Origin of the sequence: Pseudomonas piscis, from assembly GCF_009380155.1 — a bacterium.
Lineage (GTDB): Bacteria > Pseudomonadota > Gammaproteobacteria > Pseudomonadales > Pseudomonadaceae > Aquipseudomonas > Aquipseudomonas piscis.
On record NZ_WHUV01000002.1, the window covers coordinates 783,597 to 840,877 of the forward strand.

A 57,281-nucleotide genomic window follows, 5' to 3' on the forward strand; every position below is an offset into this window, starting at 1 on the left:
ATAAAAACCATGGATATCAAGGGATTGAAATGTCATTGAATATTAGAAAAAGCCGCTGGCACGCCGGCTTCAAGGCCAAAATCCAAACTAGCAGAAACTTTTTCGGGCACAAGACGGCTACTTGAGCGGAATATAGCCAATCACGCTCAGGGCTATTTCCAATAAACCTGGAAAATAATTGTAGATATAACGATCTGCAACTAATTCGACTCTATTTCCCACCCCGGCTTAACAAACAATTAGTCTTGTTATCTTTGCACTGCTGCGCAAATTGCCAATCGTTATATCGGCCTGGAGAGTTTTTTGACCGACGGTAGTCCTCTCAAGCACCGCTGGCAAAACGCTCGCGATAGCTGCCTGGGCTGATACCGATGCGTTCGCGAAACAACCGGGAGAACGAACTCACATCCAAGTAGCCGACCTGGACCGCGACCTGGTCGATGTTCTGGTCGCCCTGCTCCAGCAGCACCTTTGCCGCATCCAGTCGCAGGTTCTGCAGGTAGTTCAGCGGCGTGCTTTCCAGGGCCGCCTTGAAACGCCGGACGATGGTCTTCTCGCTCACGCACAGGGCCTGGGCCATGTCGCTCATGCGGACCTCGCGGTGCATGTGGTTCTGCAGCCACTGCTGCGCCTGGCTAACCAGCGAGTCGTTGTGCTCGCGGGCGACCAGCAGCGGCAGGAAGGCGGCCTGGCTGTTCTGGCTGACGTCGATGAGCATGGTCCTGGCGGTCTGCCGACTGACCAGTGGCCCGGAAAATCGCTCGATGATCCGTACCGCCTGCAGCAGGTAGGACGCTTGCGCACCGGCGCAGACCAGTCGCTCGGCCTCGGTCAGGATCGGCCGCGGCTGCAGGTCCACCAAGGGAAAACGCTCACGGAACTGGCGCTCCAGCCACCAGGTGGTGGTAGCCGTGCGCCGGTCGAGCAAGCGGCTCTGGGCCAGGAGAAAGGTCCCGGTGCAATTGGCGGCGATCCAGGCCCCGCCCCGCCACTGGCGTACCAGCCAGGCGCTGACCGCTTGTTCGCGCTCCAGCAACTGGTCGAAGGCACGCGCGCCGGCGTAGTGGATGCTGGGGATGAACACCAGATCGTAACGGCTCCTGGAACTGATCTTGCGGGTCTGGAGGCTCAAGCCGTTGCTGGTGGTGATCGATCCACCAGCGCGGGAAACGAAGTGCCAGGTATAGCTATCCAGCCCGTCGTCCTGGCGCCGCAGGTGGGAATTGGCCACTTGCAGGATATCGGCGAAGCCGGTGGCACTGGAGGCGTAGCAGCCGTCGAAAGTGAGGATGGCGGCGCAAGGCATGCTGTCCGATCTCGCATAGAAATTGTCTTTATAGACAATATACAGCGCTAGGGCCGCTGCCTAGAGTGTCGCCACCGCAGTTTCCCTCAAGGATCGGATAGCGCTATGACTCAAGCATTTCCTGAAATCGTGGTGGCCGGTGCGGCCCGCACCGCCATCGGCAGCTTTGGCGGCGCGCTGCGCGACCAGCCACCCTGCGACCTGGCCACCCTGGTGGTGAAGGAAGCCATTGCCCGCGCCCAACTATCCCCGGCCCAGGTGGGCCAGATCGTGCTGGGCAATGTGCTGCATACCGAACCCCGGGACATGTACGTATCCCGCGTGGCGGGCTTGCAGGCCGGCATGGACCAGGCGTCCACGGCCCTGACCGTCAACCGCTTGTGCGGTTCGGGCTTGCAGGCGCTGGTGAGCGCGGCCAACGCCATCAGCCTGGGTGATTGCGAGATCGCCATCGGTGGCGGGGTCGAGAGCATGAGCCGCTCGCTGTTTGCCGTGCCCGCCGCCCGCTGGGGCGCACGCATGGGCGACAGCCAGTTGATCGACATGATGACCGGCGCCCTCAATGATCCGTTCGGCGCCGGCCCCATGGGCATCACCGCGGAGAACGTAGCCAGGCAGTATGAAATCTCCCGCGAGGAACAAGACGCCTTCGCCCTGGAGAGCCAGCGCCGGGCCACTGCGGCCATTGCCGCCGGGCACTTCCGGACGCAGATCGTGCCGGTCCAGATCACCACGCGCAAAGGCACGCTGACCTTCGATACCGACGAATACCCCAAGGCCGACGCCAACCTGCAAGCGCTGGCCGGGCTGCGGCCGGCGTTTCGCAAGGACGGTTCGGTGACCGCCGGCAACTCCTCGGGAATCAACGACGGCGCTGCCGCCTGTGTGCTGATGTCCGCCGCCGCGGCCCAGCGCCAAGGCATCAAGCCGCTGGCGCGGATGCTCGGCTATGCGGTGTCCGGGGTCGATCCGGCGGTGATGGGTACCGGGCCGATCCCGGCGGTGCGCCGGGTGCTGGAACGCACCGGCCTGGCCCTGGAGGCCTTCGACGTGATCGAGTCCAACGAAGCCTTTGCCGCCCAGGCGCTGGGAGTCTGCCGGGGCCTGGGCCTGGACCCGGCGCGCACCAACCCCAATGGCGGTGCGATTGCCCTGGGGCATCCGCTGGGCGCCAGCGGCACCATCCTGGCCATCAAGTGCATCTACGAGTTGCAGCGCATCCAGGGTCGCTACGGCCTGGTCACCATGTGCATCGGCGGCGGCCAGGGCATTGCCGTGGTCTTCGAGCGCCTCTGAGGTTCCTGGCGCCGGGCAGCGCGGTGAAGCCAGGGCGGGCCTGATCCATAGGATTGTCCCTGTGCGTCACCTGCCCTGATGCAGGTGGCGTCCTGGTCATTCGAACGATCAGTCATGCCGATCCTTAGTATCTTCTTCGCCAGCACCTCCCCGCATCGCCCCGGGCAACTGGATGCCTGGTTGCCGCAGCACCTTTGGCGCGTCGGTGCTGCCGACCTGCCGCTAGAAGCTGGCGCAGCTTTGCGGGTCAATCGACGACATGCACCCGGGTCCGGTTGCGGCCCTCGTGCTTGGCCCGGTACAGCGCCTGGTCAGCCAGGCTGACCCAGTGTTCCAGGGAGGCCTCCTGGTCGACCTGGACCATGCCGATGCTGACGGTGGACGCCAACTCCCCCACAGGCAGCGCCAAGCGGTGCGCGCTCCAGCATTCGCGCAGGCGCTCGAGCAAGGCCAGGGCCTGCTCGCGATTGGTCTGTGGCAGCAGCAATACGAACTCCTCGCCGCCATAGCGAGCGAACAGGTCTGTGCGCCGGACCTGGCTTTCGCAAACCGCACTGAAGGCCTTCAGCGCCTGGTCGCCCACCAAGTGGCCGTGGTTGTCGTTGATCCGCTTGAAGTGGTCGATATCCAGCATCGCCAGGCACAACGAACGCCCCTGTCGACGGTCCTGGGCCAGCTCGAGCTTGGCCCGCTCGATGAAGGCCCGTCGATTGAGGGCACCGGTCAAGGCGTCCCTGGCGGCAGTCTGGCGCAGCTCCTGCTCCAGGGACTTGCGCCCGCTGACATCGCGGATCTCCGCCACCTGGGTGCCATCGTCGAGGGCCGCGACGGTCAGTTCGGCGGCGAACTGGCTGCCGTCGCGGCGTACCGCCACTCGATCCAGCGGCACCCCATCGAACCGCCGCAGTTGTTGCTGCAGGTCGGCATCGGTTTCGAACAAGTGCTCCAGGGGACGCTCGTGGTAATGCTCGCGCTCGCAATCGAACAGGCGCTTGAGCACCGGGTTGGCATCGACGATCCGCCCGTCGCGGACGATCACCACGGCGGCGCTGGTGATGTTCATCAGGCGCTCGAAGCGCACCGCGCTGCGCTCGGCCGCCAGCAGGAAGCGGCGCAGGCTGAGCAGGGTCAGGCCGAACAGGCAGAGGATCCACAACGGATAGCCAATGTTGAAAGCCAGCAGTTCGGCGGCCGCCTCCAGGCCTTTGCGCGGCCGCAGCGCCTGGAGCAGATCGAGGGCACCGCTGGCGGCTGCGCTCAAGGCCAGCAAACCGAACATCAGCGCGGCGAAGATCCGTACGCTGCGCAGCCGGCGATCGCCCGGCAGGCACAACAACGCACGACAGGCCAATGCCCGGACGAAGGCACTGACGAAGGTGTACAAGGCCACCACCAGCTCGGCTTCCAGCGGCTCGCCCAGCCAGTGCCACAACAGCCAGGGCACGGCGGTCAGGCAAACCGCCGGCACCAGCCACCAGGGCGCGGGACGCTCGAGGAAGCGGAACACGCCGATGACCAGCACCGCCTCCCCCGAGGTCAGCAGGCTGTAGCTCAACACGTTGTACGCCAGCCCCGCCGAGTGGCCACCGAACAGCAGCAGCAACTGGCCCAGCCCCACCAGCAGTATGCCGAGGGTCCACAGGCCCGGTCCCGGATAGGGGCGCGAGTAGTACCACAGCGCCAGGCAGATGATCGCGCTGGCGATCAGGATGTTGGTACCCAGCAATAGCGGGGAGAACAGCAAGGCATTCATGGCGTTGGGGAGTCCGGAAATCGAAGGGGCCGACTGCCGTGATGGCGGACAGCCACCAGTGACGCCTGGGATACCAGGGCGGCCGGAGCTTCTCGATGCACGGGGTCAAGGCAGGGGCGCGATCATGGCTGGACCAGCACCTGGCGTTGCCTAGGGGTTTTCTGCCGGGCACGTCCGAACTTTAGGTGCCTGGGGTAAAAATCCGCCCGCCGGTTGCCGGTCGGGCGGAGCCTGGGTTGACGGTCCCTGCCCCGGCCTTCAGGCAGTCAATGGGCAATCATCGACAGGGCCCGGATCAACTGCGCCAGGTTGCGCTGGCCGTCGGCGGCCAACCGGACGCCGGGGTGGTAGCGCAGGCTCGTTGCCGGCTCCTCGGCCTGTGGTGCCGGACGAGACCGGGCCGGGGGCTGGACCTGATATGGGCCGGGGGCGCGGGCCAGGTCAGCGGATTTCAACGACGCGGCATAGCCGACCCCGGGCTCCAGGCGCTCGAGCAACTGGAAGACACCGTCCAGGTCGCAGTCCAGGACCAGAGTCACGCCGGGGTAGGCCTGGGCCGGCGCAGCGCCAGCGCCTTGGCCAGAATCGTGTGGCTGATCGATCAGCAGCCAGCTGCGATGCTTGAAGCGCGCCCCCACCTCCTTGAGCAGATCGTTCCATTGCATGGCAGGTCCTCAACGGGCGGCAACCAGCACCGGGATCGCATTGTTCAGGGAGAACGCCACCAGGAACACGGCCAGCCCCACGTCGATCTGCCGCGTGTACTTGAGGAACAGCGCCTTGACCGGCCCCTGGCCGAACAGCAGCGCCACCAGGGAGTACCAGGTGACCTCCAGGGTCGAGCACAGCACCACCACCAGCACCTTCTCGAGATCCGAGCGTGGCGAGGAAAGAAACCCGGCATAGATGCTGATCATGAAGGCGATGGTCTTCATGTTGCTGATGTTGGTGATCACCCCCACGCGGTAGGCCTTGGTGAAACTGGTGGCTCCGGGCGCGCTGGCGGTCGGCGCGCTGGCAGTCCTGGCCAGCACGCTGCGGATGATGCTGTAGGCGATGTACAGCAGGTACAACGAACCTGCCAGGGTGGCCGCCTTGGAGAAAGCCGGATACTGGTCCAGCAGTACCGCCAGGCCCAACAGCGAGATGGTCGAAAAGAACACCCCGACGGTGCAGATGCCCAGGGTCGCGCCGATCCCCGTGGACACCGAGCCCAGGGAAGCGAAGCGACTGACGATGATGAAGTTGGGGCCCGGGCTGATGACCGCCAGGATATAGATCAATGCTGCGGTGAACATGGCAACTCCTTGTCATGGCGCGGCAGCCCGGCCGGGCTGCCGCCAGGGTGCGGGCTTCAGGCCAGCGCCGGCTCGGGTGAACGCAGTTCCTGGCCTGGGGCCAGCCGCTCCTGCAAGGCGGACAGGATGCGCTCCACGCGCAGCGAGATCAGGCTGAACGAGCCGGCATCGCCAAGCCCGTGGGAGCTCTCGCACAAGCCGTTGAGGAACACCGCCGGCAAGCCGTCCAGGACCGTCAGGCTGTAGTCGCGGTTGACCACCAGGGCACCCTGGCCGTCGCGGCGAAAGCCCTGGTGATAGGGCTCCAGCAGCGGCGGATAGAGCTCGCCGTTCTCTTTGTCGGCGATGTCCTTGAACCCGGTGGCCAACACCAGTGCGTCCAGGGTGAGGTGCGAGGCCTGCAACTGGTTGACCTCGGTCAGTGCCAGCTCGACCTGCCCTGCCGCGTTCAGGCTGGCGCGCTCCACGGCGGTGTTGTTGAGGATGTGGATACGCTGCTTGCCCTGCAGCTTCTCTTCATGGATGCGCACGTACAGCGCATTGATCACATCGGCATCGGCCGAGCTGTAGTTGGTACCGCGCAATTGGCGGTCGATCCGGGCCTTGGCCTCGCTGGAGAGCGCGAAGTAGTAGTCGATGAACTCGGGGAAATACACCTTGTCGCTGAATGGGCTGGTGTCCTTGAGGCGAAAGCTGAAGCTGCGGTGCAAGGCGTAGATGTCCTTGTCGGCGAACCGGGCACTCAGGTCGAGGACGATCTCCACCGCGCTCTGGCTGGAGCCCAGCACACCAATACGCTGCACCTCGGGCGGCAGGTCGTGGATGTTCTCCAGGTAATGGTTGAGGTGGAATATGCGCGGGCCGGTCAGGCCCTCGAACACCGCGGGAACGTTCGCCGTGCGTCCGGTGCCCAGCACCAGGGTACGGCCATGGATCACCTGATGATCGTTGTAGGTCACCTTCCACAGGCGCTGGCCCTTGAGCTGCACCGGTTCGACCTTGCTCACCCGGGCCGAGGATTCGACGCTGTCGAGGAAATGCCCGGCCACCCACTTGATGTATTCGGCGTATTCGCGGCGCAAGGGATAGGCCAGCGGCAGGTTCAGGTAGTCGAACAGGCGCCCGGTTTCCTTCAGGTAATTGACGAACCCGTAGTGGCTGCGCGGATTGCGCGGGGTGACCAGGTCACGCAGCGGGTTGTTCTGGATATCCGAGCCACTGAGCAGCATGCCGTCCTGCCAGTCCGGCTGGCGCTTGGCGTCGAGAAAACGATAGCTCAGCGGCGATTGCGCTTCCTCCAGAGCGATGGCCAGGGCCAGGTTGGAGGGGCCGAAACCGATACCGACAATATCGTAAACAGTATCTGACATGGGAAAGCTCCTATCCTTGGGCATGTTTGAGTGGAAGGTGGTAATAGTGATAGTCACTGTTCTCGATGAAACCGAACTGCGTATATATATTCCGCGCCTTCGGATTATCTTCGGCGCCTTCGATGAAAAGTTGCTTGGCCTGGGTATCGACCCCCAACTTCCGGGCGGCATTCAATAGTGCCAATCCGGCCCCTGCCCCCCTTTGCTCTTCATCGACATACAAGTCGTTCAATATCCACAAGCGCTCTAGGGTGACACTGGAGAAACTTGGGAAAAGTTGGCTGAAGCCGACGACCCGTTGGTCGAGTTCGGCGACGATGATGATCGACTCCCCAAGAAAGAAACGTTCCAGGATGAAAGCCAGCGAGCGCGACAAGTCGCTGGCCTGGCCATAGAACTGGCGGTACTTGTCCAACAGCGGCGCAATGGCCTGGGCGTCGTCGATCGAGGCATAGCGAGTCAGGACCTGGCTCATGGCTCACCCCTCGCGACGTCGGCGAAGGCCTGCTCGAGAAGCTTCAGGCCCTGGGTGATCTGTCCCAGGCTGATGGTCAGGGCGGGCAGGAACTTGAGCACTTGATCGTCCACCCCCGAGGTCTCGATGATCAGCCCCAGGGCATAGGCCCGGGCGGCGATCTTCGGTGCCAGCCCCCGGTCCTGGAACTCGATGCCCCTGAAGAATCCCCGGCCCTTGAGCCGATTGGGCGCCTGGGCGGCGAAACCGGCAGACAGCGCCAGCAGCCCCTCGTGGAGGAACGCCACCTTGGCCTTGAGCTCCTCGGTGAACCCCGACCGGCTCCAATAGTGGTCGATCACCGCCTTGCCAGTGACGAAGGCCAGGTTGTTGCCACGGAAAGTGCCGTTGTGCTCCCCCGGCTGCCAGATGTCCAGGTGCGGGGCGATCAACGTCAGCGACATCGGCAAGCCGTAGCCGCTGATGGACTTGGACAAGGTGACGATATCCGGTGTGACCCCGGTGCCCTCGAAGCTGAAGAAGTCGCCGGTGCGGCCACAACCGGCCTGGATATCATCGATGATCAGCAGGCTGCCATGCTCCCGGGCTATGTCCCGTACCGCCTGCAGCCAGGCGGCGCTGGCGCTGCCGACACCGCCTTCGCCCTGCACGGTTTCCAGGACGATCGCCGCGGGTTTGTCCACCCCGCTGCCGGCGCGCAGCATCTGCGCCAGGTATTGCGAGGTGTCCAGGCCATCGCCGAAGAAGCCGTCGTAGGGCATGAAGGTCACGTTGTTCAGGTTGACCCCGGCACCGGCGCGCTTGCGCGGGTTGGCGGTCAGGGCCAGGGAGCCCAGCGACATTCCATGGAAGGCATTGGTGAAGGCCACCACGTTCTGGCGCCCGGTGTACTTGCGCGCCAGCTTGATCGCCGCCTCGACGGCATTGGTTCCCGTGGGCCCGGGGAACTGGACTTTGTACTGCAGGTTGCGCGGCGCCAGGATCCGCTCCTGGAAGGTGGTAAGGAAGGCTTTCTTGGCCGTGGTCTTGAAATCCAGGCCGTGGGTGATGCCATCGCGGGCGATGTAGTCGAGCAACGCCGCCTTGAGCAGCGGATTGTTGTGCCCATAGTTCAAGGCCCCGGCGCCACTGAAGAAGTCGATGAAGACCTCCCCCGTATCGCTGGTCAGCGTCGAGCCTTCGGCGGTCTGGAAGGTTGCGGTGAAGTCCCGGCAATAAGAGCGAACGTTGGATTCCTTGAGTTCGAAGATATCCAGGGACGAAGGAACAGCAGGAACAGCATCTACCAGCAAGTGATTTAGCGTGGCCGTCATGTCAGGTACCGTTTATCGATCCAATGAATGGACTAACAACGGAAAGAGCGTTTCCTCAGTGGCCAGGTAGCGAATGCCGAGAAGGCTTCAATCCTTTGCAGTCCGGATTTAAGTTTCATCCAATGAAACATGACCCGCTCTGTTGGCCAGCAGGAACAATGACGACTTTCGAGTTGCAGGCTAACAGCCCTGATAACTCTGCGGAATAATTATAATTTCATATGCATATAATTTAACCCGCGCATATATAGCGACCTGCAATGGCTCGCGAAAATGACAGCTTGAAATCACAGCGCCCCGCTGCCCTGCCGCCCATCCGGGGAAGCCTGGCGCTTACCCTTGGCCTGGATGCCCGGGAGCAAGCCCGCGGGTAGTCAACCTGCTGCCGGGCAACCTCAGTGACAGCCGCCTGTGCAAGCTCGCCCCGACCCTGGTGCTGGAGGTCCATGACGGGATGCGGATCATGCAGGAGGAAATCTTCGGCCCCCTGCTGCCGCTCAAGAGCTACCGCGCACTGGAGGAGGTCGTGGAGTACATCAAGGACCGCGACCAACCGCTGGCGCTCTACTTGTTCACCCGCCAGCCAGAGGTGCAGCGGCAGATCATCGCCCAGACCCAATCAGGCGGCGTGGCGATCAACGACTGCGGATTGCACGTGGCCCAGCACGACTTGCCCTTTGGCGGTATCGGCGCCAGCGGCATGGGCCACTATCACGGCCATGAAGGCTTCTTGGAGTTCTCCAAGATGAGGCCGATCTTCAAGCAGTTCGCCTGGCCGGCCTTCCCCATGTTCTACCCGCCCTACGGCAAGCTCCACGAGCGCTTGATGAGCCTGATGCTCGGGCGCTGGGCAACCCTGTCCGCCCCTCACCCGGGGCGGTCAGGACGGGGTTCCACAGGTTTTAGTCTGAGACTTTCAGGACCCTTTAAAAATACTATTGTCACAAATGAAACTACAAAGACTCAGGCAAGTGATTACAATGCGCGGGTGCCGGCAAGGAGTACTTCTTGCTAGGAATCTCCTCACTTGCCTGAAGCCCCGAACACCCCATGACACTGCATGACGCCCGCCTTCTCAAACAGCTGACCACTGCGATAGTCAACCACCCACGTGCCACCATGAAGGAACTGGCGGAACTGGCCGGAGTGAGCAAGGCCACGCTCAACCGCCACTACGGGACCCGTGCCAACCTGGAACAGCAACTCGAATTGCATGCCAAGAACGTGCTCGTCGGCATCACCAGCAACGCCGGGCTGCACGCCGCCGAACCGCTGGAGGCCCTGCACCACCTGATCCGGGAGCATCTCACCCACCGCGACCTGCTGGCCCTGCTGATGTTCGAACATCGTCCCAAGGGGCCGATGCTGGAGCAGGAAGCGTCCTATATCGAGGATCTGGATGCGTTCTTCCTGCGCGGCCAGCACCAGGGGGTGTTTCGTATCGATATCAGCGCCGCGGCCTTCACCGAGCTGTTCATCAACCTGATCTACGGCATGGTCGATGCTGAACGCCGCGGCCGTGCGGCCAGTGCCAATTCCGTCCATTCCCTGGAGCAGATGTTCCTGCATGGCAGCGTCGCCCAGGAGGCCAAGTCGGGCAGGCGCCCATGAAAAAGGCCGGCTGGATCGCTCCAGCCGGCCTTTTTCGCCCCCTTACTTGATCAGCGGTATCTGGCTCCCGGTCTGCAGCACTTGCACCGCATCCAGCTGTTCCTCGATCTGCAGCAAGCGCATGCGATCACCGGCGACAGCCTCAGCGACATCTGGTCGATGCGGCACATGACAGGCGCCTGGACATCAGCGATCTGCTTTTGTCTTGATCTGAAAATGAGCGCGCGCTCATTGCCCGGCGTCCTTGAGGGAAATCTTCGGCGCCCACTGCAGCCACTGTTCGTCGACGGCATCGAACAGGGCGAAGGTCTGCCCCGGCTTGGCCGCTTCGCCCATTTGTCCGTTGTCTGGCGTGGCGAACGCGATACCGCCGGCGACCATGGCTTCCAGGGACTCGGTGCGTACCGAAACACCCTTGAACAAACCGGCCTCGATACCGACGCCGCTGGCATTCCAGAAGCGGCTACCGGTACGCACCAGCGGCATGTAGCGCGGCTCGATGAGAATACTGATCAGCACCCGGTCCGCCTGCTGGCCCAGGTTCAGGTCGATGACCTTGCCCACCGGCATCTTGCGATAGGTCACCGGGCTGCCGAGCTTGATCGAGCCCTTGTCCGGAGCGCTCAGGGTCAGCCGCAGGCCGTTGCCGCTCCCGAGCAGGTTCGGCGCCTCGGCCAGGGTCTGGAAGCGCGTCTGGCGCTCGCCCGGGCGACTGCTGGCCAGGGCCTCGATGTAGGGTCCGCTGACCAGGGTGCCGAGGTTTTCCGTACGCAGCAGGCCAAGCGCCGGGCGCACCACCCAGAAGCGCGTACCGCTGCGGGCGAACTGCTCGCCGTTGGCCCCCAGGCGTGCCTTGAGCAGCACACCGGACAGGTCGGCCTGCAAGTCGATGCCCTCGACCTTGCCGATCACCAGCCCCTTGAAACGAATCGGCGTCCCTTCGCGCAGGCCCTCGGCGTCTTCGATGCTCAGCTGGATCTCCACGCCCCGGGCCATGGCCGCCTCTTCGCTGTCATAAAGGGCGAAGCGGCGATCCTTGCCCGGGGACGACGCCTTGGGGTCCAGGGTGTCAAAGGAGATCCCGCCATTGATCAAGGTCTGCAGCGACTCGCTCTTGACCTTGAGCCCGGTGAAGTCACCGCTCAGGGTCACGCCACTGGCGTTCCAGAAACGCGTCGAACTGTTCACCAGGCGCGCATACTCGGGCTCGACATGCACGCCGATCAGCACCTGCCGGTTGTCCGCCGACAGTTGGTAGCTCTGCACGCTACCGACGCGGATCTGCCGGTAGAGCACCGGTGCGCCGACCTCCACCGAACCCCGGCGGTCGCTGGTCAGCACCAGGTGCAGGCCCGGCACATTCAGATCCATCGGCGGCGCCTTGGCGCGTGCGCTGAACTCGCGCCGGGGCGCCCCGTTCTTGGCGAAGCGCACGGCAATGTAGTTGCCCTTGACCAGGGCATCCAGGCCGGTGATCCCGGCCAGGGAGATATTCGGCTTCACGGTCCAGAACTCGGTGCCCTCCAGCAACAGGGCCTCGACCCGTGGATCCATCGCCAGCTCGGCGGTGGCGCCACTGAAGTCCTGGTTCATGTCGACGGTCTTGACCAGGCCGACCTGCACCCCGTTGTACATGACCGGAGTACGGCCGGGCTCGATCTCGCTCAGGTCCTTCATCTTCAGCTTCACTCGCAAGCCGACCTGGGCCGCGTCGTAGTCCTCGTACAGGCGGAACGGCTTGGTCGGGTCGGTGGGCGGGCTGTCGCGGTGGTTGTCCGGGGTGGCGAAGGAGATACCGCCCGCGGCCAGGGTCAGCAGCGACTCGCTGCGCACCTTGAAACCTGACAGGCCGCCGGAGATCGAGATGCCGCTGGCATTCCAGAAACGCGTGTGCTTGCGCACCAGGTCGGCGTAGGCCGGCTCGATGTGGACCTTGATCTCGATGGTGCGCTGGTCCTCGCCGAGCTGGAAGTTCTTCACCTGGCCCACCAGGATCTGCTTGTAGAACACCGGGCTGCCCTGCTCCAGGGAACCCAGCCGGTCGGCCTTGAGGGTGATGTGCAGGCCTGGCACTTTCTCGGACATCGGTGGCGGTTCCGTCAGCGCGGTATAGAAGCGCACACCTTGGTCGCCCTTGTCGCCCTTGGCCGGATCCACCGCGATGTAGACCCCCGAGACCAGGGTCTCCAAGCCAGTCACCCCGGCCAGGGAGACCCGCGGCTTGACCAGCCAGAAACGCGTGTCGTGGTTCAAGTAATCCCGGGACTCCTTGGTCAGCTCGATGGAGGCAATCACCCCCTTGATGTCCTCGCTGACATTCAGGTCGACCACCTTGCCGACCGAGATGCCCTTGTACAGCACCTCGGTCTTCTTGGCCTGGATGCCGTCGCCGCTCTCGAAGCGCACCTGGATGACCGGACCGGCCTCGTCGTAGGCACGCCAGCCCAGCCACGCACCGATGACCAGGGCCACCAGGGGCAGGATCCAGATTGCCGACCAGTTGGAGGCCGGGTGTTTCTTGGGGACGGGCAAATCACTCATTTTCTTTGTCCAAGTGGGTGTTGTCCCAGATCAGCCGGGGATCGAAAGTCACAGCGGCCAGCATGGTCAGCACCACCACGCTGGCGAAGGCGGCGGCGCCGAGGTTGGCCTCGATGCGCGCCAGGTTGCCGAAGTTCACCAACGCCACCAGGATGGCGATGACGAAGATGTCGAGCATCGACCAGCGCCCCACCCATTCGATGAAGCGGTACATGATGATCCGCTGGCGGGCGGACATCGGTTGGTGGCGCTGCACCGAATAAAGCAGCAGCGCGATGCCCACCAGCTTGAAGGTCGGCACCACGATGCTGGCCACGAACACCACCAGGGCGATGGGGATCATCCCCAGCTGCAGCAGGCTGATCACCCCGCTCATGATGGTGGCCGGCGCGCCCTTGCCGAAAATGCTGACGGTCATGATCGGCAGCAGGTTGGCCGGGATGTAGAGCAACATGGCGCTGATCAGCAAGGCCCAGGTCCGCCTGATGCTGTCCGGGCGGCGCACATGCAAGAGCGCCCGACAACGACTGCAACGCGCGGGTTGCTGGTCGTCGATGGGATTGAGTTGATGACATTCGCCGCAGACCTGGATGCCGGCATCGATTGCACGCATCGTTACCTTCCTCGAGCGCCGCCCGCCGGGCTTGCTCCGGCGGGCGGCGATCACTCATTCAGGGGCGGTCCTGGCGTTGCGCCAGTTGCTGATCCTGATTGTCCTTCCAGCCACCACCCAGGGAACGGAACAGGTCCACCAGGGCGATCTGCCGTTGAGTGCTGACTTCGATGAACGCCGTCTCGTTGGCGAAGTTGTTGCGCTGGGCGTCCAGGTAACGCAGGTGGCTATCGATACCGCCTTCATAACGGGCCTTGGCCAGCTTCAGCGATTCGTTGCTGGTGTTGGCCAGGGCCCGGCGTGCCTGCTCCTCGCGGCGCAGGGTATCGGTGGCCGCCAGGGCGTCCGCCACTTCACGGAACGCGGTCTGGATCGTGCCCTCGTAGGCCGCCACCGCCGAGTCCTTGCGCGCCTCGGCCAGGCTCAGCCCGGCGCGGTTGCGTCCGCCATCGAAGATCGGCAGCGACAGGGTCGGAATGAAGCTCCAGGAGCGCGAGCCGCCATCGAACAGGCCGGACATTTGCGCGCTGGACGTGCCGAAGCTGCCAGTCAAGGTGACCCGCGGGAAGAACGCTGCCCGCGCAGCGCCGATATCGGCATTGCGCGCTTGCAGGCGATGTTCGGCGGCGAGGATGTCCGGACGGCGCTCGATCAGCGACGACGGTGAGCCCGCGGCGATGTCTTGCACCAGTAGCGGCTGCTCCGACGGCTTATCGGGAATCGACTTGGCGGCATCGGCGGTGCCCAGCAACAGCACCAGGGCATTGAACGCCTGTTGCTTCTGGCGCAGGGCGGCCTCCTCGTCGGCCCGGGACTGTTCCACCAGGCCCAGGGCTTCCTGGTAGTCCAGCGCGGTGGCGTTACCTACCGCACGGTGCCGGCTGATCAGGGCGAAGGAATATTCGCGGCTGACCAGGGTCTGCTGGGTCAGGGCCAGGCGGCGCTGGGCACCGTCATGGGTCAGGTAGGCCTGGGTGACCTCGGCGATCAGCGCAATGCGTGCCGAGCGCCCGGCCTCCTCGGTGGCCAGGTACTGCTGCAATGCGGCGTCGCTGAGGCTCTTGACCCGACCGAACAGGTCGACTTCGTATTCCGGCAACGACAGGCCGACCTGATAGGTACTGGCCACGCCAGCCCGGCCACCGCTGGACAGGTCCGACGGCAGGCGCTGGCGGTTACCCGAGCCCCCGGCGTTCAACCCGGGGATCCGGTCCGCCCGCTGGATACGGTACTGCGCCCGGGCTTGTTCGATGTCCAGCAAGGTCTGGCGCAGCGAACGGTTATTGTCCAGGGCGGTGCCGACCAGGCGGCGCAGCTCGGGATCGACGATGAACGCCTGCCAGTCCAGTTCGCTGGCCTGGCGTCCCTGCTGGGCGGGTGAGTCGCTCCAGCTGTCGGCTACGGGCGCCGTCGGACGCTCGTAGGTCGGAGCCATGGAGCAGCCACCCAGGGCCAGGGCGATCAGCAGCGCCGATACGGTAAAAGCTGGGGTACGCATGCTGATCACTCCTGGGTCAGGGCTGGTTGTTCGGTGGCAGGCCGTTTGGTACGCAGCAACGACAGCAACCAGACGAAACAGATCGGCACGAACAGCACACCCAGCAAGGTGGCGCTGAGCATCCCGCCGATCACCCCGGTACCGATGGCGCGCTGGCTGGCCGCACCGGCGCCGGTGGCGATGGCCAGGGGGACCACGCCGAGGATGAAGGCCATGGACGTCATGATGATCGGGCGAAAGCGCAGGCGCGCGGCCTCGATGGCGGCGTCACGCAGGCTGTGGCCCTTCTCCCACAGTTCCTTGGCGAACTCGACGATGAGGATCGCGTTCTTCGCCGACAGGCCGATGATGGTAATCAGGCCGACCTTGAAGTACACGTCGTTGGGCATGCCCACGACCATTACCGCCAGTACCGCACCCACCGCGCCGATCGGTACGATCAGCATCACCGACAGCGGGATCGACCAGCTCTCGTAGAGGGCCACCAGCAACAGGAACACCACCAGGATCGCCAGGGCGAACAAGCCCGATGCCTGGCCGGCAGAGACCTTCTCCTGGTAGGACAGGCCGGTCCACTCGTAGCCGATGCCCTTGGGCAGTTGCGATGCCAGTTGCTCCAGCTCGGCCATGGCCTGGCCAGTGCTGTAGCCTGGACCTGCGTCGCCGACGATACGGATCGACGGATAGCCGTTGTAGCGCACCAGTTGCACCGGCCCCTCTTCCCACTTGCTGCTGACGAAGGCGCTGAGCGGCACCTGGTCGCCCTTGTTGTTGGGCACGTACAGCTTGAGCACGCTTTCCGGGGTCATCCGCGCGCCCTGCTCGGCCTGGATCACCACCCGTTGCTGGCGACCGGCGTTGGTGAAGTCGTTGACCACGTCGGAACCGAAGGCCGAGGACAGGGTGGAACTGATGGTCTCGAAGTTGACGCCTTGGGCCCGGGCTTTCTCGCGGTCGATCACCAGGCGCAACTGCGGTGCCTCGGACAGGCCCTCCATCATCCCGTAGAGGAATTTCGGGTTGCCGTTGATTTGGCCCAGCAGCGTATCCCGTGCCTGCAACAAGGCCTCGCGGCCCAAACCGCCACGGTCCATCAAGCGCAGGGCGAAACCGCCGGAGTTGCCCAGGCCGTCGATAGGTGGCGGCGAGACCGCCATGATGGTGCCGTCGCTCGGCAGTGCGAAATGCTCGTTCAGCGCCGCTACCTCGGCAGCAGCAGACTCTTCCTTGCCGCGTACCGACCAATCCTTGAAAACCGGGAATGCGAGTGCTGCGTTGTCGCCTTGGCCGGAGAAACTGAAGCCGGAGACGAGAAATACCGAGTCCACCGCCTTGCGCGACATCAGGTACTGCTCAAGTTCCTTGCCGGTGGTATCGGTACGCATGCGGCTGGCGCCGGGCGGCAGCTGCACGTCGACGATCATGTAGCCCAGGTCTTCGCTTGGGACGAAGGCTTCCGGCAGGCGCAGGTAGGTGTAGCCCAGCACCGCGACGATACCGGCGTACACCAGCATGAAGCGGCCGGCACGCTTGACCAGCCCGGAACTGAGCACCGAATAGCGCTCGGTGACGCGGGCGAAGCCACGGTTGAAGGCACCGAAGAAACCGCGCTTCTCGTGATGGCCTTCAGGGATCGGCTTGAGCAGCGTGGCGCACAGGGCCGGGGTGAAGGTCAGGGCCAGGAAGCCGGAGAACAGGATCGAGATCGCAAGGGATACCGAGAACTGCTGGTAGATGACGCCCACCGAACCGCTCATGAACGCCAGCGGCATGAACACCGCGGACAACACCAGGGTGATACCGACGATGGCACCGGACACCTGCTTCATCGCCTTGATCGTCGCTTCGGTCGGGGGCAGGCCCTCCTCGGCCATGATCCGCTCGACGTTCTCCACCACCACGATGGCGTCGTCCACCAGGATGCCGATGGCCAGCACCATGCCGAACATGGTCATCATGTTCACCGAGAAGCCCAGCAGGTACATCACCGCCAGGGTACCGAGCAGGCACACGGGCACCACGATCGATGGAATCAGGGTATAGCGCACGTTCTGCAGGAACAGGAACATCACCAGGAACACCAGGACCATGGCTTCGATCAGGGTGTGGATCACCTTCTCGATGGCCACGTCGACGAAACGCGAGGTGTCGTAGGGTACGGAGTACTGCATGTCGCTGGGGAAGAACTGCGACAGTTCGGCCAGGCGCTCCTTGACCAGAGTCGCGGTCTGGATGGCGTTGGCGCCCGGGGACAGCTGGATCGCGCCACCCACGCCTGGAGTGCCATTCAGGCGCGAGGAGATGTTGTAGCTTTCCTGGCCCACTTCCAGGCGGGCGACATCGGCCAGCTTGACGGTGGAACCATCAGGGTTGGAGCGCAGGACGATCTGTCCGAACTCCTGGGGGTTGTCCAGGGTGCCCTTGACCGCCAGGGTCGCGGTCAGCTCCTGCTCACTGGTACCGGGCGCGCTGCCGAAGGCGCCGGCCGGAACCTGCACGTTCTGTCCACGGATGGCGCTGCTCACGTCTTCGATGGACAGGCCATAACCCACCAGCTTCTGCGGATCGATCCAGACCCGCATCGCCGCTTCGGAAGAGAAGAACTGCAACTTGCCGACGCCGGGCAAGCGACGCAGTTCGTTGTTGATGTTGCGCGCGGCGTAGTCGCCCAGCGCGGTGGTGTCGTTGCGCTCGACCCCTTCCTTGTAGTTCAGGGCGTAGATCAACAGGAAGCCGGCGCTGGTCTGCTCGACCTGCAAGCCCTGGGTGAGCACGGCCTGGGGCATGCGTGCCTCGGCCTTCTTCAAGCGGTTCTGCACGTCGACCTGGGCCAGGTCCGGATCGGTGCCCGGCTGGAAGGTCACGACGATCTCGGCAGATCCGTTGGAGTTGTTGGTCGACTCGAAGTACAGCAGGTTCTTCGCACCGTTGAGCGACTCTTCGAGCACGCTGGTGACCGAGTCCACCAATACCTTGGCCGAAGCGCCCGGGTAGGTGGCGGTCACGGTGATTTGCGGTGGCGCAACGCTGGGGTACTGCGCCACCGGCAACTTGGAGATGATCAGCAGGCCGGCCAGGGAGATGAACAGAGCCACCACCCAGGCGAAGTTCGGGCGCTTGATGAAAAAATCGGACATCAAAAAATCCTCGTGTCGTAACCGGGCTTATTGTTTCTGCTCGGTTTCCTGAGCCTGCTTGGGAGTGACCTTGACGCCCGGCTGCACGGCGGCCAGGCCACCGACGATGACCTGGTCACCGGCCTTGAGGCCTTCGATGATCTGCCAGCGCGAACCCTGCATGGTGCCGGTGGTGACCGGACGGGCCTCGGCGCGCTCGTCGGCGCCGACCACCATCACGTGGGAGCTGCCGTCGTTGCCACGCTTGACCGCACGCTGCGGGACGAGGATGGCTTGGTTGTCAGTACCTTGCGGGGTCTTGACCCGTACGTACATGCCCGGCAGCAACACGCCATCGGGGTTGGGGAACTTGCCGCGCAAGGTGATCTGGCCGGTGCCCGGATCGACCGCCACGTCGGTGAACTGCAGCGAGCCCTGGCGCTCGTAGGGCGTACCCTCGACCCGCAGGGTCAGGGCCTTGCTGTCTCCTGCGGCCAGGCTGCCGGTCTTCAGCGCCTCACGCAGGCGCAGGGCATCGGCGGCGGTCTGGGTGAAGTCGGCGTAGATCGGATCCAGTTGCTGGATGCGCGCCATCAGGGTTGCTTCGCCCTGGCCAACCAGGGCGCCTTCGGTTACCAGCGCACGCCCTACCCGGCCGGAGATCGGCGCGGCGACCGAGGCATAACCCAGGTTCAGGCGCGCGGTTTCCAGGTCGGCCTGGGCCGAACGAGTCGCTGCCTGGGCGCTGTGCAAGTCGGCACTGGCCTTGTCGTAGTCCTGCTGGCTGACCGCTTCGATCTTCACCAGCGGCTCATAGCGCTTGACCCGTGCCTGGGCTTCCTTCATCCCGGCCTGGGCCCGGGCCAGGTCGCCCTCGGCACGGGACACCGCTGCCTTGAGCGGCGCGGGATCGATCTGGAACAACAGATCGCCGGCCTTGACGTCGGCACCTTCCTCGAAGCGCTTCTTCAGCACGATCCCCGCCACCCGTGCCCGCACCTCGGCCACGCGTACCGGTTCGATCCGGCCTGGCAGCTCCGATGTCAGCGCCAGGGTTTCCGGCTTCACCGCGAACACATCCACAGGAAGCACCATCTCCGCGGCGCTCTGCTGCTCGCCCGAGGGGCCACATCCTGCCAGTGCGATGACAACCGCCAATGCACTGACCCTTCCTATTGCACGCAAATCGACCATGGCACACCTGACTATTGATTGAGAATGTCCAGAATGCTACTTTCAAACCCAAAATGAGTCAACAAAGACTCATATGAACTTTTTTGTCTCATATATTACGGAGCGCTGCGAGCTTTTTTGCACCATGCGCGCATTCGAGGACTCAACCAGGACTTGCGAATGACCCTGACGCCCCATGACGAACGATTCATCAAGGCGCTGGCCGTGGCCATCGTCGACCACCCACGCGGGACACTGAAGGAGTTGGCTGAAGCCGCCGGCACCAGCCGGGCCACGCTGCACCGTTTTTGTGGCACGCGTGACCATCTGCTGGAAATGCTCGAATGGCATGGCAAGGAGGTGTTGCACCAGATCATCGAAGCCTCCCGCCTGCTGGATGCAGATCCATTGGAAGCACTGCACAATTTGATCAGGGAGCATCTCGCCCATCGAGAGCTGCTGACCTTCCTGGTATTTCAATACCGCCCGGATTTCCTCGACCCACAGGCCGATGGCGCCCGGTGGCAGTCCTACATCACCGCGCTGGACGCCTTTTTCCTGGGCGGCCAGCACCAGGGAGCATTCCGCATCGACATCAGCGCATCGGTGTTCACCGAACTGTTCGTCACCCTGGTCTACGGCATGGTGGATGCCGAACGCCGCGGACGCGCGGCGAGCTCGAATACCGCCCAGACCCTGGAGCAGATGTTCCTCCACGGCGCCTGCCCCCAGGCCAGAACAGACACCTAGGCCACGCGCCTCCAGGACTTGCCCGATGCCCCAGACCAACCCCGGTGACTTGCCGAACCTGCCGCTCCAAGCCCTGGTCGCTTGCCATGAATGCGACCTGCTGATGCGCCGTGAACCACTGGAACCCGGTGAAAAAAGCTGCTGCCCGCGTTGCGGCTTCGAGCTGGCCGTGCACCGCCATCAATGGCAGCGCCGTTGCTTCGCTCTGGTCCTGACCGCCCTGCTGCTCTACATCCCGGCCAACTTCCTGCCGATCATGCACCTGACCCTCCTGGGCCAGACCCGTAGCGATACCGTCTGGAGCGGTGTGCTCGGGCTGTTCGAAAGCGGTATGCCCGGGGTTGCCGTGCTGGTGCTGCTCAACAGCATGGCCATTCCGTTGCTCAAGCTGCTCTGCCAGTTGCTGGTATTGCTGAGCCTGAGGTTCAAGGTGGCACGCCGCAGCGCCATGCTGCTCTACCGCGGTTATCACCACCTGCGCGAATGGGGCATGCTCGAGGTCTACCTGATCGGGATCCTGGTCTCCATCGTCAAGCTGATCGACATCGCCGACCTTAGCCTGGGCGTCGGCCTGGCCTGTTTTATCGCCCTGCTGCTGACCCAGGTCTGGCTGGAAATGAGCATGTCGCCGCATCAGGTCTGGGAGGCGCTGGACGAGGACGAACGGGCCACACCCGACTGAGCCTTTCCCCAGGGTGTCATCAGAGATGCTTGACCACTTCCCCGATCCCGGTGGCCGGTGGATGCGTATGGCTGGCGCGCGGCACATGGGCATTATCAGTCCCTTCGTTCGGCCTGGATCCAAGGGTGTGGATACCGGCTCCCAGTACCAGCACAGCCATTAGCGAAAGCATGAGTCGACGCATGGAAACCTCCGCCGTCCGGAGGGAAACCGGACGCAGCTTTTTGTTATTAGGTCCTTGCAGTCTGCCTTCGCCCGATAACAAAAAGCTTAGCCTTGCGCGCCATGGAGTTGATATCTCATGCCAGCCATACAGGTTGCTCGAAATGTACTCGAGCGCTCCTGAACCCATGCTGAAATTACCGGCAGCCACAGTCGCTTGAGCATAGCCTGCGACCTGGAACGCGACGGGCAAGCCCCGGACTTTCTTCGCCCCTGCGGCCAGCGCTTCAAGCCGAGGCCTTGGCCTCTTGCCTGATCCAGGCCATGAACGCCTCCACTTCGGGCCGTCGCCAAGCTTGCGCCTGGGTCACCAGGTAATAGGCAAAACGCGCTGGCCAGGGCCTGTCCAGGGCCTGCACCAGGCGCCCGGCGGCAATCTCCTCGCGAGCATATTCCTGGGGCACCAACGCCAGCCCCTGACCGGCCGCCGCCGCGCGGATCAGCAGGTAGTCATCCTCGAACGCCGTACCGCGCTCGGCGCGCAGGTCCGCGGCGACCCCATGGGCCGCCAGCCATAGGGCCCAATCCGCTCGATCGGTATCTTGCAGCAGCGGCCAGGCCAGGCAATCGGCTGGCTCGCGAATGGGCTCGCCATCAGCCAGCAGCGCGGGCGCTGCGACCGGCAGCAACACCGGCGCCAGCAGGGGTTCCGTTACCAGCCCCGGGTAGTGGCCCAGGCCATGGCGAATGGCGATATCGACCCGGTCACGCTGTAGATCCACCAGTGCCGCCGACGCCTCGACCCGCACCTCGATCTCTGGATGCAGGGAAGTGAAGCGCCCCAGTCGTGGTACCAGCCAGGATGCAGCAAAGGACGGCACGGTGCTGATGGTCACGGTGCTCCGGATGCGGTCCGCTTCCAGGGTCCACAAGGCTCCCTGGATCTGCTCGAAAGCCGCCAGCAATTGTGGGTGGACCCTGCTGCCCGCTTCGGTCAGCACCATGCGCTGGTGCCGGCGAATGAACAGCGGCATGCCGACCCGCTCCTCCAGTTGGCGGATCTGCTGGCTGACCGCACCCGAAGTCACCCCCAGGGCCTGGGCGGCATGCTTGATGCTGGCGTGGCGGCCGACTTCGGCAAAGGCGCGCAATGCCAGCAATGGCAGGACTGGATTCATGGTTTAGCTCTTCTAAACAAGGAGGGTAGTTTAAATCGTTTCCTATTCACCTGATGCAAAAGGAAGATCCCCGGGCAGCGGCATACATAACTTTAGCTCTACTCAACCCATGGAGATAGCTCGACGATGCTCGATCTGTACACCGACAGCTCACCCAATGGTTTCAAGGTGACCATTGCCCTGCATGAGCTGCAGTTGCCCTACCGCCTGCACCCGGTGAACCTGGACGCCGGTGAACAGCACCATCCGCAGTTCCTCGCCCTCAACCCCCATGGCCGGATCCCGGTGATCCATGACCACGAGACCGGCATCACCCTGTTCGAGTCGGCGGCCATCCTGCTCTACCTTGCCGAACGCGGCGGCAGTCTTCTGCCCCAGGACCCGGTCGGGCGCTGGGAAACCATCAAGTGGCTGCAATTTCATGCCTCCAGCGTTGGGCCGATCCTCGGTCAACGAGTGCACTTCGAGCTGTTCGCCCAGCAGCAACTGCCCGCGGCCATCGCCCGCTACCGGCGACTGAGCGAGGAGCTGTTCGCGGTACTCGACGCTCGCCTGGCTGAACACCCCTACCTGGCCGCGGACCAGTATTCGATCGCCGACATCGCCCATTTCGGCTGGACCCATATCGCCCGGATCATCGATTTCGACTTCAGCCAGCACCGCCACCTAAGCGCCTGGCACGACCGAGTGGCGCAACGTCCCGCCGTACGCTTGGGCGTAACCATTCCCGCACCCGCCAGCGGCGCATGAGCAACAGGAGACAAACAATGCAGAGCACCCTGAACAACGGCGCCCCAGCGACGGCGAATTTTCATGGGCACCCCGGCTACCGGCGCATGTTCGCTCCCGGGCGCTTGACCCTCGGCCTGTTCCTGCCGCTGCGCTTCTACCAGGGCGACATGCAGGTCTTGGCCGGGCAAGCCGACTGGGTCGAGACCATCGACCGTCAGGGTTTTGCCGCCGTCTGGGTACGCGACGTACCGCTGTTCGATCCGACCTTCGGCGATGCCGGGCAACTGTTCGAGCCCTTCGCCTACCTCTCGTTCCTCGCCGCCCGGACCCAGCGAATTGCCCTGGCCACCGGCAGCGCGATCTTCACCCTGCGCCACCCATTGGATTTGGCCAAGTCGGCCGCCAGCCTCGATCGTTTGTCCGGTGGCCGGCTGGTGCTGGGCATCGCCTCGGGGGATCGGCCCGTAGAGTTCCCGGCCTACGGCCTGGAACATGCCGAGCGAGGCCAGCGCTTCGCCCAGGCGGTGGAGTACTTTCGCCAAGTCATGGCCGACGGCCCGCAGGCCATCGATTCGCCCCTGGGCCGTTTCGCCGGCGCCGAACTGCTGCCCAAGCCCAGCACTGGCGCGATTCCGCTGATCGTCACCAGCTCCTCGGGACAATCGCCGGAGTGGATCGCCCGGCACGCCGATGGCTGGCTGACCTACCCCTTCGCCACCCACACCGCCAGTGGGCCACGACAACTGGCCGAGAAGATCCGTGCCTGGCGCCAGCTGATTCCCGACGGCGGCTTCCGCCCGCACATGACCAACGAATGGCTGGACCTGGTGGACGATCCCGACCATCCCCGCACACCACTCAACGGCGGCTTCGTCTTGCGCACCGGACGCAAGGGCCTTTTGCAGTTGCTGGAGCAATGGCAAGAGGCTGGCGTCAACCACGCCGCGCTGGGCATCCAGTTCTCCCAGCGCCCGGTGGCCGAAGTCATTCAGGAACTGGCCGAGGAGGTACTGCCACATTTCCCCTCCCATCCCGGTCCTCCAGCGCTAGATACCCGCTGGTAGCGCAGTAGAGGCAAAACGGAGCAACTTCCTGCGAGCCGCAATGGGTGATTCTCGTTGCCATGCGATCAACAAGCGGCAACTTGCAGGCAAGTTCAAAGTTGCTCCGGATGAGCTGCGGCGTTCAATACCAGCGACTTTGCTATCAGCCTGACAGCATTTACAGCCTGGGCTACTCAGCTAGTCTTGATTTGCTCATGACCTCAAGCCGAAAAGCCCATGGACACCCTAAGCAAGTTCGAAGTCGAGACGGCCCTTGCCCAGCGCTTGCCAAACTGTCGCGTGAACTGCGTGATCAATGCCGACGGCAGCCTCTCGCTGGACATCCTGGCGCCAGGATCGAACCAGTTCACCATTGCCAACATCGACCGCAGCCACTACCACGGGGAATCGGGCATCAATCGACTGGTGCGCGAGATCCTCGAAGAGATGGTGGTTTCCCGGCAGTCTTCGCGCATGTCATGAACCGGCCAACGCCGCCATGGCCGAGCAGAATTCGTTATCTGCAAGAGATCCTGGCCGAGGTCAATGCCCTGGACTGTGAGTCCCTCGTCCTGGCGTTGCTGGAACGGGAGCCCCAGCTGGCTGATCAGGGCTCGAGGCGTTCCTGATCCGCGGGACCGGGTTCGACCCGGGGTCCCGGTTGCGCTCGCGGCTGGTCCTCGCGGCGGACCCGCTGGTCGTCGGTCAAGCCCGGGCCCGGGTCCTGCTCCACCAGGCCGCGGCTAGCGCCAGCAGGGCCCCGGGGACGGGTTAAGCTTCGATCTTTCATTTACGCCTCCTGCACTGGATGCATTGCATTATTCGATAAAAGATCCCTCGCCATGTTTGAAAAGCGCCTGATCGTATTGTTCAAAGTCATTCAGATGATGAGCGGAACATTAGACGAATAACGAACTTGAGCGCCGCTTGCATATATGCGTAAAGACAGACTCGCCCTTGGCTTAAGTGGCTTGTTCTGGCCAATAAACCATTCGTCGCCCCTTACCCAATCATTTCGACCTTTTAAAAACCATCGGCCTCCCAATAAATGCCCGGTTTGATTACGGGCGTAACTTTCCATTAGCAAGAGGTCTTCAACCATGGCTAATACCGGACATCCCAATCCTGGAAACTTTGCCAACGATCGGGAAAAAGCCTCCGAAGCAGGCAGGAAAGGCGGACAGGCCTCGGGCGGCCACAGCACCGGCGACCGGCACAAGGCGTCCGGTGCCGGCAAGCAGGGCAGTCGACGCAGCGGTAGTGGCGGCGGCCGCAGTTGAGCGTCCAACCAGCGGGGCCATGCACGGCCCCGCCTCTTTTCTCATACAGGGCCAACAGCACGCGGCTGCAAGATCCGACCTGCACCCACTGAAGCCGAACCGTCCGCTGAATCCCTTGCCCTGTGCCCGGCTGTCCAGGCATCCCCCTGGGCGGCCGGTAACTGGCCAGCTACTCGGAGATGCCCATGAAATCCTATCCACGACCACCCTTTCCTTCCCAGCAGCAAGCGGTTCCCGGAGCCCAAGGCGCCATGGAGCCCTACCCCGATTGCGGCGAGCAAAGCTACCAGGGTTCGGGCCGCCTGGCCGGCAAGATCGCCCTGGTCACCGGGGCCGACAGCGGTATCGGCCGGGCGGTGGCCATCGCCTTCGCCCGGGAAGGCGCCGATGTGGCGCTGGCCTACCTGGACGAACACGAAGATGCCCGCGAGACCGCCCGCTGGGTGGAACAGGCCGGGCGCGAATACCTGCTGCTGCCGGGCGACCTGGCGGGCAAACAGCAATGTCGCGATATAGTCGCCAAGACCGTGGAGCAGTTCGGGCGCATCGATATCCTGGTGAACAATGCCGCCTACCAGATGACCCACCATGAACTGGCGGACATCACCGATGAAGAATGGGTACGGACCTTCGATATCAACATCACCGCGATGTTTCGCATCTGCCAGGCCGCGGTGCCGCACATGGCACCCGGCAGCTCGATCATCAACACCAGTTCGATCAATTCCGACGCCCCCAAGCCCACCCTGCTGCCCTATGCCACCACCAAGGGCGCCATCGCCAACTTCAGCGCCGGCCTGGCGCAACTGCTGAGAGCCAGTGGCATTCGAGTCAACAGCGTCGCCCCCGGCCCGATCTGGACGCCGCTGATCGTCTCCACCATGCCGCCAGAAGCTGTCACCCACTTCGGCGAGCAGACGCCCCTGGGCCGTCCGGGCCAGCCAGTGGAGGTGGCGCCCATCTATGTCCTGCTGGCGAGCGACGAGGCCAGCTACATCTCCGGCTCGCGGGTGGGCGTCACCGGCGGCAAGCCTATCCTCTAGGAAAACGGCCTGCCGGCTGTGCCTTCTCGAATCTCAAGGGTTTGTGGAGAGCGCTGCTGGAGGCCGCGCCCACGGGCACTGATCAGCCGCGTGGCCTGCTGTTTTTTTGCCCTGAAGCGATGCTCGAAGGCATCACGGGGATGACGAATCAAGTCGGATAGCGCTACAGCAAATCTCAGGAATAAACCCAGCCTCAAGCAGCGAACGCTTGACTGTTCCGTACGGCGCCTTATCCCTGGATCCTATAGCGACTGGGCGATATCCCGGCCCATTTGCTGAAAGATCTGGAAAAGCTGTGGCGATCAGCAAAGCCCAGCTTTTCAGCAATCGATTCAATATCGATGCCAGGGTCGCTCAAGAGCAGCCTGGCCATGTAGAACCGCGACCTGGCATGAACTTCGTTGAAGGTCACGCCCTCTTCCTTGAGTCGTCGTTGCAAACTCCGCGGTTCCAAACCCAGCCGCTCACACACATCCAGCAGAGACGTGGCTGGGTGCTGCTTGACCATCACTTCCACGACTTGCTCCAAGCGCCCACGTAGCCCTTGGCGTTGAACCCTCTTCTCTAAAAGAAGCCTGGCCTGAGCGTGCAAGCCCGGGGATGCGCCGCAAAGGGGCTGAAGTAGACAATCGCTAGCCAGAGTCAGTCGATTGAAGGAAGCCGCGAAGATGGGAGCGCTGCCGAATTGCCGAGAATAATGAGTTGCAGACTGTAGGGACTCATGCCTGAAACACAAACTCTTAATATCGCTGAAAGGAGCCACCTGCCTTATCAGCCGCCAAATCACGACGAACACCGTTTCGATGAACCCTGGATTGGCCAGGCGCAAGCCTGACTGCTGCAACTCAGAGAATATGTGAAGTTCGTCACCATGTACTTCAGTCCATATGAGGGTGTCTGGCTGTAACAGAAACGGCAAATAACAAAGAATGGATAACGCTTCCTGCAGCGTAGCGCTAGTTGCCAGGAAAATATCCGCCTCCGGTATACGGTCAAACAGGAAAAGCTCACCCAACACGAATGGAAAATGGTCCTGTAGCGATAGCTTGAGACCTGCCGCATACAAACGACCTAGCGCTTCAGCATCCCAACTACCATCCGAACCGGAACAGGCTGATGCGAAAACACCTATCTCAGCCAGCAAGGCATCCATGTCGAAACCGCATAGGGTGGCCACTTTTGCCAGTCGAGCAATATCATGGGTATTGAAGGAAGTCATCGCATGCAAATCCGGCCAGTGTTTCCAAATCGTTATGTACAAGCACCGGAGGATCATAGGCAAGCCTACCTAAATCCGCTGCTATGCGACGCACAATAACGCTGCACCGGCTGCAAGCACAAAAACAGCCATCCAGACCCGCCACCAAGCTTGGAAATATACACCGGGAAGCTCAAGCGACCACGCTTGAAAGTCATTCCTGAATGCCATAGCCAGCAAGGTAGGACTATCTGACGCAAGGACCCACAGGCTACCCGCAATAGACTCAGGAGAACCCACTAACAGGATTATCGGGATTGATAAACGCTGACAACGGTTGCCGCAACACCGTCACCAGGTAATAAGTGAATGAGTTCCAGAAAGGAAAACCAGCCAATAGACTTGACTGACGCTGACTTGCTCTACATATAAGTCAGCCACTAGAAATCAGTAGATTCTCGCCGCGACAAAGCGCTTTCCAACATCGCCACTTGTTTTTCCTTAACCTCCAAATCAAAACATCCTACACCCAACTCCCCGCCAGCGCTGCCAATGCATTTATTGCAGTAGCTACACACCGGTGCGTCGGCTATTGGATTATAGACGTGTTGGTAAAAGTATGGATTGGCGATTAACCCACGCCCCATGGAAATAGCAGCAACCTTTCCCGACTTGATAACACTCTCCATTGCCTGCTTGTCGTTAAAGCCACCACAACTAATAACTGGAATATCTAGAACCCTGGTGAAATGCTGTGCCTCGTCGATGTTGAATCCCTGCTTACGTGGATAAAAACGATTGAGAAATGGTTCCATGAACACGCCGACAAGACGCATAAACCAACGTTGCCAGATAGGAAAACTTGCCGCCATCCCGACCGTGACCTGACGCTTCAGAAAGCCTGACCATTGACCAGACAGCGTACTGGGGATTGTTGAAAAATGACCTCGCGTGATTTCAATGGCATCGAGCCCCTCTTCTTCCAATTTTTTTGCCAATTCAAGTTGATGCTCTAGAGCGACTCCCCCAGGACGGTCATCACGACCATTCAACTTCGCAATAACAGGAAAGTCGCCTCCTACGCGCTCACGGACTGCCCGATACACTTCCAGGGCCAGCGCGATACGCTTCTCGGCATTTCCACCATAGCGATCTGTGCGACGATTAGTTCCTGGGGTCAAGAACTGGCTGATCAAGTAACCATGCCCCATCTGGATCTGAACACCATCGCAGCCAGCTTTCTTGGCTCGCTCTGCTGCATCGGCAAATGACTTTATCAAGCGCGGAAACTCGTCCTCACGCAAGGATCGAGACAGGCTCAACAAGGTAGGATGCAAACGCCCGGTAGAAGTCACCGGCAAATCGGCAATTCCTTCTGCCGGAGTACGCATTTGCGAGCCTCCATGGTTAAGCTGGGCAAACAGCCTGGTTCCATATTGATGACACATATCCGCAAGGATTTTCATTCCAGCAATTTTATCATCATCATCTAATGCCAGTTGCCTACCGCCAGACTTCCCCTGCCAGGAAACAAAAATATTACCGGTAATGATCAGTGGCAACCCGGACTCTGCCATTGGCCGATAGAAGTCCAGAATTCCAGAGGTAACAAATCCTTTGTCACTGGCCAACGTTTCATGAGTAGCTGTTTTGAAGATACGCCCAGACACTTCCAAAGTCCCAATCGACATTGGCTGCCATAGGACACGAGATACATTCACATCTGGTGTATTTAAAATAGTCACATTCATGATTCGCCCCTGCACAATCAGAAATTGATAATTTAGGTAAAGCGAAGCATCGAGAAAATGACCACAAGCGTCATGTCATGTCAGTAAATGACAAACCAATCCAAAACCTTCGTTTTCGATTGCGCAACTAGACGATCTTTACTAGCCCCATATCTGCAGTGATCTGCGGGACCATCCACAGATCCCGACACCGGAAATTCCTGGTTAGCTTGGTGATCGCCCTGATTTGATCAAGAGCGTCAGCGGCCAAGCACACGCGGTGCGCTTGGCCCTGATGCTTACGCCACGATCCTCACCGACTTTTTGTGAGTGAAGGTGAGGTAGCTAAAGCGCCCATGGTATTCACCCATGCCCGAAGCACCGATACCGCCAAAAGGCAGGTACGGGGAGAACGCGTGCAGCAACACGCCATTGACCTGCGCATCGCCCGACTGGATCTGGTCGATAATGCCTTTGGCAAGGTCGATGTCCTTGCCGAATACATACACCGCCAACGGCTTCGGGTGATGCTTGTTGATCAGGCCTACAGCAGTGGGCACCTCATCGTACTCGAGCACCGGCAAGATCGGCCCGAACAGCTCTTGCGCCATCAACGGGTCGTCCCACCGGACATTGTCCACCACCGTGGCACTGAACGAGCGCTTCTCCATGTCGGCCCGGGCACCGACCAGGACCTGGCCACGGGTTTCCTCGATCAAAGCAGCCAAGCGTGCAACCTGGTGCGCGGTCACGATCTTGCCGGTGGAGTCGACCTCTGGCAGCTCGACCTTGACCCGTTCTACCAAGCGTTGCAGCAGGGTGTCTTTGACGCTGCTATGGACATAGAGGTAATCAGGGGCGATGCAGGTTTGGCCGCTGTTGATGAATTTGCCGAACATCAGCTGATCGACCGCCTGGTCGATGTCCGCATCAGGCAGGACGATCAGCGGGCACTTACCCCCAAGCTCCAGCACAACTGGCGTCAAGTGCTCCGCCGCCGCCTTCATTACCACCTTCCCCACGTTTGGACTTCCAGTGAAGAAGATGAAGTCGAAGGGCAGGCTCAACAGATGGGTATTCTCGTCTCGCCCGCCTTGAACGACCGTGACGTATTCAGGGGCGAATGCGGCAGCGATGATGTTCTCGATGACCCGCGATGTCTCGGGAGTGGCCTCCGAGGGTTTGATGATGCAGGTATTGCCGCCAACGATGGCGCCGACCAGAGGCGTCAGGGTGAGGTTCAGCGGATAGTTGAACGGGCCGATGATGTAAGTGACGCCGTAAGGCTCCTGGACGATGTAGCACTGCGATGGAGCAATGATGTCCGGAGTCGGAACAAGCTCGGGGACGACCCATTCATCCAGGTTTGCCAGGGCGAAATCAATTTCGTGCAGAACCTCGCCGATTTCGGCCAGGTCCACCACATCCCTGGGTTTACCCAGGTCTTCGGCCAGAGCGAAGTAGAGGGCCTCCTGGTTCTCGACCACCGCGTCGCGGAGCCGTTTCAAGGCCGCCTTTCTAAAACCGACGTCCGCTGTCGCGCGGGTGGCGAAGAAAGCCTTCTGGGCTGAAAAGAGCGAGTCGATCGTCGTCGGGGACAGATAATTCATGGATGTATATCTCTTGGAGTTACAGGTTCGATTGGTAGCGACCGGAGCAAGGGGGCAGCGATCATTTGCCGCTTGAAAACAGCAAGCTGTTGCCACACTCCCTGCCCAGAAGATGGGTCCCTACCCAAGCCCCCTGAGCGAACACCAGCGATACCTGCCAAGCATGTGTCGCTAGGAGTATGCGGATACTGGTCCGCCCAAAGGCAGGCCCCGTGAGATAAGCGCCGTACATCGCGCCTTGAAACTCACCTGGGGCAGCAGAACCCTCAAAGCAAGAGCCGTTCCAGTTTTTTGATATTAGATTTATTCAATAAATATCAATGACTTGCATTATTTTCTCAGAGTTCGACCAAGACCCTGGACCGATTGCGCATTGCAGATTTGAAACACCGCTTTCACTATAGAAAAAACCATGGAAGCCGCACATGCACAATGAAGAGTACCTGCCCAGGGTGGTCGCGCTGATCACCCACCTTCGCCTACCCGAGGGCCCTAGCCGGATGGCGCGGATAGTCGAACAGGTGATCCCGGACTATTACGGTCGAGCCCGCATAGAGGTCGTCGAGACTACGGTCAACCAACTGCTCGAAACCGGGCGCGCTCTGGAGGCCAGGGGGGATGTCGATGTCATCATCGGCTCGGGAGCAACATCCGAGTACCTCAGGCGGCACCTCTCGACCGCCGTCTTGTCGATTCGCATGGGGGAGTACGACCTTATTCGCGCGCTCGACCTGGCCCGGGCGCGAGCCACCAAAGTGGGCATCGTCAGCTTCCAGCACGAGCATCCCGCACTCCAGGCGATGTCGTCGCTGTTCACCGTCGACATCCGTCAAGTCACCTACAGCAGCTACGAGGACGCCCGCCAACAGATCCATCACCTGGTGGATGACGGCTATCGCCTGGTGGTGGGTTCTTCTACAGCGGTGGAAACTGCCGAGGCGGCGGGTGCACAGGGTGTCCTGGTGCTTAACGCAGATACAGTGCGGCGCGCCATGGAGGATGCCCTGGCGATTTGCCGAAGCCGCCAGCAGAGCCTCATTCAGCAACAGCGCCTCAATGCCGTGTTACGCAATCTATCCGATGGCGTGATCGCCGTGGATGCCGAGTGCGCCGTCCAATCGCTGAATCCACGCATGGCGTCCCTGCTGGGGATTACCAGCGATTGGGCGCGCGGACGGCCGCTCAACGAAGTCGTTCCCGGCCTCGATATCAGCCACGTCCAATTCAGCGACGACACAGAAGAAAGCCACATCCTCAAGATCGGCGGCCGGACACTGGCAGCCAACGTCAGCCCCATCATCGAAAACGGCAGGCCCGATGGGCTGGTGATTACCTGCCAGGAAGCCAACGCGATTCAGCGCACGGAGCGACGCATTCGCAGCCAGGTCAAGCCAAGGCAGTTCACCGCCCGATATCGCTTCGAGCAGATGCTCGGCCAGGCCCCTGGCTTTCGCATCATGCTGGACCTTGCCCAGCGCTATGCAGCCGCCGACGCCACGGTGCTCGTCCAGGGTGAAAGTGGAACCGGCAAGGAACTCCTGGCCCAAAGCATACATAACGCCAGCCCCCGCCAGTCCGGGCCCTTCGTTGCCATCAACTGTGCGGCCTTTCCTGAGTCACTGCTGGAGAGCGAGCTCTTCGGCCACGAAGAAGGCGCCTTTACCGGATCACGCAAGGGCGGCAAGGCAGGCCTGATAGAAAACGCCCACATGGGAACCCTGTTCCTCGATGAGATAGGCGACATGCCAGTGACGCTGCAGACTCGCCTTTTGCGGGTGCTGCAGGAGCGTGAAGTACTGCGCCTGGGAGCAACCGAACCCACACCCGTAGACATTCGCGTGATTGCCGCCACCCACCGGGACCTGCGCGCGCGGGTCCGCGAAGGTGAGTTCCGCGAGGACCTCTATTACCGGGTGAACATCTTGCGCCTGGTCATTCCCCCGCTGCGCCAACGCCCTGAAGACATACCGATGCTCGCCCAGTTCCTGCTGGCCAAGCTATCGCCGCGGACAGCGGCCAGCACGGCTGCCCACGCTCTGCTCGAGCGGCTCATGCCTCATCTTCAGCAGCACAGCTGGCCAGGCAACATCCGCGAGCTGGAGAACATCGTCGAGCGAGCGGTGCTATCGGCCAATGTGCTCCAGGACGGCAACGCGTCGCTGGAGCTGCGGACGCTGTTCGACGAACTGTTCGAGTCGTCGCCGACCCAAACCTCCACAATGGCCGAGCCGCAGCCAGCCCAGGACTTGCGCAGCCTCAGCCGTGCACAAGAAAGCGCTCGCGTCAGTGAAATGGTCGAACGTTGTGCCGGCGATATGGACGAAGCAGCCAAGCGCCTGGGTATCAGCCGCACCACGCTCTGGAGACGGCTGCGCGCCATGAAGTCCACCTAGCAGGCCAGCACCCTCTTTCAACCTTGAACTTTATTTCAGCAATGAAATGAAAAACGCCCGGCGAATGCCTTTCCAGCGTCAAGGCATCACTCAGGCAAATCATCAACTACATGATTTAAAAGGAATTAAATCTCAATTAAAACCTCGCCCGGCATATTGGCATGGCACTTGCTCCCGGCAGTTTCGGCTTGGCACCCTCGTGTGCGCAGCCCTACTCAATACAAAAACAAGGCAGGAGGTGCCGATGCTGGGCATGATGATGAACTTCAACCTGAGTATCACCGCCATCATGCGGCAAGCGCTCATGCTTGCCGCCAATACCGAAATTGTCTCTCTGCTCCCCAACGGCCAGGTGCACAGATACACCTACGCCGAGGCATTCGCTCGCGCAGGCCGCCTGGCCAATGTACTGGATACCCTGGGCTGCCCTTCGGATGCACGGGTCGGGACCCTGGCCTGGAACAACCATCGGCATTTCGAATTGCACTATGCAATCCCGTGTTCAGGGCGTATCTGCCACACCATCAACCCCAAGCTGTTTCCCGAGCAGGTCAGCTACATCATTCGCCATGCCGAGGACTACCTGCTATTCGTCGACCCGCAATTCGTGCCACTGCTGGAAAGCATCCAGCATGAAATCAGCAGCGTGCGCTGCTATATCGTGCTTTGCACGGCTGACGCGCTACCTGCCAGCACGCTGCCCAATCTCGTCAGCTATGAGGCGTTGCTCAAGTCGCACGATGAAGACTATGACTGGCCCGACCTCGATGAACATCGAAGCAGCGGGTTGTGCTACACCTCCGGCACCACGGGTGACCCCAAGGGCGTGCTGGCCAGCCATCGCAGCACCGTGCTGCACGGTATGGCCCAGAACATGGCCGACAATGTCGGGTTGCAGGCGCTCGATGTGGTCATGCCGATGGTGCCGATGTTCCACGTCAATGCCTGGGGCATGCCCTACAACGCAGCGATGGTGGGCGCCAAGCTGGTGTTGCCGGGCCCCTGGGTCGGCGATGCAGGGGCCATGGTCAAGTTGATCAATGATGAGAAGGTCAGCCTTTCTCTTGCAGTACCGACCCTCTGGGCCAACATTTCGCAGTATCTCGATACCCAGGGCGGCACCATCCGTTCGTTGCGACGCGCAGTCAGCGGTGGCGCCGCATGCCCGCTTTCACTGATCCAAGCCATGCAACGCCACGGCGTGATGTTGGAAAACGGCTGGGGGATGACCGAACTGAGCCCAATGGGCAGCTACAACCGACGCCAGCCCTGGTATGACGCGTTGACCGAGGAGGCCCAGGCAAAGCAGTTGCTCAAGTCGGGAAGATCATTGTTCGGCATCGAGATGCGCATCGTCGACGAAGCCCAGCGCGCCCTGCCCCACGACGGCCAGGCCGCGGGTTCGCTGCAAGTCCGAGGCCCCTGGGTTCGCAATGGATATTTCGGAGAAGCCCCCGGCGAAGGCTGGTTCGATACCGGCGACGTGGCGACCATCGACCCGCGCGGCTACATGTTGATCACCGACCGCATCAAGGACGTGATCAAGTCGGGTGGCGAATGGATCTGCTCCGTGGAGATCGAGAATGCCGTCATGGCCCACCCGCAAGTGGCCGAGGCTGCGGTCATCGCCATCCCGCACCCTCGCTGGAGCGAACGGCCGCTCTTGATCATCGTGCCCAAGCACGCCGCTACGGCCCCCACTCACGAAGAACTCTTGGCGTTTCTGGACGGCAAGATTCCGAAATGGTGGATGCCGGATAGCTGCGAGTATCTGGACGAACTCCCCCATACCGCCACCGGCAAGGTCAGCAAGAAGGCGCTGCGAGCACACTTCGCCACCGAGCTGCAGCACTGACCGAGACACTGATTACGGCGTCGCTCAAACCACCTTCGCGTGGTTTGCGCTGCCGTCGCCAAAATACCAAACCCCTGATTTTCTCCTGGAAATCAGGGGTTTTCGTTTTACCGGTATCGAGCAGAGATGGGGATTCAAGTTTGCTCAACGCACTCGCTTGCCCAAGGTTCCATGAATACCCGCTTCGCCACACTGCCGCCCCGCGAGACCTGCGCCCGCCGGCGGCGCTTTGAGCATGGGGCGAAAAAACTAAACCATTGGCCATGCCCCGTGCTCAACAGTAGGGCGACGCCTTTGTCGCGCCCTCCCTAAGGAGAACCTTATGAACCACAAACTCATGCGCCAACTGGGACTGTCGTTGTTGCTGACCGCCAGCGGCTGTGGCTTGGCGTTGGCGGCCGGCAGCAGCGACTTCGTCGACGAAGCGGCCCAGGGCGGCATCAACGAGGTGGAGAGCGCCAAGCTGGCGCTGGAGAAAAGCACCGCCACCGACGTCAAGGCCTTCGCCCAGCAAATGGTCGACGACCACACCAAGGTCAACCAGGAACTGATGAACCTGGCCCACAAGCTCGATATCAAGGTGCCGGACGAGGCCTCGCTGACCGCCCGGGCGAAGAAGATGATCCTGGAAATGCGCGACGAGTCCTTCGACCAGGCCTATATCGATAGCCAGGTCGAGGCCCACGAGAAAACCGTGGCGCTGTTCGAAAAAGAGTCGCAGTCCAAGGACGATGCCCAGCTCAAGGCTTTCGCCCAGAGCACCCTGCCCCAACTGCGCATGCACCTTGACATGGCCAAGCGCTTGCAGACCCAGCACGCCAAATGACGCTGTGGTTGCTCCGGACATCACGCAGCCATGCCGTGCGGCTGCGTGCTGCCCGGTTTTAGCCCCTGGTTCACCGCGGTGATCTGCTGCCAGGACCGGCAATGGCTGCATGTACGGTCAAGTCGAGGGCCCACCTGCTCAGCGCCTCGCCACCATGCATCGCCCAGGCTTGCCGGTCGAGGACCAGGGGGCCCTGGACTGTTCCTGCAAGACTCGCCATCGCCTTGCAGTTCAACTGCGCCCTTGTCGCGCTATCTGGCGCTACTGATTGAAGAAGTCGATCTTCCAACCCAGAGTCGAGCGCTTGAAACAACGGTTTTTCAAATAACTATTTTTGCAGTCGGCCCTTGAGCCACCCGGTCAGATTATTACCGGTGTACGACAAAGCACATTGCCGGACTGGCGTTCGCCACACGCCGCGACCCTGCGCAGCGATCACGCCACATTCCACTCACTCAAGGAAAAGGGACGACGTCATGTACAGCACTCACCAGCGCTTGCAGCTACGCGCCTGCCGCAAATTCGCCCTCGAACAGAACCAGCGCCTGTTCAAGCAGGCCCACGACCTGAACCGCGAGGCCTATGCACTGCTCGAGCAAGCACAGCCCGATCTCGACACCTTCGAGCGCTACCATCTATTGCGTAACAGGGCCGAGGAAAGGCTCCACGAGGCCAACGAGCACCTGCAGCTGATCAACCACGAATTCGCCGAAGACGAGCCCCAAGCGCCCACGCTCCTGCCCTTCACCGCCGCCCAGCCTCGTCAGCGCCAACAGCCACCACGGCCGCTGTTGAATACCGGGCGCTAGGTTCCGGCATCGGGCACTTACGGCGGTTGTTCCATGCGATCGCCGTGCCCAGGCCGTGTGGCAGCCTCGCTGCCAGGGAGAGAGAGCCCCATGACCGAACACATCGTTCACTTCCATTGCCAGATCGACCAGAGCACCAGCGAACGTTTTCGCGACTCGTGCCTGCAAGCCATCGAAGAAGGCGCCAGCTCGCTGCTGCTGAACCTGTCGACCACCGGCGGCAGCACCAACTTCGGCTTCACCCTCTATACCTTCCTCAAGTCCTTGCCGGTGCCCTTGTGCGCGATCAATGCGGGCAACATCGAATCCATGGGGATCATCCTGTTCCTGGCGGCCAACCGGCGCATCACCACGCCTCATTCACGCTTCCTGATCCATCCGATGAACTGGTACTTCAGCCAGAGCTCGGTGGATCACCAGCGCCTGCGCGAGTACCTGTCGAGCCTGGACAACGATCTGGCGCGCTACGTGAAGATCTACGAGATCGAGACCGCGGCCGCCGAGACCCAGCTGGACATCTTCAAATGCCTGTCGGCCGAGGAAAAGGTCATCGCCGCCCATGAGTCGCTGGCCTACGGTATCGCCCACGAGGTGCGCCAGCCCGTGTTCGCCGACGACCTCAAGCACTGGAAGGTCAGCGGTGCCTAGGCGCGACCACCCGGCAGGCTGCGGGAACGGCCGCTGGCCTATGGCGTCATCCCTTGAGTGGCCCCGATCCACAAGCCGCTTGCAGCGACGAGGAGTTCCCCATGGCAGTCGATATCCTTCCCTTCATGATCACTACCCCGGTGGCCAGTTCGCCGAGCAACCCCGTGGCCCTGGAGCTGATGGGCGCCCAGGCCCTGGCCCGGGTGCCCCAGGTCATCGGCCAATTGCCCGACGGCTCGATCCGCATGAGCGCGCCGACCCGTGGTGCCTCCAGCAAGAGCACCCACCGCACCCGCTGCGAATGGAAGGAGCCGCTGTACTGGTCCCTGGCCAGCGCCAACCTGCATGGCAACCGCCAGGTCATGCGCCTGGAGCAGGTCAATTCGGCGCAAAAGGTGGTGATCTCGCAGATGCACGTCAAGGACGACGACAGTCCGGCGGTCAAGGTGTTCTGGAACAAGGGCAGGATCACCTGGGGCTTTCGCGCCAGTTTCAACCAGGGCGAACCGGCCACCCGCATCATCGCCACCAACGTACCGTTGCAGGCTCCCTTCGAAATCACCCTGAGCGCCACCACCGCTGGCCTGGTCCTGGTGGTGGTGACCTGCAACGGCGTCACCAGCGCCAGTACTCCAGGGCAATTGGACAGTAGTTGGAACGACCACCGTTTCGACTTCCACGGCGGGGTCTACAACCAGGTCGACTACAGCGACAGCACCCCCGCCAGCGACGGTTCGGTGTGCATCATCAGTGAGCTGCAAGTCAGCCATACGCTGGCTTGAAGCGAACCCCATGAGTTTCACGATCTGGGTCGCGGTGCTCGGTAGGGTGCTGCTGATCCTCGCGCTCACCTCCTCGTACCTGCGCTGGCTGCCGATCACCACCTCGGTGGTGTGCCTGGCCCAGGCCGCCATCCGCAAGCAGATCCACGCCCTGGAGCAGTACCTGGACACCACCTTGCTCACTCGCAGTAACCGCAGGGTGTTCCTCACCGCTACAGGCAAAGAGTTCCGTGATGCAGTGAGGACAGCGTTATTGGAGTTGGCCACCAAGACCGAGAAATTGCGCCGCAAGCTGGCCTGCGTCGAAGGTGTCGGCTTCGCCCTGGGCTGGCGCCGCACCACAGAGAAAATGATCGACAACGGCGAGCTGATCCGCCCGCTCGAGCAGTCTATCAAGGTGGATGAGGCGCTGGCGGTCTACCAGTGGCAAAACAGCCCTCTGCGCGCGCGCAGCCGCAGCTTGCTGCAGTGGCTGCGCCGTGTCTGCCAGGACTAACTCGCGACTCTGGCGGCCAACCCCACTGGCATGGAGATTAGCCAGGCGCAGCGCCATGTGCGCGCTGCGCTGGCCTTGAATCACCCCCGCTGCCAGACCACCGGGAACCAGTCTTCACGCATGCGATCGCCATCGTTCAGGTCGATGCCGGGAAATGGCGGCGAGGTGCGTCCCGGGCGCTGGATGTAACGTACGTCGTCGCCCATGAACCGGGTGGAGAACGCCCGTCGACGGCCGCTCCCGGTGTTGCCGGCGGCGCCATGCACGGTGCGGAAGTCGAAGACGATGGCGTCCCCCGGTTGCAGCTCCGGGGAGAGTATCTGGTACTGGCCGTTGTCCACGTCCGGCATGTCCATGAACAGGCTCTCGCCGGTGTGGTCGTCGGTGGCGCCATAGAAGTCCTGGTTGCTGGCCCAGCTCTTGGGCCGTACCGGCTTGGGCCAGCGATGGGAACCCAGGACCACGCTCAGGGTGTTGCTGCGGGTCACCGGGTCCAGGGGAATCCAGTAGCTGGCGGTCTGCAAGCCATCGACGCAGTAGTAAGGCAGGTCCTGGTGCCAGGGCGTGGGCTTGGAGGTGCCGGGCTCCTTGACCAGGATGTGGTCATGGAAGACCTGCACTTGTTGCGACTCCATCAACTGCCCGGCGATGGCCGCCGCCGGCGAGTTCAGCACGAAGTCCTGGAACGCCGGGATACGCTGCCAGTTGCAGTAGTCCTCGAAGAAGCGCCCGCCTTCGCCACTGCCGACGTTCTCGATGGCGAAGGCGCTGGGTTCGGCCAGGTTCTGCTCGAAACCTTCACGCAAGCGCTCGATCCAGTCGCCAAAGACCCCACGCAGAACAATGGCGCCATTGCGTTGAAACTCTTCGATCTGCGGATTCATCAAGTCAGCCTCTTGTTGTTTTGATCCAGTATCGAGGCCCTGAACTTTTCCCGTAAACGACAGATTACTTATTCATCAATATAGGCACTTTATATAACCAATCGGTTGCCAGTCCTGGAGTTTGCCCAGTTAATACCCCTGCCTGCCTCCCCTCATCCATTGCCGGCACAGGAACACCGGCCCCTTGCGTTTCATCATCGGCAGTTGACGCCCGAATAATAAGAACAATCAGGAGTTACTTGAGATGAACGATAAACAGCCTTCCATGCGGCGGGGCCTGAATACCCGTCATATTCGCTTCATGGCCCTGGGTTCGGCCATCGGCACCGGGTTGTTCTACGGCTCCGCCGCAGCCATCCAATTGGCCGGCCCTTCGGTCCTGCTTGCCTACCTGATCGGTGGCGCGGCCATCTACATCATGATGCGCGCCCTGGGCGAAATGGCCGTGCGCGACCCGGTATCCGGGTCCTTCGGGCACTACACCAGCCAGTACCTGGGACGCTTTCCCGGCTTTCTCACCGGCTGGAGCTATGCCTTCTCGATGCTGGTGGTGTGCCTGGCCGACGTCACTGCGTTCGGTATCTACATGGGCTTCTGGTTTCCCGATACGCCCCGCTGGATCTGGGTCCTGGGCATCGTGTGCGTCATCGGCGCGCTGAACCTGTGCAGCGTCAAGGTCTTCGGGGAAATGGAGTTCTGGCTGTCGCTGCTCAAGGTCACGGCGATCGTCGCGATGATCCTCGGCGGGCTGGCGATCCTGTTGCTGGGCATCCAGCCCGGCGGGGCGGCCCAGGTCCAGTCCGGCATCAGCAACCTGTGGAGCCATGGCGGGTTCTTCGCCAATGGCATCGGCGGGCTGGTCGCCTCGTTCACCGTGGTGATGTTCGCCTTTGGCGGCGTCGAGATGATCGGCGTCACCGCCGGCGAGGCCAGGGAACCGCAACGGGCGATACCCAAGGCAATCAACTCGGTGCCACTGCGGATCCTGCTGTTCTACGTGCTGACCCTGTTCGTGCTGATGGCGATCTACCCATGGTCCAAGGTGGGTAGCGAAGGCAGCCCGTTCGTGCAGATCTTCAGCGCCCTGGGCATCGAGTCGGCGGCGGCCTTGCTGAACATCGTGGTGATCTCGGCGGCGATCTCGGCCATCAACAGCGATATCTTCGCCGCCGGGCGCATGATGTACGGCATGGCCGAGAACGGCCAGGCGCCGGCGAGCTTCGCCAGCCTGTCGCGCTTCGGCGTGCCCTGGATGACAGTGGCGGTGATGTCGCTGGCGCTGCTGGCCGGCGTACTGCTCAACTACCTGGCACCGGAGAACCTGTTCCTGATCCTGGTGGCGGTGGTGACCTTCTCCATCGTCTGGGTGTGGCTGATGATCCTGCTGTCCCAGGTCATGATGCGCCGGCGCATGACGCCCGAGCAGGTCGCCGCCCTGGCCTTCCCGGTGCCGCTCTGGCCGGTCGGGCCGGCCCTGGGCATCGCCTTCATGCTGTTCATCTTCGGCGTCCTGGCCTGGTTCCCCGATACCCGCACCTCGCTGTTCGTCGGGCTGGGCTGGCTGGCGCTGCTGTCCATCGGCTACTGGCTGTGCATCGCCCGGGCCGGCAAGCAGCCGGACGCCGTGAGCAAGCCGGTCCCGGCCGACCCCGTGCCCTAGGGTCTGTTGCCGTTTCGGCGCAAGCCGCGTTGTCGCGCAACCCGAAGGGACGGGCAGATTTTAGCGCGGCGCGTCGTTACTCGACGGCTCATTTGGACGGCCAAACTTCGCGTCTCGTGCCTAGCCCCGCGCTAAAACTGGCTCCGGCGCGGTCGCGGCGAAACGGCAACAGCCCCTAGCAGGCAAACTGCTGGCTGGCCCACTCCTGGAAGGCCTGGGCCACCGGCGACGGACGCATGGCGCTGGACTGAGCCAGCACCACCGGCTGCGGACTGACGGCCTCCAGCAACGGCCGGCAGGCCAGCGGCTGGCCGTCATAGCTGCGATCGCCCACCGGCCGTGTGCAGGACAGCGCCACGCCATATCCATGGGCCACCAGGCCGCGCTGCATCTCGAAGGTCTGGGTCAGTTGCAGCGAGGCCGGTTGCAGGTCCTGGGCCCAGAACAACGACAGGAAGTACTCGCGGGTACGGGCGATGTCCTCGAGGATCAGGCACTCGGCGGCCAGGTCCACCAGCGAGACCTGCTCCCGGGCCGCCAGGGGGTGATTCACCGGTAACAGCGCATAGGGCATCAGCCGCTCCAGTACCCGTGCCTCGATATTCGGACTCAGGCCCACGCCGTAGGTCAGGGCCAGCTCGGCCTGGCCCTCCAGCAAGCGCCGGTTGACCCCCGCCAGGTCGCTCTCGAACAGGGTGATCGAGACCTGCGGGTGCAGCTGGCGAAAACCGGCCAGGAGGCGCGGAGCGAAATACGGCCCCAGGTCCTGGAAACACACCAGGCTCAGGTTGCCCCGCAGCCCGGCCTGGTGATCCTCGACGCCGACCATGGCCCCTGCCCGGCCCAGGATATCCCGTGCCTGTTCCAGGAGCTTGCGGCCCGCCGGGGTCAATTCCAGGCCACGGCTGACCTGGCGATGGAACAGCTTCTGGCCGAGCACGGTTTCCAGCTGGGCGATGGCCAGGGATACCGATGGCTGGGAAATATGCATGGCCCGGGCCGCTGCGCTGACACTGCCCTGCTCCGCAGCGGCGACAAAATACTCGAGCTGGCGAAAGGTGAACCCGATCATCGGCTTGGCCCCCTGATTATTGTTTGCCCCGATCATACAGCCGTCGCCCCCGGCCAGCGCCGATAGAACCTGCGACGATGATCTTCCCTGCTCCCCGCCCGGCCCTGGCATCCATGCCCAAGGCGCGCAGGCCGGAGCTCGATTCGTGACTTCAAGTCAAAGGTGTTTGGTCCATCGATGGCTTAATCCGCCAGCGCCCGGTGGACATACTACGTCCATTCCCAAGCGGTCCTGCGCTCCGGGCCGCCAGGCCCGTCCGGCAACGGCCGCGCCTATGCGCAACAATCACCAGGAGCAGATCCATGAGTATTCCATCCTTTGGCCTCGGTACTTTCCGCCTGACCGGCCAGGCTGTCATCGACTCGGTCAAGTCGGCGCTGGCCCTGGGCTATCGCGTGATCGATACCGCGCAGATCTACGGTAACGAAGCCGATGTCGGCCAGGCGATCGCCGAAAGCGGCGTGGCCCGCAGCGAACTCTTCATCACCACCAAGATCTGGGTCGACAACTACGCCGCCGACAAGCTGGTTGCCAGCCTGCGCGACAGCCTGGCCAAGCTGCGTACCGACTATGTCGATCTGCTGCTGATCCATTGGCCGGCCCCAGGCAATGGCATCGAACTGGCCGAATACATGGAGGCCCTGCTCGAAGCCAAGAAGTTGGGCCTGACCCGCCAGATCGGTGTTTCCAACTTCAACATCGAACTGACCAAGCAAGCCATCGCCGTGGTCGGCAAAGAGCAGATCGCTACCAACCAGATCGAGCTCAGCCCCTACCTGCAAGGCAGCAAGCTCACTGCGTTCCTCAAGGAACAAGGGATCAGCGTCACCTCCTACATGACCCTGGCCTACGGCAAGGTACTCAAGGACCCGGTGCTGGCCGAGATCGCCGCCAAGCACAAGGCCACCGTGGCCCAAGTCGCCCTGGCCTGGGCCATGCAACTGGGCTATGCGGTGATCCCGTCGTCCACCAAGCCGGAGAACCTGGCCAGCAACCTGCTCGCCCGCAGCCTGCGCCTGGACGAGCAAGACATGGCGCGTATCGCCACCCTTGAACGCAATGGCCGCGAAGTCAGCCCTGACGGCCTGGCGCCAATCTGGGACTGATGCCATGACCACGCCCCTCGAACGCCTGACCGCCGGTGGTTTCAGCATCGGCCTGGAAGCACCGCTGGACCATGACTGGACCCCGGCCGGCGACCAGGCCCGGCGCCAAGCTGGCCGCCTGCCCGGCGAACCCGACCTCAAGCAGCATGCCTACCTGGCGCAACTGGCTGACCGCCTGGGCTTTCGCGCCCTGTGGATCCGCGACGTGCCGCTGTACGACCCGGCGTTCGGCGATGCCGCCCAGGTGTTCGAGGTGTTCTCCTACCTCGGCTACCTGGCCGGGGTCACCCGCGACATCCTGCTGGGTACCGCTGCCGTGGTCTTGCCGATCCGCGAGCCGTTGCTGACCCTGAAGTCGGCCAACAGCCTGCAACGCCTGAGCGGCAATCGCCTGCTGCTGGGCGTGGCCAGCGGTGACCGGCCAGTGGAGTACCCACTGTTCGGACGGGATTTCGAGGGGCGCGGCCATAATTTCCGCGAGCAGGTCGCCCTGCTCAAGGATGGCGCCAACGGCCACCTGCCCGAGGGCATGGCCGTGCTGCCAGCCAGTACCTCGCCCCTGCCCTTGCTGGTGGCGGGCCTGGCCCAGCAAAGCCCGGCCTGGATCGGCAACCACATGGATGGCTGCCTGGCCTACCCGGGCACCCCCGAGGACCACCAGCGGCGCGTTGCCGACTGGCGCTCGGTGGCGGGCAACAAGCCTTACAGCAGCTTCATCCACCTGGACCTTACCGAGCGTGCCGACGAACCCATGCGCCGCTGGCGCTTCGGTTTCCGTGGTGGTCGCAACGCGCTGATCGCCGAGCTCAATGCCCTGCGCGCAGCCGGTGTCGACCATGTCGGCCTGCATCTGCGACGCAACGTACGACCACTGGACGAAACCCTGCGGGAGATCGCCGAGTACGTACTGCCACAATTTCATGCCACTGCTGCGACTGCATCCCACCCACAACCGGAGGCCATTTCATGAGCAGTTCCCCCCAGGTACCGGCCTTCGCGGGCCGCAGCTTCCAGGTCGCCTACGACGGCCTGGTGGCCCATAACATCTATGCAAGCGATGGCCTGAGCATTCGCTACGCCATCGTCTCCGGCCCCTACGCCGGTGCCAGCGGCGAAGCCGCCTGCCAATGGCGACAAATCGCCGACGGCGTCTACGTGATTTCCTGGCAGGAAGCCGACGGCGCCACGGTGGTGCACGTCGACGACTTCGCCCAAGGCCATTCCCAGGCCTTCTTCACCGCCAGCGACCTGAGCTTCTATCGCATGCAGGGCCCCTTGACCGCCCTCGCCAACCAGGAGTACGCGCAATGAAACCCGGACGCGTTCTCTTCGCCCTGGCCATCGGGGCCTTCGGCATCGGTACTACCGAATTCACTCCCATGGGCCTCTTGCCAGTGATCGCCGAAGGCGTCGGCGCGAGCATTCCCAGCGCCGGCATGCTGATCACCGCCTACGCCATCGGCGTGATGATCGGCGCACCGATCATGACCCTGTTGTTCAGCCGCTTCGGCAAGCGCGCGGCGTTGATGATGCTGATGGGCATCTTCACCATCGGCAACCTGCTCTCGGCCCTGGCGCCGGACTACTACACCCTGCTCGCCTCGCGGCTGGTCACCAGCCTCAACCATGGTGCCTTCTTCGGCCTCGGTGCCGTGGTGGCGGCCAGCGTGGTGCCCAAGGACAAGCAAGCCAGCGCCGTGGCCACCATGTTCATGGGCCTGACCATCGCCAACATCGGCGGTGTGCCTGCGGCCACCTGGCTTGGCCAGCAGGTCGGCTGGCGCATGGCCTTCGCCGGTACTGCAGTGCTGGGCCTGCTGGCCATCGCCGCACTGTGGTACGCCCTGCCCAAGGGCGAGCGTGGCAGCGTGCCTCATGTCCGCCGCGAACTGGCGGTGATCGCCCGGCCCAACGTGCTGCTGGCCATGGCCACCACGGTGCTGGGCGCCGGTGCCATGTTCACCCTCTACACCTACGTGGCCCCGGTGCTGGCGCAACTGACCGGCGCCTCGGACAGCTTCGTCACCCTGGGCCTGGTGTTGATCGGGGTCGGCTTCACCCTGGGCAACAGCCTCGGTGGGCGCCTGGCCGATTGGTCGCTGGATGGCTCGGCACGGATCTTCCTCGGCGTGCTGGCCTTGATCATGGTGTCGATGCCGCTGGTACTGGGCAACCACGTCACCGCCGCCCTGGCTCTGCTGGTATGGGGCATGTTCACCTTCGCCGTGGTGCCGCCGCTGCAGATGCGGGTGATGATCGCCGCGGCCGAAGCGCCCGGCCTGGCCTCGTCGATCAACGTCGGCGCCTTCAACCTGGGTAACGCGGTGGGCGCCGCGCTCGGTGGCGCCGTCATCAGCCAGGGCCTGGGCTACGCCGCGGTCCCGGTGGCCGGCGGCCTGCTGGCGGCGTCGGGTCTGCTGCTGGTGTGGTTGGGCGGACGACGCAAGGCAAGCGATTCCGCCGCTGACCTGGCATGACGCCAGCCCTGGGTGAAAGCCCCGCTGTGCTCCGGGGATGCGATCCGGCTTGAGGCAGGGGTTCCCCCGTCCTTGAGCCCATCCCGGAGCAGATCGCCCAATCCCCCGAGAGTTGTGCCTGATCCTGTAAATGCGCGCAGGAACGGATCTATCTGCGGATATGATCCACAGGTCACCTCAACCGATCAGTGATCTGCCATGAACACCAGCGCGCTCAAGGAAATCAGCCAGCTCGTCGCTCGCCACGCCATCGAGGAAGGAGTCAACTGCACGGCCAACCCCAGCCTGGAAGTGGCCCGCCATACCTCGCGCCAGACCGCTATCCGCTGCCCGCAGTCGCCATCCTTCGGCATGGTGGTGCAAGGCCGCATGAGCATCCAGCTGGGAGACACGGTCCGGCACTTCGCCCAGGGCGACTACCTGTTCGTGTCATTCGACGTTCCCGTGGCCTTTCATATAGTCGAGGCCAGCGCAGACCAGCCCTGCCTCGGCCTTGGCATGGCGATCACCCCGGAACGCCTGCATGAAGTGCTCGCCCGAATGGATATCCCGCCCCATCCCTCGACCACCCACGAGACGTGCAGCGTGGTAGTCGACCGGCTGAACCCCGAGTTGGTCGACGCGACGCTGCGCCTGCTGCGTCTGCTGGATGCTCCTGGCGACATCCAGTCCCTGGCGCCCCTGATCGAGCAAGAGATCATCTATCGGCTGTTATCCAGCCCCTATGGCCGCCGCTTGCTGCAACTGGCGGTGGTGGACAGTTCGACCAATGGCATAACCCGGGCGATCGACTGGCTGCGCAAGCACTACATGCAACCCCTGCGCATACCGCAACTGGCCGACCAGGTGGGAATGAGCGAGTCCTCGCTGCATCACCACTTCAAGGCCATCACCGGCCTCACCCCGATGCAGTATCAAAAGCAGTTCCGTTTGCACGAAGCACGCCGGCTGATCCAGATCGAGCGCCATAACATCGGCAATGCGGGGTTCACCGTCGGCTACCAGAGCCGCTCGCAGTTCACACGCGAGTACAGCCGCTTCTACGGGGTGTCGCCGTTGCAGCACCTCAAGGACAGCGAAGCTTGATCGCTACCTCACTGCGATACGACAACAGCCCTGGAGTGACGACCAGGGCCTAGCCAGCTTCCACGGCCGGTTGCGCGTACGCCGCGGCAACCGGCCAGGCCAAGCTACAGGCCGTGGTCGGAAGCCTCCCGTCCTTGCCCCATGCTGCTCTGGCCATGCTGGACCAACTTGCGCCCGGACAACTTGCGCAGGCCGACATAGAACACGGGCGTCAGGAACAGCCCGAACAGCGTCACGCCGATCATTCCGGCAAGCACCGTCACCCCGGTGATTGAACGCACCTCCGCACCGGCTCCCTGGGAGAACACCAGCGGAATGGTCCCGGCGATGAAGGCGATCGAAGTCATCACGATCGGCCGCAAGCGCAAGCGGCACGCCTGCAGGGCAGCCTCGACTATCCCCTGCCCCTGGAACTCCAGCTCCCGGGCGAACTCGACGATCAGGATCGCGTTCTTGCAGGCCAGTCCCATCAGCACCACCAGCCCCACCTGCACGAAGGTATTGTTGTCGCCGCCGAACAGCTTTACCCCGAACAATGCCGAGAGCACGCACATCGGCACGATCAAGATCACCGCCAGCGGCAGGGTCCAGGATTCATACAGCGCCGCGAGCACCAGGAAAGCCAGGAGAATCGCCACCGGGAACACCACCAGTGCGGCCTTGCCCTGGGTGGACTCCTGGAAGCTCATGTCGCTCCATTCGAAATCGAAGCCGTTGGGTAGCACCTCCCTGGCGACTGCGGTGATCTTGTCCATCGCCTGCGCCGAGGACAGCAGCGCCGGATCGGCTTCACCCGAGAAGTCCGCCGCCGGATAGCCGTTGTAGCGCAGCACCGGATCGGGACCGTAGGTCTGGCTGATCCTGATCATCGAGGCGATCGGTACCATCTCCCCCCGTTCGTTGCGCGTCTGCAGGTTACCGATGTCCTCGACACGCTTGCGGAAGTCGCCGTCGGCCTGGGCATATACCCGCCAGGTACGGCCAAACAGGTTGAAGTCGTTGACATAGGCAGAGCCCATATACACCTGCAACGTCTGGAACAGATCCGCCAGTGCCACGCCCTGGGCCTTGGCCTTGATGCGATCGACCTCGACATCCAGCTGCGGCACGTTGGACTGGTAGCCCGAGAACGGAAAGCCCATGCCGGTCTCCTTCATCAGCGCCGCCTGCAACGCGCCAGTGGCTTGCTGCAAGGCGCCGTAACCGGCACCGGCACGATCCTGGACGAACATCGAGTAACCAGCCCCGGTACCCAAGCCGAGGATCGGCGGCGGGTTCATCACGAATGCCATGCCCTCCTGGATGCCGTTCATCTTGGCCTGGATATCACCCATGATTTGCTTGGCGCTGCGCTGGCGCTCGTTGAACGGCTTGAGAATCACGTAGGCCACCGCATAGTTCGGGGTGTTGGTCTGCTGGATCGGATTGAAACCGGCGAACGTCAGCACATGGGCGACGCCTTCGGTGGCCAGGGCGCTCTTGCCCAGTTCGTTGACGACCGCATCCGAGCGACTGATGGAACTACCCTCGGGGAGCTTCACCACTCCCACCAGGAACAGCTTGTCCTGGGTCGGGATGAAGCCCCGGGGCACGTTATCGAACAACAGCCCCGTAGCCGCCAGCAGTACGCCATAGACCACGAACGCTGCGCCACGCCGCTTGAGGATGCGTGATACCGCTCCCTGGTAGCGGTTGGAACTGGCGTCGAAAAATCGGTTGAACGGCGCGAACAACCAGCCGAAGGCACGATCGATCCCCCGGGAGAGTGCATCCTTGGGCGCATCGTGGCCACGCAGGAGCATGGCCGCGAGCGCAGGCGACAGCGTCAGCGAGTTGATCGCCGAGATCACCGTGGAAATGGCGATGGTCACGGCGAATTGCTTGTAGAAGGTACCAGTGACTCCGCTGAGGAAGGCCATGGGTACGAATACCGCGCACAGCACCAGGGCGATCGCGACTATCGGCCCGGACACCTCCTTCATCGCCTGGTGCGCGGCGGCCAGGGGCGTGAGGCCCTCGCCGATGTTGCGCTCGACGTTCTCGACCACCACGATGGCATCGTCCACCACGATGCCGATCGCCAGCACCAGGCCGAACAAGGTCAAGGTGTTGATCGAGAAGCCCAGCACATGCAACACCGCGAACGTGCCGATCACCGACACCGGCACGGCTATCAACGGAATGATCGAGGCACGCCAGGTCTGCAGGAACAGGATCACCACCAGCACCACCAGTACGATCGCCTCGACCAGTGTCTTGACCACCGCGTCGATGGCTTCGCACACGAAAATCGTCGCATCGTAGTCGGACCGGTAGTCCATGCCGGGAGGAAAGCTTTTCTTGAGCTCCTCCATCTTGGCGATCACATCCCGGCGCACATCCAGCAGGTTGGCGCCCGGCGCCTGGAACACGCCGATGACCGGCGCCTCCTGGCCATCGAGCCGGGTGCGCAGCGTGTAGTCGCTGGCTCCCAACTCGATACGCGCGACATCGGCCAGGCGCACCACCTCACCGTTCGAGCCGGTCTTGAGCACGATGGCACCGAACTCAGCGGGCGTGCGCAGGCGGCCCTGGGCGTTGATCGCAATCAGGAAATCGCTGCCGCCCTTGATCGGCTCGGCACCGAGCTGGCCGGCCGAAACCTGCAGGTTCTGATCCTCTATCGCACGCATCACATCGCCCGCGATCAGGCCACGCGAGGCGACCTTGCCCGGGTCGAGCCAGACACGCATCGCGTAGTCGCCGCTACCGAAGAAACGCACCTGGCCAACGCCAGGGATACGGGACAGCTGGTCCTTGATCTTGATGTTGGCGTAGTTGCGCAAGTACAGGCCATCGTAACGTCCGTCCGCAGAGACCGGCGTGATCATCAAGGCGAAGCTCGGTGATTGCTTCTGCGTAGTCACGCCCATCGCGACCACAGCCGCAGGCAGGCGCGATTGAGCCTGGGCCACGCGGTTCTGTACATCCACCTGGGCCTTGTTGGGGTCGGTACCGGGCTCGAAGGTGATCGTCATCATCAGGACGCCATCGGAGCCGGCCACCGACTTCATATACATCATGCCCTCGACGCCATTGATCTGCTCTTCCAGCGGGGCGGCGACAGTCTCGGCGATCACCTTGGGGTTGGCGCCGGGATAAGTAGCGGTGACGACCACCGTCGGCGGTACCACCTCGGGGTATTCGCTGATCGGCAATAGTGGAATGGCGATCAGGCCCACCAGGGAAATGACGATGGATAGCACCGCGGCGAAGATCGGGCGCTCGATGAAGAATCTGGAGAAATTCATTGGCAGCCTTCCTCACTTCATCGAGATCGAAGCAGGTGCGCCCATGGCCACCGTACCGGCATCCACCGGCGCGCCGGGGAACAGGATCTTCTGCAAGCCGGCGACTATGACCCTGTCCTCGGGCGTAAGGCCGGCCTGCACGATGCGCAGGCCATCCGCGAAACCACCAAGCGTGACGTCCTTGCGCAATGCCTCGTTCTTAGCCCCCACCACGTAGACGTACTTGCGATCCTGGTCGGTGAGGATGGCCTTGTCATCGATCAGCATGGCACTGAACTCACCGCTCCCCTGGAGCTGCACCCGGGCATACAAGCCTGGGATCAGCGAGCGCTGGGGATTGGCCACCACCGCGCGCAACGTGATGGTGCCAGTGGCGGGGTCGACCTGGTTATTGACGAAATCAACCATCCCGACATGGGGAAAACCGCTGTCGCTGGCCAGGCCGATGCGCACCGGATTGGCCGAGTTGCTCCGCTGGCCGGCGCGGGCCAGTGCCATGTAGCGCAGGAAGCTTTGCTCGTCCGGCTGGAAGTAGAGGTAGAGCGGGTCCTGGGAGATCACGCTGGTCAACACGCTCTGGTCGGCCTGGACCAGATTGCCGACTGTCAGCATGGCCCGGCCGACTTGCCCGGCAATGGGCGAACGGACCTCGGTGAACTCCAGGTTGAGCTGGGCACTGGCCAGTGCCGCTTCTGCCGCGCGTACATCGGCGGCGCCCTGGGTCGCGGCGGCGCGGCGAGTATCGAACAGCTCGCGGGAAATCGCATTGACCGCAACCAGCACCTGCGCCCGCTGCTCTTGAACCCGGGCAAGCTCGGCCGTCGCTCGCGCCCGGGCAAGTTGAGCCTGGGCGCTGTCATAGGAGGCCTTGTACGGCCGCGGATCGATCCGATACAGCAAGTCGCCGGGCTTGACCTCGTCGCCTTCCTTGAATGCGATGCGCTCTATATAGCCGCTGACCCGCGCCCGGACCTCGACCGCATCGGTGGCGGCAATGCGCCCGCTGAACTCGTCCCACTGGCGCACCGGCTTGACCACCACCTGGGCCGCGCTGACCTGGGCCGCCGGAGGGGCGCCCGCTTGGCCGCCGTCGTCACTGCACGCCGTCAGCGCCGCTGCGATCGAGGCGACGACAACCAGGGAAGTCCCCGGCCCGAATGAAGTCCAATATCGCTTTAGGTCAGACACAACCGTCTCCTTTGGGTGATTTCGCAGCGCGCCTGGCCCTGCGCCGGCATCAGTAGATGCAACGTTGCCGCGAGAGACAGGCGAGGGTCGAAATCGAAAGAGGGAATGAAAAATAAGTTGCGCACGACGCAACTTGCACAATCGGAAAACCTGACCACTGGTTTGAGCTGGCCTGCGTTGGCTTTCGGCATGTGCACGATGCCATTCGGGCCTTTGCGAGGGTTACATCGATGCCACGAAAGCCGTGCCTGATCCTGCGAGCGGACGCAGGGGTCCCCATGCTGTCCGGCTTGGCCACAGGTGCATGGAAGCCATGCACCGCATGTCGCTCAGGGTCCGGGCGCCCTGGCGGGCGCGGCTCCCAGCCCGGTGATGTAGTCGGCCAGGGCCTGGCGCTCGCTGTCCTGGCGGATTTGCAGGGAAATTCCGCGCATCCAGATACCCAGCGTACCGGCACGCTCTTCGCTGCCCCGGATGCCCTGGGCGTAATGCTCGAGCTGGCGCTGCAGGTAGGCACCATCGAGGAGGTTGAGCCTGGGCGTCTTGAGATGGGCGAAGCCCTGGCCCTCTGGACCATGGCAACCAGCGCAGGTCCCCTGGTACAGATCCCTCCCCTGGGTGGTGTTTGCCGTGCCTGGCGCCTCGGCCAAGCCAGCCTCCAGGACGGAGTAGTAGCGAGCCAGGCTGGGCAACACGGCATCATCCAGGCTCGCCGCCATGGCCCGCATCTGCAGGCCATGGCTGTCGCGCGCATCGTAGCCGCGGCGTCCGCCCTTGAAGTCCTGCAACTGGCTCAACAGGTAGTCGGCTTGCTGGCCGGCCAGGCGCGGTGCGCCCAGCAGCGGATTGCCCTGCCCCCGGTCGCCATGGCAGGCGACACAGGCCTGGGCCTCGGGCGGCGGCGCAGCGGCCACGGCACTACCGGTCGCGGCCAGCAGGAGCAGCCCGAGATAGAGCGGTTTGTTCATCGGTTCAGGTTCCCTGTTGTAGTTCTTGCCGGGCAATCCGCTGCAACAGCCGGTTGCGGACCTGCTCGACGTTGGCCGGCACGCCCTGGCGCCAGGAATGCACTTCGGCCTCGGTATAAGGTTTGAAATCGCTGGGTAGTTGCTCGGCGCCAAAGCGCACCAGCATCCAGTTGAGCACGCCGGCCAGGGCCTGGTCAGAGAGTCCCGAAAGCGCCGAACCGGGCACCTGGACCAGGTATTCACGACCGCCCGCAACGCCCAGGAACTTGCCCAACTGCCCCGGGAACGCCGGCACCTGGCGCAGGGGATTGCCTTCCCCGCCCGGCAGGTGGCAGCCCTGGCAATTGAGCATGTAGTCCACCTGGGCAGGCTCGGTGGCGCTGGCCACCGGCGCATCGGTCGCCCACGCGACAAGGACCAGCAGCGCGAAGCGCGCCACGCTCACGACTCCTTCACCCCGATCACCACCGACAGCGAACAGTGGTACGGCATGTCCGCATGGCTGCCGGAGCACCAGTTCAGGTCGTTGGAACTCTGCGGCCGATACAGCGGCGTATCGCCCCGGTCACGCTGGCACACGCAACGCCCGCAATTGCTCTTGCCGCAGCAGTCGTTGTAGGAAATCACATAGTCGCGGCCGTCGGCGGGGTTGCGGCAGGTGCCGATCCAGGTGATGTCCGAACGCACGGTACCGGGTGGGCAACTGTTGGCCGTCCCCCCGCAGCAACCGCAGAGGAAACCGTCGATGGCGCAATAGCGCCAGTAGTCGCAACTGTTCGGATCACCGTTCTCCACCAGGGTCGTGCCGTCCTTCGCGAAGGCACCGGTGCGCAGTACCGGCAACAGGGTGGTGGCGCCGACGCCTATCATCAAGGTCCCCAGGCCGCCGAGAAAACCCCGCCGCGAACTGCCGCGGGCGACCCGCCGGGAGAACATCTCGGCAGCTTCGTCGAACCATTTGATCGCCATGCTCAGTGCACCTGCTTGTAGAGTGAGTCGCCAGGCGCTTGCTGCGCGGCCTGGAAGGACTGGATCGAAGAATGCCCCAGCGCCTGGGCTTCCAGCAGGCTTTCCAGGTGTTCGCGGGAATTGATCAGGCCGTGGGCGGCCACGGTGCCCTGGGCATCGATCAGCACGCCATAGGGCAACTTGCTGATCTGGTAGGCCAGGCCCACTTCCCGGGACAACAGGTAGGGAAATGCCCACAGTTGCTGGGCCTCGATGAACGACCGGTGAGCCTGCGGCTCGCCGTCACTGGCCAGTACGATGCGCAACTGCGCCCGCTCATGCTGGGCCAGGGACTTGAGCACCGGCAGCAAGGTCTTGCATACCGGGCAGCTCTCCGACAGGAAGAACAGCAGGGTCGATTGTCCCATCAGGCTGGCGCCACCCAGGCTCACCGAACCGCCGGTGAGACTGGGCAGATTGAAGCCTGGTGCCTGCTCGCCGGCCTGGATCGCCTTGCCCAGGGACAACGCGCCCACCGGCCTGATGCGTTCGTGCAGCACCCCGACCTGGCGGGCCAGGGCCCAGACCGCAACGATCAGGGCCAGGGTCATCAGCCAGGAAAACACCGTGGATATCAGCAGCGCCTGGATCATGTTCATCACAACTCCTTGAGCAAGGCGTGGTTGGAAATCAGCACGTGCGCCAGTTGGTAGATCGCCACCCCGGCCATGAGCGCCAGGCCCAGGGTCAGCGCGTCGAGCCACTGCAGCGGACGATCGGTCATGGGCAGCAGCAGGTTGAAGGCCATCAGCGCCAGCAACAGGTTGCGCCAGACCAGGGCCGCGGCTGGCGGCTGGCGGCGAGCGCCCAGGTGGCAGCCGCAGTCTTCGACCCGCCCCAGGCTGGCGGCGAGCACCAGGGCATAGCCGCCCAGCAGGAGCGCCGCGGGGATGGCGCTCCAGCCCAGCCAGGGGCTGCACAACAGGCCCACGGCCGCCAGCAACTCCAGCGCCGGCAGCAACAGCAGCAGGACTCCGCGCAGCGCCGCAGGCAGCCACTGGCCCAGGGCCTGGCCATAACCCTCCAACACCAGGGCGAAACCTTGTCGATCGCGCAATTTGCCCAGGCCGCCCAGGCCCAGCAACAGGGCCAGGCCCAGGGCGCTGAACAGGTGGATCAACGGGTCGTGCAGCCAGCTGAAGGTCACCATGGCATCACCACGTTCATGAAGCCCAGCGGGATATCACCGATGCTGCGCAGGTGCTGGCCAGTGTCGGCGTTGTAGAGATTGATGCCCTGGCGCAACAGCGGGGCCAGCCCCGCGTCGCCCTCGGTGAGATAGACCCAGAACGTGAACAGCTTCGGCATCGGCACCAGCCAATCCAGGCTGTACAGTCGCGGGTGCTGGCCCTGGCTGACGCCGATGGCGGTGCTCTGCTCCTTGAGTTCGATCCGAGCCAGGCGCTGCTGGCTGCGGATGTCGTAGACCCACACCGCGGTACCGGGCTTCTGGTAGTTCTCCGGCTGGTCCTTGTGCATCAGCACGAACAGCCGGCCACTATCGGCGTGCAAGGCGGTGCCATGGTTGCCGGCGATTCCCCAGCCATCGGCACGCTCGGCGTCGCTGACCAGCGACCATTGCTGCTGCAGTGCAACCCCCTGGGCATTCATGCGCAGGCTGTAGGCGCGGTTTTTCTGGGAGACGAAGAACCACTCGTCCCCACGGCGCATGCCGGTGGTCAGCAGCAGGTCCTGTAGCGGATCGAACAGCGGCGCAGTGCGCTCCTGGGAGGCCACATGGCCCTGCTCGTCGAGACGCAAGTGGAAGAAGCCGCCATTGCCGCAAATCGCATAGAAATCACGGGGGCCGGCCGGGTAGATGGAGGCACAGCCGGGGATCGGCACTTCCTCGACGAAACGCCGCTGTTGCAGGTCGACGATGGAGATCGACTGGGCCGGGGTGAAGTTGAGCACCAGCAGGAAGCGTTCATCGTCGGAAAGCACGCTGAGCCCGGTGGAGATCAAGGCGCTCATGCGCTTGGCCGGGATCGGTATCTCGTGCTTGGGGCTCAGGGTCCGGGCGTCGTAGACGCTGACCACATCCGAACGAGTGCCGCGCACGCCGCGGCTGAAATAGATCTCGGTGGCATACAGCTCGTCGCGCTGTTGCGACATCACCAGGCCGTTGGACCAGGTCCCGGTGCTCAGCAGGCCCAGGTTGCGGCCGTTGTCATCGAAGAGGTAGGCGCGGCCGTCGACCATGTTCGGTGCATTGCTGCCCCAGATCCAGAACCAGTGTTGGCCGCGGTGGTCATCCAGGACTTCGACCCCCGCCTGCTCGGGGACGAATCCGGCCAGGGCCGCGCCGCTGGCGATGGTGAGCGACAGGCCACAGAGCCAGTATCGAAATGAACGCATCAGCATAAGGAGGGGGTTCCTTGGCGTCGGCCCTATGGAGGCCGATCTGTTTTGGCCGAAGTCTATCCACGGCCAGCAAGAGACGACTTGCCCCGCGATGACAGCTCGCTTGTCATCCCGCGCCAGCCACCTGCCACGGCCGGCTGGTGCCCGCGCAATGACGGGCAAGCCTTGACTTGAAGGGCAGATCCCTGTGCAGTTGCCGCACTAGAACAAGAGGTGCGGCATGAAGGCGATCCACAAGGCAAAGACTTCCCCCGACCGACCCATGTTTCGTCCCCCCACCCAGGCCTGGTCGGTGCGCACGGTGCTGTCCGAGGATTTCTTCCGACGCTTCAGTCCGCTGTTCGCCCCGCACCTGGAAGCGCTCGGCATCGATGACCTGCTGTTGCAACAGGCCGACGTGGAGATTCCGGGAGAGCAATACATCGCCCTGTGGGAGGCGGCCAGCAAGGACAACCCCAATATCGGCCTGGAGCTGGGCGGCCGGACCGAGGCCAATGACTTCGGCGCCCTGGGCCATGCACTGCATTGCGCCACCAGCGTCGAGATGGCATTGCGCACGCTGCAGCGCTTCATCGTGGTGTTCTCCCAGGAGTCGACCATCAACGTCCAGTGCAATTCCCGCTCGGCCAGTGTCGAGTACCTGGTCAATGCCCCGGCCATTCTCTATCGCCGGCAGGACTCGGAGTTCGCCATCGCCTCCATCCTGCGCCAGTTCGAGCTGATCACAGGCAGCGCGATCAAGCCACTGCGGGTGGACTTCGAGCATGACAAGCCGGCGGATGTCTCGGTGCACAAGCGGGTATTCCAGTGCCCGGTGCATTTTCGCCAGCCATCGAACCGCATCCATTTCGCCGCCGATGCCATGCGCCTGCCGGTGGCCCACGGCAACGAGCGCCTGTACCAGGCCCTGGTGCCCTACCTGGAGCAGGAACGCCAGAACCGCAGTATCGGCGACGAGATCCTGCTCCAGGTCTCGCACCTGATCGCGACCGGCATGAGCAGCGGCGCCCTGTCCCTGGATGACGTCAGCCAGCAACTGGGGCTCAACCGGCGCACGCTGCAACGCCGCCTGAAGGATCAGGACATCGAGTTTTCTTCGCTGACCGAGGACGTGCGCCGAGGCATGGCCATGGCCTACATGCGGGGCTCGGACTATTCGGTGACCGAGATCTCGCTGCTGGTGGGTTATGCCGAATCCAGCTCCTTCACCCGCGCCTTCCGCCGCTGGACTGGCTTGTCGCCGCAGCAGTACCGCGCTTCCTGCCTGCCCCAGGGCTGAGTCCCCTGCCATCTGCGCGCCAACGCTGACGCGATCGGCCGGCCAGACTGGCACCGCCGGACAATTCGCCGGAACACCGGCTGGTTACCCTCAAGGCTCGCCCCCTGCCCGCTCCTGGTGCGTGGCAGGCGGCATCCCCCGGCCAAGAGAACAACAATATGACCTTCATCCAAGACCCACTGCGAAGCCCCCAATCCTTCTGGCAGCACACCTATGGCGACTATCAGGCCAACCCTGCGCTGGACGAGGACCTGAATGTCGATGTCGCGGTGATCGGCGGCGGCTTCACCGGGCTCAACAGCGCCTGGCAGTTCAAGCA

Annotated in this window: 52 protein-coding genes and 1 pseudogene (1 of these 53 only partly in view); 25 read left to right on the plus strand and 28 right to left on the minus strand. The window is 62.9% G+C overall.

Annotation, left to right across the window (positions count from 1 at the left end):
* Positions 1–322: 322 nt before the first annotated feature.
* On the minus strand, positions 323–1,306 hold the full coding sequence (locus GDH07_RS13595; RefSeq protein WP_152897869.1) for a GlxA family transcriptional regulator: 984 nt from the start codon (positions 1,304–1,306) through the stop codon (positions 323–325).
* Positions 1,307–1,411: 105 nt separating this feature from the next.
* Here GDH07_RS13595 and GDH07_RS13600 point away from each other — a divergent pair, with 105 nt between their 5' ends.
* Positions 1,412–2,602 (plus strand): acetyl-CoA C-acyltransferase family protein, encoded by a 1,191-nt coding sequence (locus tag GDH07_RS13600; protein ID WP_152897870.1) that lies wholly within the window; start codon positions 1,412–1,414, stop codon positions 2,600–2,602.
* A gap of 247 nt (positions 2,603–2,849) precedes the next feature.
* On the opposite strand, the gene GDH07_RS13605 is transcribed toward GDH07_RS13600, so the two are convergent.
* The 6 genes from GDH07_RS13605 to ectB all read right to left on the minus strand — a co-directional run bounded on the left by GDH07_RS13605 (position 2,850) and on the right by ectB (position 8,754).
* The gene (locus GDH07_RS13605; protein ID WP_152897871.1) at positions 2,850–4,355 is read right to left on the minus strand and encodes a sensor domain-containing diguanylate cyclase; all 1,506 of its coding nucleotides are present in this window, start codon (positions 4,353–4,355) and stop codon (positions 2,850–2,852) included.
* Between the two features lie 266 nt (positions 4,356–4,621).
* Positions 4,622–5,020, minus strand: a complete 399-nt coding sequence (locus GDH07_RS13610) for a hypothetical protein (RefSeq protein WP_152897872.1) — start codon at positions 5,018–5,020, stop codon at positions 4,622–4,624.
* 9 nt (positions 5,021–5,029) lie between these two features.
* Positions 5,030–5,653 carry a LysE family translocator gene (locus GDH07_RS13615; protein ID WP_053129770.1) on the minus strand — a complete coding sequence of 208 codons (624 nt, stop codon included), beginning with the start codon at positions 5,651–5,653 and terminating at the stop codon, positions 5,030–5,032.
* Between the two features lie 56 nt (positions 5,654–5,709).
* A complete protein-coding gene (locus GDH07_RS13620; protein WP_178124062.1) occupies positions 5,710–7,023 on the minus strand; it encodes a SidA/IucD/PvdA family monooxygenase in 1,314 nt (437 codons plus the stop codon).
* A gap of 10 nt (positions 7,024–7,033) precedes the next feature.
* Entirely contained in the window at positions 7,034–7,498 is a 465-nt protein-coding gene (locus GDH07_RS13625) for a GNAT family N-acetyltransferase (protein WP_022640982.1), read from the minus strand.
* Complete coding sequence (ectB, locus tag GDH07_RS13630) at positions 7,495–8,754, minus strand: diaminobutyrate--2-oxoglutarate transaminase (protein WP_218584741.1); 1,260 nt, start codon at positions 8,752–8,754, stop codon at positions 7,495–7,497. The genes GDH07_RS13625 and ectB overlap by 4 nt, the downstream gene beginning before the upstream one ends.
* 466 nt (positions 8,755–9,220) lie before the next feature.
* On the opposite strand from ectB, the gene GDH07_RS13635 reads away from it, so the two are divergent.
* A complete protein-coding gene (locus GDH07_RS13635; protein ID WP_281356333.1) occupies positions 9,221–9,826 on the plus strand; it encodes an aldehyde dehydrogenase family protein in 606 nt (201 codons plus the stop codon).
* 35 nt (positions 9,827–9,861) lie between these two features.
* A complete protein-coding gene (locus GDH07_RS13640; RefSeq protein ID WP_152897876.1) occupies positions 9,862–10,422 on the plus strand; it encodes a TetR/AcrR family transcriptional regulator in 561 nt (186 codons plus the stop codon).
* 42 nt (positions 10,423–10,464) lie between these two features.
* Here the strand turns inward: GDH07_RS13640 and GDH07_RS32700 are convergent, their stop codons facing one another.
* From GDH07_RS32700 to GDH07_RS13665, 6 genes are read right to left on the minus strand one after another with little or no spacing between them, the layout of a single operon-like run.
* Positions 10,465–10,590 (minus strand): hypothetical protein, encoded by a 126-nt coding sequence (locus GDH07_RS32700; protein WP_281356317.1) that lies wholly within the window; start codon positions 10,588–10,590, stop codon positions 10,465–10,467.
* A gap of 60 nt (positions 10,591–10,650) precedes the next feature.
* Positions 10,651–12,963: a PqiB family protein gene (locus GDH07_RS13645; protein ID WP_152897877.1), complete on the minus strand. Its 2,313-nt coding sequence runs from the start codon at positions 12,961–12,963 to the stop codon at positions 10,651–10,653.
* Positions 12,956–13,576 carry a paraquat-inducible protein A gene (locus GDH07_RS13650; protein WP_152897878.1) on the minus strand — a complete coding sequence of 207 codons (621 nt, stop codon included), beginning with the start codon at positions 13,574–13,576 and terminating at the stop codon, positions 12,956–12,958. The genes GDH07_RS13645 and GDH07_RS13650 overlap by 8 nt, the downstream gene beginning before the upstream one ends.
* A gap of 58 nt (positions 13,577–13,634) precedes the next feature.
* Entirely contained in the window at positions 13,635–15,074 is a 1,440-nt protein-coding gene (locus GDH07_RS13655; RefSeq protein ID WP_152897879.1) for an efflux transporter outer membrane subunit, read from the minus strand.
* Between the two features lie 5 nt (positions 15,075–15,079).
* A complete protein-coding gene (locus tag GDH07_RS13660; protein WP_152897880.1) occupies positions 15,080–18,211 on the minus strand; it encodes an efflux RND transporter permease subunit in 3,132 nt (1,043 codons plus the stop codon).
* 27 nt (positions 18,212–18,238) lie between these two features.
* Entirely contained in the window at positions 18,239–19,384 is a 1,146-nt protein-coding gene (locus tag GDH07_RS13665; RefSeq protein ID WP_053129741.1) for a MexC family multidrug efflux RND transporter periplasmic adaptor subunit, read from the minus strand.
* 159 nt (positions 19,385–19,543) lie between these two features.
* Between GDH07_RS13665 and GDH07_RS13670 the strand changes: the two genes are divergently transcribed.
* Both GDH07_RS13670 and GDH07_RS13675 read left to right on the plus strand, forming a co-directional pair.
* Complete coding sequence (locus GDH07_RS13670) at positions 19,544–20,113, plus strand: TetR/AcrR family transcriptional regulator (RefSeq protein ID WP_152897881.1); 570 nt, start codon at positions 19,544–19,546, stop codon at positions 20,111–20,113.
* Positions 20,114–20,138: 25 nt separating this feature from the next.
* Positions 20,139–20,795 (plus strand): paraquat-inducible protein A, encoded by a 657-nt coding sequence (locus GDH07_RS13675; protein ID WP_053129736.1) that lies wholly within the window; start codon positions 20,139–20,141, stop codon positions 20,793–20,795.
* A gap of 449 nt (positions 20,796–21,244) precedes the next feature.
* Here GDH07_RS13675 and gcvA read toward each other — a convergent pair whose 3' ends face one another.
* Positions 21,245–22,135 carry a transcriptional regulator GcvA gene (gene gcvA, locus GDH07_RS13680; protein ID WP_152897882.1) on the minus strand — a complete coding sequence of 297 codons (891 nt, stop codon included), beginning with the start codon at positions 22,133–22,135 and terminating at the stop codon, positions 21,245–21,247.
* A gap of 126 nt (positions 22,136–22,261) precedes the next feature.
* Here gcvA and GDH07_RS13685 point away from each other — a divergent pair, with 126 nt between their 5' ends.
* From GDH07_RS13685 to GDH07_RS13695, 3 genes are all read left to right on the plus strand, one after another.
* On the plus strand, positions 22,262–22,885 hold the full coding sequence (locus GDH07_RS13685) for a glutathione S-transferase family protein (protein WP_152897883.1): 624 nt from the start codon (positions 22,262–22,264) through the stop codon (positions 22,883–22,885).
* Positions 22,886–22,902: 17 nt separating this feature from the next.
* Positions 22,903–23,931, plus strand: coding sequence for an LLM class oxidoreductase (locus GDH07_RS13690; RefSeq protein ID WP_246195955.1), 1,029 nt, complete (start codon positions 22,903–22,905; stop codon positions 23,929–23,931).
* Between the two features lie 216 nt (positions 23,932–24,147).
* Positions 24,148–24,393: a hypothetical protein gene (locus GDH07_RS13695; protein WP_152897884.1), complete on the plus strand. Its 246-nt coding sequence runs from the start codon at positions 24,148–24,150 to the stop codon at positions 24,391–24,393.
* A 124-nt stretch (positions 24,394–24,517) separates the two neighbouring features.
* On the opposite strand, the gene GDH07_RS13700 is transcribed toward GDH07_RS13695, so the two are convergent.
* The gene (locus GDH07_RS13700; RefSeq protein WP_152897885.1) at positions 24,518–24,700 is read right to left on the minus strand and encodes a hypothetical protein; all 183 of its coding nucleotides are present in this window, start codon (positions 24,698–24,700) and stop codon (positions 24,518–24,520) included.
* A 322-nt stretch (positions 24,701–25,022) separates the two neighbouring features.
* Here GDH07_RS13700 and GDH07_RS32850 point away from each other — a divergent pair.
* Positions 25,023–25,115, plus strand: a pseudogene (locus GDH07_RS32850) (con-10 family general stress protein); the annotation flags it as partial.
* Positions 25,116–25,375: 260 nt separating this feature from the next.
* Positions 25,376–26,233 carry an SDR family oxidoreductase gene (locus tag GDH07_RS13710; RefSeq protein ID WP_152897886.1) on the plus strand — a complete coding sequence of 286 codons (858 nt, stop codon included), beginning with the start codon at positions 25,376–25,378 and terminating at the stop codon, positions 26,231–26,233.
* Between the two features lie 229 nt (positions 26,234–26,462).
* On the opposite strand, the gene GDH07_RS13715 is transcribed toward GDH07_RS13710, so the two are convergent.
* The 3 genes from GDH07_RS13715 to mdlD form a co-directional block, all read right to left on the minus strand.
* Positions 26,463–27,452 (minus strand): helix-turn-helix transcriptional regulator, encoded by a 990-nt coding sequence (locus tag GDH07_RS13715; protein ID WP_164485021.1) that lies wholly within the window; start codon positions 27,450–27,452, stop codon positions 26,463–26,465.
* Between the two features lie 419 nt (positions 27,453–27,871).
* Entirely contained in the window at positions 27,872–29,182 is a 1,311-nt protein-coding gene (locus tag GDH07_RS13720) for an NADH:flavin oxidoreductase (protein ID WP_246195956.1), read from the minus strand.
* Between the two features lie 278 nt (positions 29,183–29,460).
* Positions 29,461–30,867, minus strand: coding sequence for an NAD(P)-dependent benzaldehyde dehydrogenase MdlD (mdlD, locus tag GDH07_RS13725; protein ID WP_343038230.1), 1,407 nt, complete (start codon positions 30,865–30,867; stop codon positions 29,461–29,463).
* Positions 30,868–31,196: 329 nt separating this feature from the next.
* Here mdlD and prpR point away from each other — a divergent pair, with 329 nt between their 5' ends.
* From prpR to GDH07_RS32305, 7 genes are all read left to right on the plus strand, one after another.
* Complete coding sequence (gene prpR, locus GDH07_RS13730) at positions 31,197–33,164, plus strand: propionate catabolism operon regulatory protein PrpR (RefSeq protein WP_152897888.1); 1,968 nt, start codon at positions 31,197–31,199, stop codon at positions 33,162–33,164.
* A 244-nt stretch (positions 33,165–33,408) separates the two neighbouring features.
* A complete protein-coding gene (locus GDH07_RS13735) occupies positions 33,409–35,019 on the plus strand; it encodes a long-chain fatty acid--CoA ligase (protein WP_152897889.1) in 1,611 nt (536 codons plus the stop codon).
* 322 nt (positions 35,020–35,341) lie between these two features.
* Positions 35,342–35,845 carry a DUF4142 domain-containing protein gene (locus GDH07_RS13740; protein ID WP_152897890.1) on the plus strand — a complete coding sequence of 168 codons (504 nt, stop codon included), beginning with the start codon at positions 35,342–35,344 and terminating at the stop codon, positions 35,843–35,845.
* Positions 35,846–36,321: 476 nt separating this feature from the next.
* Positions 36,322–36,654: a hypothetical protein gene (locus GDH07_RS13745; protein ID WP_152897891.1), complete on the plus strand. Its 333-nt coding sequence runs from the start codon at positions 36,322–36,324 to the stop codon at positions 36,652–36,654.
* Between the two features lie 90 nt (positions 36,655–36,744).
* Positions 36,745–37,302: an ATP-dependent Clp protease proteolytic subunit gene (locus tag GDH07_RS13750; RefSeq protein WP_053129701.1), complete on the plus strand. Its 558-nt coding sequence runs from the start codon at positions 36,745–36,747 to the stop codon at positions 37,300–37,302.
* Between the two features lie 101 nt (positions 37,303–37,403).
* Positions 37,404–38,084: a polysaccharide lyase family 7 protein gene (locus tag GDH07_RS13755; RefSeq protein ID WP_152897892.1), complete on the plus strand. Its 681-nt coding sequence runs from the start codon at positions 37,404–37,406 to the stop codon at positions 38,082–38,084.
* 10 nt (positions 38,085–38,094) lie between these two features.
* Positions 38,095–38,580, plus strand: coding sequence for a LysR family transcriptional regulator (locus tag GDH07_RS32305; protein WP_178124063.1), 486 nt, complete (start codon positions 38,095–38,097; stop codon positions 38,578–38,580).
* A gap of 80 nt (positions 38,581–38,660) precedes the next feature.
* Here the strand turns inward: GDH07_RS32305 and GDH07_RS13765 are convergent, their stop codons facing one another.
* A complete protein-coding gene (locus GDH07_RS13765) occupies positions 38,661–39,464 on the minus strand; it encodes a phytanoyl-CoA dioxygenase family protein (RefSeq protein WP_152897893.1) in 804 nt (267 codons plus the stop codon).
* Positions 39,465–39,708: 244 nt separating this feature from the next.
* On the opposite strand from GDH07_RS13765, the gene GDH07_RS13770 reads away from it, so the two are divergent.
* Positions 39,709–41,124, plus strand: a complete 1,416-nt coding sequence (locus GDH07_RS13770) for an amino acid permease (protein ID WP_152897894.1) — start codon at positions 39,709–39,711, stop codon at positions 41,122–41,124.
* Between the two features lie 175 nt (positions 41,125–41,299).
* On the opposite strand, the gene GDH07_RS13775 is transcribed toward GDH07_RS13770, so the two are convergent.
* The gene (locus GDH07_RS13775; protein WP_152897895.1) at positions 41,300–42,196 is read right to left on the minus strand and encodes a LysR substrate-binding domain-containing protein; all 897 of its coding nucleotides are present in this window, start codon (positions 42,194–42,196) and stop codon (positions 41,300–41,302) included.
* Between the two features lie 302 nt (positions 42,197–42,498).
* Between GDH07_RS13775 and dkgB the strand changes: the two genes are divergently transcribed.
* The 5 genes from dkgB to GDH07_RS13800 all read left to right on the plus strand — a co-directional run bounded on the left by dkgB (position 42,499) and on the right by GDH07_RS13800 (position 46,865).
* Positions 42,499–43,302: a 2,5-didehydrogluconate reductase DkgB gene (gene dkgB, locus GDH07_RS13780; protein WP_053129602.1), complete on the plus strand. Its 804-nt coding sequence runs from the start codon at positions 42,499–42,501 to the stop codon at positions 43,300–43,302.
* A gap of 4 nt (positions 43,303–43,306) precedes the next feature.
* Positions 43,307–44,272 carry a TIGR03571 family LLM class oxidoreductase gene (locus GDH07_RS13785; protein WP_152897896.1) on the plus strand — a complete coding sequence of 322 codons (966 nt, stop codon included), beginning with the start codon at positions 43,307–43,309 and terminating at the stop codon, positions 44,270–44,272.
* Positions 44,269–44,613, plus strand: a complete 345-nt coding sequence (locus GDH07_RS13790; protein ID WP_022644382.1) for a MoaF-related domain-containing protein — start codon at positions 44,269–44,271, stop codon at positions 44,611–44,613. The genes GDH07_RS13785 and GDH07_RS13790 overlap by 4 nt, the downstream gene beginning before the upstream one ends.
* On the plus strand, positions 44,610–45,779 hold the full coding sequence (locus GDH07_RS13795) for an MFS transporter (RefSeq protein ID WP_152897897.1): 1,170 nt from the start codon (positions 44,610–44,612) through the stop codon (positions 45,777–45,779). Before GDH07_RS13790 ends, GDH07_RS13795 begins: the two co-directional genes overlap by 4 nt.
* 198 nt (positions 45,780–45,977) lie before the next feature.
* Positions 45,978–46,865, plus strand: a complete 888-nt coding sequence (locus tag GDH07_RS13800) for an AraC family transcriptional regulator (RefSeq protein ID WP_152897898.1) — start codon at positions 45,978–45,980, stop codon at positions 46,863–46,865.
* A gap of 104 nt (positions 46,866–46,969) precedes the next feature.
* On the opposite strand, the gene GDH07_RS13805 is transcribed toward GDH07_RS13800, so the two are convergent.
* The 8 genes from GDH07_RS13805 to GDH07_RS13840 all read right to left on the minus strand — a co-directional run bounded on the left by GDH07_RS13805 (position 46,970) and on the right by GDH07_RS13840 (position 55,683).
* Positions 46,970–50,155, minus strand: coding sequence for an efflux RND transporter permease subunit (locus GDH07_RS13805; protein WP_152897899.1), 3,186 nt, complete (start codon positions 50,153–50,155; stop codon positions 46,970–46,972).
* A gap of 12 nt (positions 50,156–50,167) precedes the next feature.
* Positions 50,168–51,343 carry an efflux RND transporter periplasmic adaptor subunit gene (locus tag GDH07_RS13810; RefSeq protein WP_343038231.1) on the minus strand — a complete coding sequence of 392 codons (1,176 nt, stop codon included), beginning with the start codon at positions 51,341–51,343 and terminating at the stop codon, positions 50,168–50,170.
* Positions 51,344–51,672: 329 nt separating this feature from the next.
* Positions 51,673–52,311, minus strand: coding sequence for a c-type cytochrome (locus tag GDH07_RS13815; protein WP_152897900.1), 639 nt, complete (start codon positions 52,309–52,311; stop codon positions 51,673–51,675).
* Between the two features lie 4 nt (positions 52,312–52,315).
* Entirely contained in the window at positions 52,316–52,750 is a 435-nt protein-coding gene (locus tag GDH07_RS13820; protein ID WP_235777389.1) for a c-type cytochrome, read from the minus strand.
* 2 nt (positions 52,751–52,752) lie between these two features.
* Positions 52,753–53,274, minus strand: coding sequence for a methylamine dehydrogenase light chain (locus tag GDH07_RS13825; protein WP_425502119.1), 522 nt, complete (start codon positions 53,272–53,274; stop codon positions 52,753–52,755).
* Positions 53,275–53,282: 8 nt separating this feature from the next.
* On the minus strand, positions 53,283–53,918 hold the full coding sequence (mauD, locus tag GDH07_RS13830) for a methylamine dehydrogenase accessory protein MauD (RefSeq protein WP_022644373.1): 636 nt from the start codon (positions 53,916–53,918) through the stop codon (positions 53,283–53,285).
* Positions 53,918–54,469: a MauE/DoxX family redox-associated membrane protein gene (locus GDH07_RS13835; RefSeq protein WP_152897902.1), complete on the minus strand. Its 552-nt coding sequence runs from the start codon at positions 54,467–54,469 to the stop codon at positions 53,918–53,920. Before GDH07_RS13835 ends, mauD begins: the two co-directional genes overlap by 1 nt.
* A complete protein-coding gene (locus GDH07_RS13840; RefSeq protein WP_152897903.1) occupies positions 54,463–55,683 on the minus strand; it encodes an amine dehydrogenase large subunit in 1,221 nt (406 codons plus the stop codon). Before GDH07_RS13840 ends, GDH07_RS13835 begins: the two co-directional genes overlap by 7 nt.
* Positions 55,684–55,945: 262 nt before the next feature.
* Between GDH07_RS13840 and qhpR the strand changes: the two genes are divergently transcribed.
* Positions 55,946–56,962: an AraC-like transcriptional regulator QhpR gene (gene qhpR, locus GDH07_RS13845; RefSeq protein WP_152897904.1), complete on the plus strand. Its 1,017-nt coding sequence runs from the start codon at positions 55,946–55,948 to the stop codon at positions 56,960–56,962.
* Between the two features lie 158 nt (positions 56,963–57,120).
* A protein-coding gene (locus tag GDH07_RS13850) for an NAD(P)/FAD-dependent oxidoreductase (protein ID WP_152897905.1) crosses the window boundary here: on the plus strand, positions 57,121–57,281 show its beginning. The gene runs 1,201 nt beyond the window's last position; the window shows 161 of its 1,362 coding nt (coding positions 1–161); it begins with the start codon at positions 57,121–57,123; its stop codon lies off the right edge, out of view.

Coding starts and splice junctions, on each gene's coding strand:
- GDH07_RS13695 (WP_152897884.1), top strand. CDS start 24,148: ATGGACACCCTAAGCAAGTTCGAAGTCGAGACGGCCCTTGCCCAGCGC.
- GDH07_RS13650 (WP_152897878.1), bottom strand. CDS start 13,576: ATGCGTGCAATCGATGCCGGCATCCAGGTCTGCGGCGAATGTCATCAA.
- GDH07_RS13595 (WP_152897869.1), bottom strand. CDS start 1,306: ATGCCTTGCGCCGCCATCCTCACTTTCGACGGCTGCTACGCCTCCAGT.
- GDH07_RS13615 (WP_053129770.1), bottom strand. CDS start 5,653: ATGTTCACCGCAGCATTGATCTATATCCTGGCGGTCATCAGCCCGGGC.
- GDH07_RS13660 (WP_152897880.1), bottom strand. CDS start 18,211: ATGTCCGATTTTTTCATCAAGCGCCCGAACTTCGCCTGGGTGGTGGCT.
- GDH07_RS13745 (WP_152897891.1), top strand. CDS start 36,322: ATGTACAGCACTCACCAGCGCTTGCAGCTACGCGCCTGCCGCAAATTC.
- GDH07_RS13790 (WP_022644382.1), top strand. CDS start 44,269: ATGAGCAGTTCCCCCCAGGTACCGGCCTTCGCGGGCCGCAGCTTCCAG.
- GDH07_RS13670 (WP_152897881.1), top strand. CDS start 19,544: ATGACCCTGACGCCCCATGACGAACGATTCATCAAGGCGCTGGCCGTG.
- GDH07_RS13700 (WP_152897885.1), bottom strand. CDS start 24,700: ATGAAAGATCGAAGCTTAACCCGTCCCCGGGGCCCTGCTGGCGCTAGC.
- GDH07_RS13600 (WP_152897870.1), top strand. CDS start 1,412: ATGACTCAAGCATTTCCTGAAATCGTGGTGGCCGGTGCGGCCCGCACC.
- qhpR (WP_152897904.1), top strand. CDS start 55,946: ATGTTTCGTCCCCCCACCCAGGCCTGGTCGGTGCGCACGGTGCTGTCC.
- GDH07_RS13625 (WP_022640982.1), bottom strand. CDS start 7,498: ATGAGCCAGGTCCTGACTCGCTATGCCTCGATCGACGACGCCCAGGCC.
- GDH07_RS13715 (WP_164485021.1), bottom strand. CDS start 27,452: ATGACTTCCTTCAATACCCATGATATTGCTCGACTGGCAAAAGTGGCC.
- gcvA (WP_152897882.1), bottom strand. CDS start 22,135: ATGAATCCAGTCCTGCCATTGCTGGCATTGCGCGCCTTTGCCGAAGTC.
- GDH07_RS13775 (WP_152897895.1), bottom strand. CDS start 42,196: ATGATCGGGTTCACCTTTCGCCAGCTCGAGTATTTTGTCGCCGCTGCG.
- GDH07_RS13640 (WP_152897876.1), top strand. CDS start 9,862: ATGACACTGCATGACGCCCGCCTTCTCAAACAGCTGACCACTGCGATA.
- GDH07_RS13740 (WP_152897890.1), top strand. CDS start 35,342: ATGAACCACAAACTCATGCGCCAACTGGGACTGTCGTTGTTGCTGACC.
- GDH07_RS32305 (WP_178124063.1), top strand. CDS start 38,095: ATGAGTTTCACGATCTGGGTCGCGGTGCTCGGTAGGGTGCTGCTGATC.
- GDH07_RS13720 (WP_246195956.1), bottom strand. CDS start 29,182: ATGAATGTGACTATTTTAAATACACCAGATGTGAATGTATCTCGTGTC.
- GDH07_RS13795 (WP_152897897.1), top strand. CDS start 44,610: ATGAAACCCGGACGCGTTCTCTTCGCCCTGGCCATCGGGGCCTTCGGC.
- GDH07_RS13685 (WP_152897883.1), top strand. CDS start 22,262: ATGCTCGATCTGTACACCGACAGCTCACCCAATGGTTTCAAGGTGACC.
- GDH07_RS13655 (WP_152897879.1), bottom strand. CDS start 15,074: ATGCGTACCCCAGCTTTTACCGTATCGGCGCTGCTGATCGCCCTGGCC.
- GDH07_RS13765 (WP_152897893.1), bottom strand. CDS start 39,464: ATGAATCCGCAGATCGAAGAGTTTCAACGCAATGGCGCCATTGTTCTG.
- GDH07_RS13605 (WP_152897871.1), bottom strand. CDS start 4,355: ATGAATGCCTTGCTGTTCTCCCCGCTATTGCTGGGTACCAACATCCTG.
- GDH07_RS13710 (WP_152897886.1), top strand. CDS start 25,376: ATGAAATCCTATCCACGACCACCCTTTCCTTCCCAGCAGCAAGCGGTT.
- mauD (WP_022644373.1), bottom strand. CDS start 53,918: ATGAACATGATCCAGGCGCTGCTGATATCCACGGTGTTTTCCTGGCTG.
- GDH07_RS13690 (WP_246195955.1), top strand. CDS start 22,903: ATGCAGAGCACCCTGAACAACGGCGCCCCAGCGACGGCGAATTTTCAT.
- GDH07_RS13750 (WP_053129701.1), top strand. CDS start 36,745: ATGACCGAACACATCGTTCACTTCCATTGCCAGATCGACCAGAGCACC.
- GDH07_RS13835 (WP_152897902.1), bottom strand. CDS start 54,469: ATGGTGACCTTCAGCTGGCTGCACGACCCGTTGATCCACCTGTTCAGC.
- GDH07_RS13665 (WP_053129741.1), bottom strand. CDS start 19,384: ATGGTCGATTTGCGTGCAATAGGAAGGGTCAGTGCATTGGCGGTTGTC.
- GDH07_RS13805 (WP_152897899.1), bottom strand. CDS start 50,155: ATGAATTTCTCCAGATTCTTCATCGAGCGCCCGATCTTCGCCGCGGTG.
- GDH07_RS13610 (WP_152897872.1), bottom strand. CDS start 5,020: ATGCAATGGAACGATCTGCTCAAGGAGGTGGGGGCGCGCTTCAAGCAT.
- prpR (WP_152897888.1), top strand. CDS start 31,197: ATGCACAATGAAGAGTACCTGCCCAGGGTGGTCGCGCTGATCACCCAC.
- GDH07_RS13800 (WP_152897898.1), top strand. CDS start 45,978: ATGAACACCAGCGCGCTCAAGGAAATCAGCCAGCTCGTCGCTCGCCAC.
- dkgB (WP_053129602.1), top strand. CDS start 42,499: ATGAGTATTCCATCCTTTGGCCTCGGTACTTTCCGCCTGACCGGCCAG.
- GDH07_RS13815 (WP_152897900.1), bottom strand. CDS start 52,311: ATGAACAAACCGCTCTATCTCGGGCTGCTCCTGCTGGCCGCGACCGGT.
- GDH07_RS13735 (WP_152897889.1), top strand. CDS start 33,409: ATGCTGGGCATGATGATGAACTTCAACCTGAGTATCACCGCCATCATG.
- GDH07_RS13620 (WP_178124062.1), bottom strand. CDS start 7,023: ATGTCAGATACTGTTTACGATATTGTCGGTATCGGTTTCGGCCCCTCC.
- GDH07_RS13840 (WP_152897903.1), bottom strand. CDS start 55,683: ATGCTGATGCGTTCATTTCGATACTGGCTCTGTGGCCTGTCGCTCACC.
- GDH07_RS13755 (WP_152897892.1), top strand. CDS start 37,404: ATGGCAGTCGATATCCTTCCCTTCATGATCACTACCCCGGTGGCCAGT.
- GDH07_RS13645 (WP_152897877.1), bottom strand. CDS start 12,963: ATGAGTGATTTGCCCGTCCCCAAGAAACACCCGGCCTCCAACTGGTCG.
- GDH07_RS13675 (WP_053129736.1), top strand. CDS start 20,139: ATGCCCCAGACCAACCCCGGTGACTTGCCGAACCTGCCGCTCCAAGCC.
- GDH07_RS13770 (WP_152897894.1), top strand. CDS start 39,709: ATGAACGATAAACAGCCTTCCATGCGGCGGGGCCTGAATACCCGTCAT.
- GDH07_RS13785 (WP_152897896.1), top strand. CDS start 43,307: ATGACCACGCCCCTCGAACGCCTGACCGCCGGTGGTTTCAGCATCGGC.